Below are 57,671 nucleotides of genomic sequence, written 5' to 3'. Positions count from 1 at the left end.
AAAACTACCATTAAATTCGAAATTTCGAAACCATAATCCAACAGAATTAGAGTAATTTGAAATAAATAAAGGCGAGTAAAAAGGAAGAAATAACACAATAATACTCATCAGAATAACCCAATAAAAACAAATGAGTTTTATTATTTTTGATAAAGTTTTTGTCTTTTCTTTTTTAATAAACCATTGAAAAAATAATGGTAAAAATAACAATGGAATTAATTTTACAGTAACAGAACAGGCAAGTAATAATCCTGCTGATATCCATTTTTTTTGTTGTAATTGATATAAACTCCAAATTAAGAAAAATAACATTACAGGCTCAAAATGTAAATTACCTGTCATTTCAATAATGATAAATGGATTTAAAATATATAAAAAAATAGTATGAATTGGTAAATTCAACTTTTCTAAGAGCTTTTTTCCAAAATAGAGTATTCCTATATCAGCTAAAATTATAATAATTCGCATCACAATTGCACTTCCTAAAATGCTTTTGTTAGCCAAAATAGCAGCTATTAAAAAGCATAATTGATTTATAGGCGGATAATTAGTATAGTGACTTCCATTCATTTCTCCCATTCCTTTGTATAAAGAAAGGGCTTCATTTATAGGATACTTTTGTTGTTCTATAAAGGTTTTAGGCAATGATAAATACGGATTAAATCCTTCTAAAATCATTCTTCCATCCCAAATAAATCGATAAAAATCTTGTGATAAATTAGGGATTGCAAAAAGAAAAATCAATCTAAATAAAATAGAAACAGCAACTAGAAGAGGAAAATTATGCTGATTTTTTTTCCATAAAAAATAAGTGCTACTAAATAGTGCACACCATAAGAAAAGTAATTGTAAAAAATTTGTTCTATCTAAAAAAAAAGCTACTAAAAAATAAAGAATACTGCTAATAAAAGTTAGCAGTATTGCATTGTTTTTTTTCCAGAAGTACATTAGGCTTTAGAAAATAATGATTTGAAAAAGACATAACCAAAACCTACACATAGCATTAAGTGAAAAGGAAATAATCCAAAATCACCACCTTGGTCACCTACAATAAAAGCACTATACATACCAAAGGCAAAATAAAGAGCCAAAAGACCTTCGAAAATTACATGTAAAGAAACCTTTTTTCTGATATATTTATTGTTTTTCCAACCATCTTTTACCGACTTAATATTAAATTTAGGTGTACGAACAAATTCACTTTTTTTACCATAATGACCTTCTAAAACAGCAATAGAATTATGTAATGAAAACCCCATCGCAATAGAAAAAAAGGTAAAAAATGTACCTATATAACTAAAGAAACTTTTAATTCCACTACCGTAAGTTCTTTTGTACATATGCCAATAGCAAATAAAAAATATAACAGAGCTAATTACAAAAAAGCTCATCATATAAAAATATGGTTTTAAATGTTCATATTCGTTTTTTATATATAGCATAGGAATACTTAGTACACCAACTAAAAATACATTTAAAAACATTGAACTATTTAATAAATGTAATAATCCGTGAACTTTAGATTTAAAAGGCAAGTTATTATTACCAATAACTCTTTTTGCCATTTTCTGAAAGTTTTCAGCACCACCTTTGTTCCATCGAAATTGTTGCGAGCGTGCAGCACTAATAATTACGGGTAATTCAGCAGGAGTTTGAACATTTTCTAAGTATTTAAACTTCCAGTTTTTAAGTTGTGCTCTATAACTTAAATCTAAATCTTCAGTTAAAGTATCGCCTTCCCAGTTACCAGCATCATAAATACATTGTTTACGCCATATACCAGCAGTACCATTAAAGTTGATAAAATGACCTTTACTATTTCGTCCTACTTGTTCTAAAGTAAAATGAGCATCTAAGGCAAAAGCTTGAATTTTAGTTAAGGTAGAATAATTTCTATTGATGTGTCCCCAACGAGTTTGAACAACACCAATTTCTGGATCTTTAAAATAAGGAACTGTTTTTTCTAGCCAATCTTCTTGAGGTAAAAAATCAGCATCAAAAATAACTATGAATTCTCCTTTGGCAACTTCTAAACCTTCTTTTAATGCTCCTGCTTTAAAACCTTGTCTATTTTTTCGGCAAATATGTACAATATCTAAACCTGTTTTTTGAAGCTCATTTATCTGTTTTGCTGTTGAAATTACAGATTCATCCGTAGAATCATCTAAAACTTGAATTTCTAATTTTTTATTCGGATATTTTATTTTGGCGATGTTAGTTAACAAACGCTCCATCACATATAATTCGTTAAAAACGGGTAATTGTATGGTTACAAAAGGAATTTCTTCAGGTTTTGAAAAATCGAATTTAGGTGAATTATCTTTTTGTTTCTGAGCCTTTAAATAATTAAACAATAAGTTTAATTGTGCCAGAGCATACATAAAAATTAAAATTAACGAAATAGCATAAACTACTATTATAATGTACTCTACAATCATTATTTGAAACTATATTTGAATATCCAACTTAATATTTTAACGCCCGCAAAGATACTACCTTTTACGGTTCCTGAAACTTTTGAAACTCCAATTCTGTTTCTATATTTCATAGGGATTTCTACGTAACTAAATTTTTGTTTTAGTGCTTTTAATTGCATTTCTACTGTCCACCCGTAGGTTTTATCTTCCATTTTTAATGACAGTAATTTATCGTATTTAATGGCTCTAAAAGGTCCTAAATCTGTAAATGTTGCTCTGAAAAATAACTTCATTAAAAAGGTCGCTAACCAATTTCCAAATATTTGTTGCGGAGTCATAGCGCCATTTTCTCGTAATTCTTTTACACGAGCACCGATTACAAAATCGATATTTTTATTTATAATCGGAGTAATAAGTTCTGTTAATTGTTCGGGATAATCAGAATAATCACCATCTAAAAAAACAATAATTGTTGGTTTTTTTTCTGATGAAGCAATATAATCCATGCCTTTTAAACAAGCATATCCGTAGCCTTTTCTGTTTTCCTGTAAAACAGTAGCACCTGCATTTGTAGCATTTTCAACTGTTGCATCCGTAGAATTATTACTAATTACAATTACTTCATCAACAATTTCTGGAATATCGTTAATAACTTTTGCGATAGAATCTTGCTCATTATAAGCAGGGATAATCACTTTAATTGATTGTTTCATTTATCTTAAATCGAACAAATTATTTTCTTTTTTAAAAGATTTTAAATCTGTCCATTCTTTTATTTTTTTTCCTGCTTGATATTTTTCGGCGCGAATTAATTTTTGATGATAATAGCGCAGACAATACCCATCTTTTTGGTTGTCTTTTAGTTGACATTTATGATTTACAATTCCTTTGCTATCATAAAATAGCCACCATTTACTTTTTTTTCCAGCAACAAAATGACCTTCTTTTTCAACTGTTCCATTTTGTCGGTAAAAATACCAATATTTTACGGAGCGATTCTGCTTAAAGTTCCCTTCTTTTTTTAATTGACCATTTCTATAATAAAATTTCCAATAATCAGTTTTAAAAGAATTTTTAATCCAGCCTTCTTCCTTTAAATTCCCATTGTCAAAATATTTTTTTTGATATTTTTTTTGAGAAAATACAAGCATCGAAATAAAAAACAGGAAAAAAAACAGTTTATTTTTCATTAACTAAATCCATTAAATCAACATCGTTACCTAATAATATTTCTGTCGGATTAATTCTTCCTTCTTCAGGACCATTTTCTAATTTTAAAACACCTCTTGGGCAAACTGCCGCACAAACTCCACAACCAACACAACTAGAACGAACAATGTTTTCTCCTTTTTGAGCATAAGCTCTTACGTCAATTCCTTGTTCACAATAAGTAGAACAATTTCCACAAGAAATACATTGACCTCCGTTTGTTGTAATTCTAAAGCGAGATTTAAAACGTTGGATAAAACCTAAATAAGCAGCTAAAGGACATCCGAATCTGCACCAAACACGATTTCCAAAAATAGGGTAGAAACCTGTTCCGATTACACCTGCAAAAATAGAACCGATTAAAAAGCCATAAATATCTTGAATAGTTTGTGTTTTAATCCCAATAATTTCATTTGCACCTGAAAAGAAAGTATATAAAGCAAAACCTGTCATCACCAAAACAAAACCAAGTACGGTGTGAATTACAATACGTTCTACTCTCCAAGAAAGTAATGTTTTACTTGATAATTGTCTGTAAGGATCTCCTAGTGTTTCAGCTAAACCACCACAGCCACAAACCCATGAACAATACCATCTTTTTCCGAAGAAATAGACCATCACAGGAACTACGATAACGGTTAAAATAACTCCCCAAACTAAAATAAATAAACCAAAACCACCGCTGGCTAATAATTCATCTAAATTCCATTTGAAGAAAAAATCATAATCCAAAGGAAAGGCATTTTTAAAGTCATACCAAGGTTTTTCGAAGCGAACTAAAATTTCTGGAATTAAAAAAGCAAATACAATTTGAAAGAATAAAACAGAAGTTGTTCTTAAAATTTGATATTTATTATGACGGTATTTAATATACATTCTTACTGCCATTACAGACATCACAGTACAATATAAAAATCCGTATAAAAACCACTGACTCGCAGGGTTTCCACTAATTGATTCACTAATCGGGTCGACTAAATACACCCAGTTTACGATGAAATCAGGATAAAAATATAGTAAAATATAAAAAGTAACCAAAAAGATAAAAGCAAACCAACCAATCCAACCACGGTTTGTAGCCGCATTCAGAAAAACTCCATTATTTTTGATACCTGCATTTCCTAATAAAACCACATCAGGAACGATAAAAAGTAGCGCGCCAATAATTCCTAAACCGAATGTTAAAAACCACATTAAACCTGTATTGTTATGAGCAAGTCCTTTTCCTGCTTTTTTAGCAAGAGTAAAACTTAAACTATGCGGTTTTCCAAATATTTTATATTGATATTGAGCTCCTTTTTTATCCCAATTTTTTTCAGCATCATATTTAGCAATAAGTCCGTCATAATGAGCGTTAGAATTTTCATATGCTTTTATAACACGACTCGAAAATTGAAAAATATTTAAATCTTCTGAAGTTACAACAGCCTTGCTTAATTCATCATTTATAACGGTACTTTTATACCCTTTTTCTTTGATAAAAGAATCTAATTCGGCTTGTTCTAAACGGAAAGAACCTGTGAAAATAGTTGCTATAAAAATGGCTAATCCTATTAAAAAAACGATTAGACCTGTTTGTTTTATGATTTTCATGGGCTTAATTATTATGATTTACTGAAAATTCGTGTCCAACTTTTCTTTTTTAGTTGAATAGTAGTATTATTTTCTTTATTGAATTGTGCAATGATTTCTGACTCATGAAGTTTATAAAATTCAGGGTCAAAATTAGCATCGGCTAAATGTTCTAAGACATATTGAATAGAACGTTTTTCGGTTAAAACTTTATCAAAAAAATCATGACGCATTCTAATTCCGAAGGTATTTATTCCGATAAATTCATGTGTGTTTTTATCATAATTAATATGAATGCATTTTTTACCACTTTGATGTTCCCAATAAAAACGAGCTTCATTTTCTTTTGTTTCTGCCCAAACCCAACCATAAGTTTGATATTCGATATCCATAAATTTAGCAGAATTAAACCAATGTCCAGGTTTATATTCCGTTTTATTATCACAAATAGTTTGTGCTACGGTTTCGCCCATCATTCTTCCTGTGTACCAAACGGCTTCAATAGGCGGACGCTGATTTATGGCGTTGTGTTGTTGGGCGCAATCGCCAATTGCATATATGTTTTTAATATTTGTTTCTAAAAATCGATTTACTTTTACGCCTTTTCCTATTTCAATTTCAGATTCTTTAATAAAATCAATATTAGGAGAAACACCTGCTGTTAATCCAACAACATTACATTGAATTTCTTCCCCTGTTTCTGCAATAATTATTGATTTTACCTGTCCGTTTTCATCGGATTTAATTTCTTTTAGATTGACACCTAAACGTAAATCAATATGATTTGATAAAATTTCTTTATTAAGCATTGCCGATTCTTGAGCAGGTAAAACGCCATTCCAAAAGCTTTTATCACGAACTAAAAATGTTACAGGAATATTTCTGCTGTGTAACATTTCTGCTAATTCTATTCCAATTAAACCGCCACCAACAATTACAGCTCTTTTACAGATTTTATTATCGGGAGCAAATTTTTCTAATTTTTCTAAATCTTGTTTATGATACATTCCCATAACGCCTTCTAAATCTTGTCCTTTCCAACCGAATTTATTGGGTTTACTTCCTGTAGCAATAATTAATTTATCATATGCAAGGGTTTCATTGTTATCAAAAACGATTTCTTTATTAGATGTATTTATCTTAGAAACGAGTCCTTTTTTTAGTTCTATTCGATTTTTTTCCCAAAACCAAGGTTCATAAGGTTGTGTATGACTGAACTTTAGATGTCCCATATAAACATACATTAAAGCAGTTCTTGAGAAAAAATATTTAGTTTCAGATGAAATAATAGTAATTCTTTTGTCTGATAATTTTCGAATATGTCTGGCAGCAGTAACACCAGAAATTCCATTACCAATAATAACAACATGTTCCATAAAAGTTGATTTGCAGTTAGGTCGTTGTTAAAGTTAATAACTTAACAGGATAAATAAATTTAGAATCAATTTAAATAAGGATGTGATGTAAGTTGATTAAAAATATGCCGTCTTATTATATAAATATAAAAAAGCTTAAAATGGAAATTAAATCAAGATACATTGCTGTATTAATCGTTTTATTTGGTTTTTCTGAAGTGTTTTCTCAAGAAAAACAAGAAGAAGAAAAAAGTAATATTCAAACTTACACACCTTCTAAATTATTGAATAAAGGGCAGTGGGATATTAAATGGGGAAATAATTTATACACAGAAACAAAATTTGCTGATAAGAATGGGAATTCATTACCAAAAGACCGAGCTAATTTTTTTACTTCATCAGTAGAAATTTTTACAGGAATTTCTGATAGTAATCGTTTTAATGTTGGTTTTTTAGCAGAATTTCGTTCTAATACTATCGGAGGAAGGCAAGCATTGTCTGTTTTTAGTTTAGAAGATACAAATTCTGATAGAAAAGGAATTACATCAATAGCACCTGCAATAAAATTTCAACCTTTAAAAAATATTGCTAATTTTTCGGCACAGTCAGCAATTCATATTCCTTTAGTAAAGAATGAATCTGATAGTAATGGTGTGTATTTAGATCAAACTTCATGGATATTTCAAAATCGTTTTTTTTATGATTATACTTTCGAAGGAGATAAATGGCAGTTATTTACAGAACTAAATACCGAATACAGTTTTGGAGAAGAAAAAAGTTACGCAAACAATACTTATTTATTAGCACCAAGTATTTTTATGAGTTATTTTCCAACAAATAAATCGACTGTTTTAGGTTTTGCACAACACTCGCAACGCTTTGGCGATTTTACACAAGATTATACTGCTTTAGGTTTTGGAGGTAAATATCAGATAACAAAAATTTTAAATTTAGAAGCGATATACAGTAATTTTGTAAGAGGAAATAACAACGGATTAGGGCAAAGTTTTAATATAGGAGTACGAGCATTGTTTTAAAAAACAGTATTTGATAATTTGTTTTTTATTCTGTAAAAGTTAAAAAATAATCATCAATATGTTTCCCCTTTTTTATAGGTATTGACCAACTATGTTGTGTTGATACCTTTTTTGGTTTATTAAATATTTGTTGTCATCTAAAATAAGTTATACTTTAACAATAAATTTTTTATAAATAATAAAATATATGCGAAATAAAATAACAATCGTTTTAATTATTTGTATTTGTTTTAGTACTTTTTCACAAGAAAATATTATTTCTGATGTAAAAATTATTGGAGTAAAAAAAACTAAAATTTCGCTGATAAAAAAGATAATATCATCTAAAAAAAATACCCTTTTAGATTCTGTGAAATTATCCGAAGATATTGTGCGTTTAAAGCGTTTACCTGCAATATCAAATGCTTATTTTCAGGTAGTCGCTGTTTCTGATGATAAACAGAATGTTTTAATCCATATTGAAGAAAACTTTACAATTATTCCTGAATTTAATATTTGGACAACTACAAATAAGAAAACAGCTTATAAAATTGGGCTGTATGATTATAATTTTTTAGGCGAAAATATTACTCTTGGAGGTTTTTATCAAAATAATGGATTCGATTCTTATGGTATTAATTTTAGCGCGCCAACATTATTTTCTAATAAATGGGGTTTAGGTTTACATCATCAAAAATGGATTAGTGAAGAGCCTTTGTATTTTGCTGATAAAACGGCTAATTATAAATATCAAAATACTTCTTACGAAGCACTGGCTATTTATCAAATAAATTTTAAAAATAACCTTCAATTCGGTTTCAATTATTTCAAAGAAAAATACGATTATTTAACAGGAAGTACATCGCCTGATATTCCTTTAACTTTAGATGTTAATAAGTGGTTATTTAAAACTGTTTATACTTATGATAATTTAAATTATCATTATGAATATATAAACGGTTTTAAAAATGAATTATACGCACAATATGTAATTTCTGAAAATGCGTATCAAGATGATTTTTTAATTTTTTGGAACGATTTCTTCTATTTTAAAAGAGTTGGGAAAAAAGGAAATTGGGCAAACAGATTGCGTGTAGGATTGTCATCAAACATAAAAAGTCCTTTTGCGCCTTTTGCTTTAGATAATAATGTGAATTTACGTGGCGTAGGTGTTTTGGTTGATAGAGGTACGGGAAGTATCGTTTGGAACACAGAATACAGACATACTTTGTACAATAATAAATGGTTGGCAATACAAGGAAATACTTTTGTTGATACTGGTAGTTGGCGAAATCCTGGAGGTAATCTTAGTGATTTTGTTCAAGAAAAAAATATTCAAGTTTATTCTGGGCTTGGATTGCGATGTATCAATAAAAAAATATTTAATGCCGTATTTAGAATCGATTATGGTTACGGATTAACTAAAAATGCATCTAAAGGATTTGTTTTTGGTATTGGTCAATATTTTTAATTTGATATTATCAACTTTCTTTATTTAACGGATATATTTCTTGATTGATAAAATCTTTCGGAAAATATTCATCATCATTAAAACCTATTTCAATATCTCTACCAGAATGTGGAATGTAATTTGTTTTAAAAATATAATCCCAAATACTTAATGTAATTCCGAAATTTACACCAGTTCTTCTTTCTTTAGGTAATTCTTTTGCATGATGCCAAATGTGCATTTTTGGATTGTTTAAAATATATTTTAAATAACCATAATCCCAATTAATATTTGCGTGATTTAAGTGTCCGATAGTAATATTAAAAAAATGGACTATTGCAATATCTTTTGCTGTAAATCCGCCCATAATAGCGAGTGGAATATATTTCATTGAATTATAAAGTACAGGTTCCATCCAGTGATAACGTAAATGTGCTGCAAATCCCATTTCTTTTACAGAGTGATGTACTTTGTGAAAATTCCATAGAAATTCATACTTGTGTAAAAGAGTATGAGTAAACCATTGTACAAAATCAATAATGATAAAAAAAGTAAATATTCTTAGCCAAAAAGGGAATTTATTAATATCAAAAAGTTGAAAATTAGCTATTGATAAATCAGCAATACTTAAAATATCATTAAAAAATTGTGCTGTTGCATTTGATAAAGCAATTAGAATAATAAGATTCAATAGAAAAAAATTGAAGAACATATAAAAAACATCAAGCCAAAAATCTTTTCTAAATATTGATTGATTTTTACGCCAAGGAAAAACCATTTCTAATATCCAAACAACTAAAGAAATAATAATTAATCCGTAGAAATAATTTTCCCAGTTTAATTCCATTAAAACAGATTGTTTTATATAATTCCAATAATCGGAATAAGAGTTTTTGATAATATTTAGATAGCCATCCATATAAATTATTTGCCTAAAAAATGTTCTTTTAAAATAAGAAAATAAAAGTGATTATTAGGTTTTAATATTTCTTTTTATTGAAAAAAAAACCATCAAAATTAATTTTGATGGTTTTTTAATTATTAAAAAAAGTATTGTTACTTTTTATTATTTTCTTTAATGTATTTATCTAAAGCCATAGTCATTGAAGGAGTTTCAGGAGTTGGAGCAGCAACATCTACACGTAAACCTCTATCTTCAACAGCTTTAATGGTTGAGTTTCCAAAAACAGCAATTTTTGTTTTATTTTGCTTAAAGTTAGGGAAGTTTTCAAATAAACTATCAATTCCTGAAGGACTAAAAAACACTAAAACATCGTAAAAAACATCTTCTAAATCAGATAAGTTACTTACAACAGTTTTATATAAATTGGCACGTTTCCAGTTAATTCCTAATTTATCTAATTCTTCAGGAATTAATGGTTTTAATTTATCAGAAGAAGGCAATAAAAATGTTTCATCTTTATGCTTTTTTATCAATTTAATTAAATCAGGAAAAGTTCTACTTCCAACATAAATTTTACGTTTTCTGTACACAACATATTTTTGTAAGTAGTAAGCTACTGCTTCTGATTGACAAAAATATTTCATAGAATCAGGAACTGTAAAACGCATTTCTTCAGCAATTCTAAAAAAATGATCGACAGCATTTCTACTTGTTAAAATAATTGCAGTATAGTTTTTTAAGTCGATTTTTTGAGATCTAACCTCTTTTCCATCAATCCCTTCAACATGAATAAAAGAGCGAAAATCGATTTTCACTTTTTGTTTTTCTGCTAAATCAAAATAAGGAGAAGTTTCCGTTTTTGGAGCGGGTTGAGAGACTAAAATAGTTTTCACTTTCATATATTTTCTCTTTTACGTAGTAGTTGTTATTTTATAAACAATTATTAGGGGCGCTATTTCAAGAGTGCAAAAGTACAAAATAAAATAAAACAACTTACGTATAACTATTTTTTTGTTATTAATTAAAACTAAAAAAGCCCTGAAAACAAATAAGATAACAGAAAATATAAGTAAAAAAATATGAGATTTAAACGCATATTGATATATAATTATACCAGGAAATAACCATAAACTAAGGCTGTTTAAATAGCCTGATTTTGTTGCTAAAAAATACTTAGTATTGTAGTTCGATTCAATAATATTAGCTAATATAAAATCTAATAAATTTTTGAGTATAAAATATATTGAAACGAAACAACATAATATTATATAGTTAAAAAAACTAGGTAAATAGGCACTAGGAAGCAGTATTAAAAAAAGTAATAAGGAAATTGTAATTGTTGAGAAAAAAAAGAATATTATGTAAAAAGGAGAAAAAAATGAAGTATTATCTTCTACTTTTCTTTTGAAAAAACCAGTTGTAAAAAAGGCAAGACTATAATCTCGTAATTTATTTGGTTTTAGAAGTTTCATTATTGCTAACAAAACAATAGCAAATATAATTACTAAGGTAATCCAGTTATTATCAGTTATAATGCGTTCAATTGCTTGCAATCGTATTTGTTTTATGCTTTAATTTAACACAAAATTAGTGATAAATTAGTGTATATTTGCTTAGTTTTAGATGAAAATTACATGAAATCAGACGCTTTAGTTATAATACCTACTTATAACGAAAAAGAAAACATAGCGGCGATAATACAAGCAACTTTTAATCAAAAAAAAGAGTTTGATATTTTAGTTGTCGATGATAACTCACCAGACGGAACAGCTAATATCGTAGCGAAATTACAAAAAGAATATCCTAATAAACTTTATATTGAAAAAAGAACAGGAAAAAATGGATTAGGTACTGCTTATATTCATGGTTTTAAATGGGCAATTGCTAAAAAATACGATTATATAATTGAAATGGATGCCGATTTTTCGCACAATCCTGATGATTTAATTAAATTATATAATGCCTGTGCTATTGATGGAGCTGATGTTTCTGTCGGTTCTCGTTATTCAATTGGTGTAAACGTAGTAAATTGGCCAATGCGCAGAGTTTTATTGTCGTATTGTGCTTCTAAATATGTTCGTTTTGTTACAGGAATTCCTGTGCACGATACCACTGCTGGTTTTGTTTGTTGGAAACGAAAAGTTTTAGAAACTATTCGTTTTGATAAAATTAAATTTATAGGATATGCTTTTCAAATTGAAATGAAATTTAAAGCATGGAAGCATAAATTTACCATTAAAGAAGTTTCTGTTATTTTTACAGATAGAGTTTTAGGAACATCGAAATTAAATTCGGGTATTATTAAAGAAGCAATATTCGGAGTATTAAAAATGAGAATTAAAGGTTTACCAAAATAATAACACAATTATGAAATCATACTTAATTAAAAACGCAACAATCGTTAACGAAAACAAGGTTTTTAAAGGCGATGTTTTAATCGAAGGAAATTATATTAAAGAAATTTCAACTGAAATAAATACAACTTCAGATATTGAAGTTATCAATGCCGAGGGTAAATATTTAATTCCAGGTATGATTGATGATCAGGTGCATTTTCGTGAACCAGGTTTAACACATAAAGCAAACATTGGTACTGAAAGTAAAGCCGCTATTGCTGGTGGAATTACTTCTTTTATTGAAATGCCAAACACAGTTCCACAAGCTACAACTCAAGATTTATTAGAAGATAAATTTCAAATAGCAGCTAAAACATCATATGCAAATTATTCGTTTATGTTTGGTGGAACAAATGATAATTTAGAAGAATTATTAAAAACAAATCCAAGAAATGTAGCGGGAATTAAACTTTTCTTAGGTTCATCAACAGGAAATATGTTGGTTGATAACGAAGAAGTTTTAGAAAAAATATTCTCTTCTACTGATATGTTAATTTCGGTACATTGTGAAGACGAAGCAACTATCAGAAAAAATACGGAAGAATATGTTGCCAAATATGGCGATGATATTCCATTAAAATATCACCCAATTATCAGAAGTGAAGAAGCTTGTTATTTATCTTCATCAAAAGCAATTGAATTAGCTAAAAAAACAGGAGCAAGGTTACACGTTTTCCATTTATCAACAGAAAAAGAAACGCATTTATTCAGAAATGATATTCCTTTAGAAGAAAAGAAAATTACAGCAGAAGTTTGTGTGCATCATTTATGGTTTACCGATAAAGATTATGATGAAAAAGGAACACATATTAAATGGAATCCTGCGGTAAAATCTCAAAAAGATAAAGACGGATTATGGAAGGCTTTATTAGATGATAGAATCGATGTAATTGCAACTGACCATGCGCCTCATACTTTAGAAGAAAAAGATAATTTATACACAAAAGCACCAAGTGGTGGACCTTTAGTTCAGCATGCAGTAACCGCAATTTTAGAAAAAGTAAAAGAAGGCGTTATCCCAATTGAAAAAGCGGTAGAAAAAATGTGTCATAATCCTGCAAAATTATTTAAAGTTGAAAAACGTGGTTTTATTAAAGAAGGATATTATGCCGATTTAGTGTTAATAGATAATAATCAAAATTGGACGGTTTCAAAAGATAATATTTTGTATAAATGTGGTTGGTCTCCTTTTGAAGGAACAGAATTTTCAAGTAAAATTACGCATACTTTTGTAAATGGAAACTTAATGTTTGCAAACGGTATTTTTGATGAAAACACAAAAGGAAAACGTTTAGAATTTAAAATATAAATGAAAAATTTTTTTTACATACTGGTTTCTTTACTTTTTATGTCTTGTACTACAAGTAATACCATATATGAAAAACCAAAAAATCTGATACCAAAAGATTCTATGGTAGCATTATTAACAGATATGTATATTGCATCATCTGTTAGTAATGTTAAAAATAAGTTTTTAGAAAAAAAGAAAAACTATGTTTTTTTGGTTTATGATAAGTATAAAATAGATAGTACTCGCTTTAGTGAAAGTAATATATATTATACATCAAAAACAGAAGATTATACTTTAATACTTAAAGATGTAAAATATAATTTGGATTCTCTGAAGAATTATTATTTAGAAAAAAGTAAAATAAAAGATTCGTTACTTAAAGAAGCTCCAAATAAAAAGTTATCATTAGAGTTGATTAAGAGAAATAAAAGACTCTCAGAAGAAAAAAAATCTAAGTTAAAATAATTATCAAATTTGAATTTCTTGACAAATACGAGTAATTGTTTTGTTAATTAATTCAAATTTGAAATTTAATTCTTCTGTTATCTTTTTAGATGAATAGTATGAAATATTATGAGAAGACCTTGCTGAGTTTTTAGTAAGTAAAGGTTCTTTTTTTGTTACTTTTGAAATCAACCAGCTAATTCTCCACGTAATTTCGGTTATTACCTTTTTAACTTTTATTGATGGTCTTTTTTTCTGTAAACCATCAGCAATAGCAAATAAAATATCTTTAAACGATTTGTTTTCTGAAACTAAAATAAAGCGTTCGTTTTTAACGTTTGAATTCATCAATAAAACCATTGCTTTTACTACATCTTGTACATCAATAAAACCAGTGATTCCTTCAGTATAAAACTTAAAACCATTTTTTATTTGTGTAAATAATTTACCAGATCCTTCTTGCCAAAAACCACTTCCTAAAATAACACCAGGATTTACAATAACAACCTCTAAACCTTCTTGGCTAGCTCTCCAAACTTCCATTTCAGCACCATATTTTGTAATGGAATAACCACTATGAACATCATTATCTGACCATTCATTTTCTTCATCGATTATTTTACCATTGATAGCATCGCCAACGGCAGCAATTGAACTCACAAAACATAGTTTTTTGATGTTATTTTCAATAGAAAAATTAACAACATTTGCTGTTCCATCAATATTTACTTGACGCATTTTATCATAATCCTTCGGATTAAAAGACACTAAAGCAGCACAATGATAAACTTCTGTAATATTTTTAAAAACATTTTCTAAAGAAGGAATATCTGTAATATCAGCTTTTATCCAAATTATTTTTGAAAACAACTCTTCAACATCATTGGTATAAAAAGAAAATATTTTTTTTAGATGTGTTCGTTTTTCATCAGTTCTATAAATAGCTGTGATTTCATCATTTTTTTGAGTTAAATGATATAATAAATGTGCTCCTACTAAACCTGTTCCGCCTGTAACTAAAATCATGATTCAAAGATAAATTATTTTAAACAAAAAAAGAGGTCGAAATTTCGACCTCTTTTTATTATTATTTAACTAAAATATTATAATTTAATATACTCAACATTTTGAATTTTTACATCAAAATATATTTTACCTGAATTTCCATCAGTTCCTTCTATTTTGGTTACTTTAATTAAACCTTTAGCGCCATTTTTATCTTCAAATTCTAAAACAGATCCTGTAGTTAAATTAGTAGCTTTTTCAGAAGTAGGAGTAACAATAGCTTCTAATTCAGATGCAGTTACACTATCAAAATCTTTAGTAGATTTAGCTATATAAAAATTATTTAAAGGCTCTTGTGTGATATTTATGTTAGCTTTATCAGCAATATCAACAATAGCTTTAGGAAAATCTGAAGCTGAAGCAAAAGAAGCTTTATGAGTATTACCATAATAGTATCCAAAATCCCAAAAAGAAGCAGTTTCTAATCCTGCATTAATAGCATAAGTTTCTCCGTTATATACTGATATAAAAGATTTAGAAGAACCATCTGCTAAAGGAGCAGCTAAAATAACTGCTGAAAATTGTTTGATAGTGGTAGCAGTTGCAGTTGCATTTCCTGCTTTAATAGTAATGGTACCAAAAGCATTTAAATCGCCATAAGCATTTCTTTTAGAAACATCTCTAAAATCTCCTTTACTTGTTGTTCCTAAAGTAGCAAGACGAGTTGTCCATAATTTATATACAACAACACCATCAGTACTTGTTGGAGCTTCAAAAGGAATTTTGTATGTAAATTCTTGTCCTTCTTTAGTACCTAAGTCGATTGAACCATCACCTTTAGTTTTAACTGCTGCGGCAACAGTTGATAAATCATAAGCAATAGCTCCTTGTTCACTTCCGTATACATTTTTAGTTATGTATAATCTTTTCATGTTCTTTTCAGCGTCTGAAAATTTTACAACAACATCTAAAGTAGTACTAGGTTCAGCTGTTAATTCTAATGTTGGGTAATAATCATTAGTATCAATAACTAATTCTTTAGGCGTATTAATACTAGGAACATCAGGGTCTATAGCAAGTCCATTCTGTTCTTCACTACAAGCTGTAAAAGTTGTTCCGATTAAAAATGCACTACATGCGATAAATAATGGTTTCAATAAATTTTTCATTTTTTTTGTTTTAAATTCTTTTTGATAAAAGTATATATTGTTTTTCAAAATATATGCCAAAGAGCTTTATATTTGTGTTAAAAACATAAATATGTTCAATATTTAGAAACATATTGTGTTTGAATGTCACATTTTTAGCAAATTTTAAGAAATAGTAATCAAATGAAGAATTTAGTAGAAGAATTACGTTGGCGTGGAATGATTCACGACATGATGCCAGGAACAGAAGAGCAATTGCAAAAAGAAATGACAGCGGCATATATTGGTTTTGATCCAACCTCTGATTCGTTACATATTGGAAGTTTAGTGCCAATTATATTACTTGTACATTTAGAAAAATCGGGGCATAAACCCGTAGCTTTAGTTGGAGGTGCAACAGGAATGATTGGAGATCCTTCAGGGAAATCAGATGAGCGTAATTTGTTAAACGAAGAGGCTTTAGCTAAAAATGTAGCAGGAATTCAACGAACTTTAGGACGTTTCTTAAATTTTGATAGTTCTGCTAAAAATGCTCCTTTACTTGTTAATAATTATGATTGGATGAAAGATTTTTCATTCATTGAATTTGCTAGAGATGTAGGTAAACGTATTACCGTAAACTACATGATGGGAAAAGAATCTGTTAAAAAAAGAATTTCTGGAGAAGGTGCTGGAGGGATGAGTTTTACAGAATTTACTTACCAATTAATTCAAGGATACGATTTTTATCATTTATATAAAAACCACAATTGTTTATTACAAATGGGTGGTTCAGATCAATGGGGAAACATTACCACAGGTACTGAATTAGTTCGTAGAATGAATGTTGGTGAAGAGGCAAAAGCTTACGCAATGACATGCCCGTTAATTACCAAAGCTGATGGTTCAAAATTTGGGAAATCTGAAGGTGGAAATATTTGGTTAGATGCTGATAAAACATCAGTATATAAATTTTATCAATTTTGGTTAAATACTTCGGATGCAGATGCAGAAAAGTATATTAAAATTTTTACTTTCTTAGATCAACAAACTGTTGAAGATTTAATTAAAAAACATCAAGAAGTACCACATGAAAGAGCGCTTCAAAAAACATTAGCAAACGCAGTTACTACTTTTGTACATTCGGAAGAAGCATTAGAAAAAGCAATTGCAGCTTCTAATATTTTATTCGGAAAATCTACAGCTGATGATTTAAAAGGTTTAGATGAACAGACTTTTTTAGATGTTTTTGATGGAGTTCCACAAGCAGAAGTTTCTAAAGATGATATTTCAGAAGGATTATCAATGATTGATGCTTTATCAGGAAAAACAAGTTTCTTAAAATCAAACGGAGACGCTAAGCGTGCTTTAAAAGAAAATGCTGTTTCAGTAAATAAAGAAAAAGTAAAAGAAGATTTTTTAATTACTTCAGAAGATTTAATAGCTGATAAATACGTGTTATTACAACGTGGAAAAAAGAGCTATTTTTTATTAAAAGTAGTATAATCTTAAAATTAAAATATAAAAAAAGCCTTGAGAAATTCTCAAGGCTTTTTTTTGTAAATGTTTTTTATGAAACAGCTTTTAAACCAAAAGATAAAGGACATCGTTTACAATTAATACCTTTCTTTTTGTATTTATTACAGCAGTTAGTTTTTGGTTTTAAACAATTAGATGTACAAACAGTATTGCATATAGTTTCTTCCTGTAGTGAAATTATAGGTGTAACTTTCTCATTATCAGTGTAAAATATAATCATAATCTTAATCTATAAAATGATGCAAATGTAGTAATTTATTTAGAATAAATAAATATAATATTTATACCTATTTTTAATTGATAAAAAAAAATACTTAAACTATCTTTGTCTCTTATTTATTTAAAAACAAGTTTTGCTTCAAAAACTAAGTATATATTTTTTCATTTTATTATACATGCTTGCTATGTTGCGCCCTATTGCGCCATTTGTTGAGTATGCTATAAATTATGATTATATATCAAAAGTATTATGTATTAATAAAGACAAACCTACACTTCAGTGTAATGGTAAATGTCAATTAATGTTAAAAATAGCAGAACAACAAGATGATGATTTTAAATCATTACGAATTGTAACAAAAGATTATCCTATAGGTTTTGTTGAATTAATAAATTTAGTTTCAAAAAAACTAATAGATAGCCCTATAATTAATTGTTTTTTCTATAACCAAAAATATTCTTATTTATTTGGTTATTCAATATTTCACCCACCCAATACTTCTTTTTTATAACGGTTAACTAATTAATATTTGTGTTTTTGCACTGTATTAATATGTTATGCAATAATTTATTTAAAATAATAATCTGATAACTAAAACTTAAGTTGTCAGACGTGTAAACGTATATAAAAATGAAAAAAATATTTAATTTATTAGCAATTACTATTGCTTTTACTTTTGCTTCTTGTAATAATGATGATACTCCTTCAACTTTAGAAGGAACAAATAATGTTTCAATTGAATTTGATGCTTCTTTTGGAGATGATGATTTAATTTTAGGAAGTTCATATACTACTGAAAATGCTGAAAAGTTAAAAATATCATCTTTTGATTACATTCTAAGTAATTTTATCTTAGTAACTGATAATGGTGTTGAGGTAGAATATCCAAAGGAAAAAGGCTACTTTATTATTAGTGAAGGAGGCGGAGATAAAAAGAAAAATGTAAAAGTTATTTTAGAAGATATTCCTGCAGGAACTTATAATAAAGTGAAATTTGGTATTGGTATAGATCAAGATAGATATAAAGAAGGTTTAGCTGTACAAGAAGATTTTTGGACAAAAGCCGAAGATTACAGTTTAACATGGAGCTGGCAAGCAGGTTATAAATTTGTTGTTTTAGAAGGTGATTTTACATCAGAAACTCAAACTGAAGAAAGTAAATTTATGTTACATATTGCGAGTAGAGGTACTACTGTTGATTTATATAAAGAAGTAGAATTATCTATGGAAACAGCTTTAGTTAGTAATGATAAATCTCCGCAAATACATATTAAAGTAAATGCTAATAAGATGCTTGATGGTTCTAATAAGATTAAATTATCTGAAGGAGAAACTATTATGGGAGGAGATAAAGCTGCTTTAATTGCTGATAACAATAAAGAAATGTTTTCGGTACATCACGTACATAATGGAAGTGATAGTCATCACTAAAAAATTATAAAAACCAACAGCATTACATTAAAAAATTACCGATTATGTAATGTTGTTGGTTCTATTTTAATCATCCTAAATATTTATACAAATGAAGAAGATTCTACTATTTATAGCTAGTATCTGTCTTTTTACAAGTTGTAATAAAGACCAAGGAGTTTATGAAAAAGTTCCATTAGCTTTTGAAAAACCTAGTAATTTTCCAGAAATAAAATATAACTTAGATAATAATCCGTTAACAGAAAAAGGATTTGAGTTAGGTAAAAAATTGTTTTATGAAGGGAAATTATCTTCTGATGGAGTAGTTGCTTGTGGGTTTTGTCATCAACAAAAATTTGCATTTACACATCATGGGCATACTTTTAGTCATGGAGTTGATAATAGAGAAGGTACTCGTAATGCACCACCAGTACAAAATATGGCATTTCAAAGCCAGTTTGCATGGGATGGAGCTGCTTTTCATCTAGATTTATTTTCTATAATTCCTATAACGAATCCTGATGAAATGGGGGAAACAGTTACCAATATTTTAGCTAAATTAAAGCAAGATAAGGCTTATGAAAATTTATATTCTTTGGCTTTTGATGATGGTAAAATAAATACAGAAAATACTTTAAAGGCATTATCTCAATTTATGATTATGATGGTTTCTTCAAACTCGAAATACGATAAATATGTAAGAGATGAAGAAGGTGGCGTTTTTACTGATGATGAAAAAGAGGGCTTAAAATTATTTGAAAACAAATGTGCTTCTTGTCATAAAACAGCTTTATTTACGGATGATTCTTTTAGAAATAATGGTTTGCCAATTAATCAAGAAATTAACGATTTAGGTAGAATGCGTGTTACTCTTTTAGAAGATGATAAATTTAAATTTAAAGTTCCTAGTTTAAGAAACATAGCATTAACAGCACCTTATATGCACGATGGTCGTTTTGGGTCGTTAAAATCGGTACTTAATTTTTATGCTAACGGAATAGAAGAAACTACAAATTTAGATCCATTATTAAAACACTCAGATGGTAGCTTAGGTATTTTAATGTCTGCCGATGAGAAAAATAAAATTATTGCATTTTTAAACACATTAACTGATGAAGAATTTATTAAAGATAAAAGATTTGCTGAAAATTAAAAAAACATACTTGTTACTTTTTACTTTATTAACTACAGTTATGTATTCAGAAAATCCTTTTCCTTCTGATTATCGTCTTTTTTTAGAAGATTGTGATGCTTGTGGTTGCAGTAATAATGGAGGTAGTTTAGGTATGGGAGGTATTCTTGAAAATAATTTTATTGGAGTTAGATATTTACATCAACAATATGAATCAAAAGATGGTATTTTTAATAATTCGCCTAAAATAGAAGAGTCATTTAATACCATGCAAATTTGGTCACGTATTCCAATTACATCAAAATTAGATGTACAAGTATTTGTTCCTTATCATTTTCATACTAGAAATTATATTGATAAATCTACTCAAATAAGCGGTTTAGGAGATGTAAGTTTATTTGCAAATTATACGTTAATTAATCAACAAAAAGGAGCGTATAATGAAACTTCAGATAAAGTAACATCAACGAATCATTTGTTAAAAATAGGAGGAGGAATAAAACTTCCAACAGGTAGTTTTAATGAAAAAAATAATAATGCTATTAATCCGAGTTTTCAATTAGGAACAGGAAGCTTAGATTATATCGCTAATGTACAATATGTATATAAGTATAATAAATTAGGGGTTACAAATTATGTGAATTATTATTATAAAACAGTGAATAAAAAAGAGTATAAATTTGGAAATCAATTCAATTTTAATAGTGCTTTTTTTTATGTTTTTAAAGATAATCAAAAACATTCTTTTGTTCCTTCTTTAGGTGTTTCAGGTGAGTTTTATCAAAGTAATGAAAAATTCAACTTAGATATAAAAAACACCAAAGGACACGCTTTATTTACAAATATTGGCTTTGAATATAATACAGAAAAAATAACTTTTGGAGCATTAGGAATGTATCCAATAAATCAAAATTTAGCTCAAGGAACTATTGAGGTAAAGTATAGAACAAGTTTATACTTTAATTATAATTTTTAAAAATTAAAAAGCATTGATATAATAAAGAGACTTTTTTTGTATCAATAAAAGAAAATATAATCATGAAAAAATTAATATTAATTTTATTTATAGGTTTTTTAATGCCTATTACTAAAGGTTTTGCACAAACAATATATAAAGGAAAAATTACTGATAAAAATAATAATCCTATTATAGGAGCGACTATTATTTCTAGTAATAACAAAGGAACAGCTTCTGATTTTGAAGGTGGTTTTTCTATCAAATTAAAAAATTCGAAAGTAAAAATTACAACAGTTGGTTATCAAACAAAAATAGTAACACTTTTAAATAAGTTAAACACAATTCAGTTAGAAGAAGATTTAGAAAGTTTAGAAGAAGTAATTATATCAGCAAGTAGAGAGGTTCAAAAACGAAAAGATATTCCTGCAGCAATTGGAATAGTATCTGAAAAAGATATTGAAGAAACAAAAGCTTTTGGAATCGAACAGTTAGTAAATCAAGTTCCTGGAGTGTATATGAGTACTTCAATGGCGGCAAGTAATGAACAACATATGATGGCTATTCGTAGTCCGATATCAACAAAATCGTTGTTTTTATACTTAGAAGATGGTTTGCCGATTCGTCCTGTTGCGGTGTTTAATCACAATGCTTTGTTGGAAATGAATAGTACTGCTTTTGGTAGAGTTGAGGTAGTAAAAGGACCTGCATCGAGTATTTATGGAAGTGAAGCTATTGGAGGAAGTATTAATTTTATGACTAAAAATCCGAGAAAAGAATTCGGAGGATCTGTCGATATTGAAGCAAATACTTTAGGATTACAAAAAATAGGAGCAGAAATATCAACAACAGTTTTAGATAAACACGGTTTTTACGTAGGAGTACATAAAATACGTCGTGTAAATGGATTACTTGAACATTCTGATTATGAAAAATTTGCGATTACCTTTAAAAATGTAAACGATTTTTCTGAAAATTTACGTTGGACAAATACTGTTTCTTTTATCGATTTTCGTTCAGATATGGGATCAAGTTCTTTATCCGAAGAAAACTATTTAGCAGGAAAATATAAAAGTAATCATACGTTTGCTGAAAGAGTAGCTACAACTTTGCGTTTTCGTACTACCTTAGATAAAAAATGGAACGACAATAATAAAACATCTTTCAATTTTATCTATAGAAATAATGAAATGAACCAAATTCCTTCTTATAGAATATCAACAAGAAGTCCGTTTGGAGAAATTAATTCGAATAAATTTACAAGTGCAGTAGGACTTGTACAACATAAAATAGCTTTTAATTTTGCTGATGCTTCTTTAATTGTTGGTGGTACGGTTGATTATTCTCCGCAAGATTATTATGCTAAGAAAATCGAAGTAACTTATAATGAAGATACACAAAAATTTGTTAGTTATAAAATGACTGACTTATATAATATGTTTTATCAGGCTGATATTTTAAATTATGCAACGTATGCGCAGTTTGAAATTTCTCCGTTAGATAATTTGAAGTTAACAGCAGCGGTTCGTTACGATGGTTTTAGTTATGATTATGATAATAAAGATGAAGGAGCTTCGGGAGTTGAAGATCAGAAAGTAACTTATAATAATGTTTCTCCTAAAGTCGGATTAAATTATAATATAACTAATAAATCGGGAATTTATTCAAATTACTCAAAAGGATTTACACCTCCGCAAATAGGGTCGTTATTTAGAAATAGTGGTATTGAAGGAGAAGCTTACAAATTAAAACCAGCAAATTTTGATAATTATGAAATCGGAGGATATGTTACTGTAAATTCTGATATTAAATTAGATGTTGCTGTATATCGATTAGACGGTAAAAACAGATTAGTTACAACTTCTGATGATAGCGGAAATTATTTACAACAAAATGCAGGAAAAACTCGTTCGCAAGGAGTTGAGTTAGGTTTTAATTGGAAAATATTAAATAACTTAACTTTTGATTATAACGGAAGTTACGCTACACATAAATATCTTGATTTTGATGAGGCTGTAATAGATAATAAAACAAAAACATATTCAAAAATTGACCATTCAAATACGGATATGCAAATTGCGCCTAATTACATCGCTTCGATGTCGTTAAAATATCAGCCTATTGATGATTTATTGTTAACACTACAACATGAGCAAATAGGAAAATATAATACTAGTTATGAAAATCAAGTAACAATTGGAGAAGATGCTTTAGGAAATGATATTAAAGGAACGGCTGTTTATGATGGGCATCATCTTTTTAATTTAAAAGCTGTTTATACTTACAAAAAAATTGATATTTGGGCACAAGCTTTAAATATTTTTGATGAATTATATTCTACAAGAGCTTCTTATCGATATGGTAAAAACTCGTATAGTGTAGGTGCTCCAAGAGCATTTCATTTTGGAATGAAGTATAACTTTTAACACGAAAAAACTTCTTATCTATTAAGATAAGAAGTTTTTAAATTTTTTATAAAATGAAAAATAGAAAACTAAATCAATGGCTTTGGAAATGGCATTTTATTGCAGGAATTATTTCCTTGCCTTTTATATTGGTGCTATCTATTACTGGAGCTATTTATTTGTTCAATCCAGATGTAGAAAGTAAAGAGGTTGCAAAAATTCAAGACGTTGAAAATTTGCATAAAACACCAATTTCGTATCAACAACAGTGGGAGATTGCTAAAGAAAAATTGAAAAAGAAACCAAATTCAATGGTTATTAATAGAAACCCTGATAAAGCAACAGCATTTATTTCAGGTAGGTTTAGCCATAAAACAACCGTTTTTATAAATCAATATACAGGTGAAGCTACAGGAACTTTTAGCCCTAAAAGTACTTGGATGTATACTGTTAGAAAATTACATGGTGAATTATTATCAGGAAAAGTAGGAACGCTACTTATTGAATTAATTGCCAGTTGGATGGTGGTGTTAATTTTAACAGGATTATATATTTGGTGGCCATTTTCTAAAGGAATAAAAGGTGCTTTTACAATTCGATTTAAAGAAGGAAAAAGGATTTTGTTTAGAGATTTACATGCCGTTACAGGTTTCTGGATGTCTCTGTTATTATTACTTGTTTTAGCTGGTGGTTTACCTTGGACAGATGTTTTTGGAAGTAATTTTAAATGGGTTCAAAAAGTAACAAATACAGGATTTCCTAAAACTTGGAGCGGAAGAGGTTTAACATCCGAAGTAAAAGAAAAAGCAATTTCTATTGAAGAAATGATTGCAATTGCAAATCAGCAAAAATTACAAGGAATTGTTAGTGTTGGTTTACCAAAATCAGCAAAAAGTACGTTTAGTGTTTCGAATAGTACTTTTCCTTTAGATGCTCAAAAGAAGTTACATTTCGATCAATATTCAGGAAAATTAATAAAAGAACATACTTGGAGTGATGTTGGTTTTTTAATGCGTGGCAGAATGTGGGTTATGGCATTTCATCAAGGGCAATTCGGCGGCTGGAATTGGTGGCTAATGTTTGGCGTTGCTATCGGTTTAACGTTAATGACTGTTGCAGGTTTATTTTCTTATTTATATAGAAAACAACAAGGAAGTTGGGGTGTTCCAAAAGTATCTTCTCAATTTAAAGTCGGGAAAATAATTATTTTTATACTTGTTTTATTAGGAATCTTATTACCTTTATTTGGTGCAAGTCTGTTATTAATATTGATATTTGAACAACTTTTTAAATTTAACAAAACGCGTTTTTAACAAAAGTATATTTCCTTTTGATATTATTGAAAAACAAAAAACCTCTTTTTTAAGAGGTTTTTTTAATGTATTATTTATGTTTTTAATGAGGGATGTAATGGTTGATTTTGTATTTATTTATATTCCTATTGTTAATTTACTTTCTTTCCATAATTCTAAACAAAACCCATTTTCATTACGAATGGTTTGATGAAACATAGATTCCAATTTACAAAGATTATAGATATTCGTTCCAATATTATAAAGCTTAGAAGACACGGCAGCAGAACAAAATTCAAAATCATCTTCCCCTTTAGTATTCTTTATTTTGTTTTCAACAGATGACATTCCTATTAAATTTTTACAATATCCAAATTCATCAAATGGGAATGGAGATTCAAATAAAATCAGAATGTTTTTTGCATAATCAGTTTTGATACCTAATCTTTGTCGCTGTTTTAAATCAAAATTTGCTCTAGACATAATATAAGCAAATAATTCATCCCCATTATTTGTTCTTATTTTAAAATTGTGTTTAAGACTATCTGGTTCATTTATTTCATAACTATAATGCCATTTAATTTTATCAAAAAAAACAGCCCAACAAGCATGAAGTTTAGATTGAAAAAAAATCCCCTTGTAGAAGTATTGTTCTGTAATACTTGAATCTAATTCTTGCTCTGCTTTTTTTTCAGCACTTTCCTTCCAGTTTAATAACATTCTGGGAGAAAACTTTATTTCATCTCTGTCAATAAGTACAGAACAAGTATGGCATAACCAAATTCCATTAGAAATATTTTTTCTTTCATCATCTTCTATTTCTTCATTATCCCTTGGTCCTCCTTTAGAAGCCGATATTATATGAGCTGCTACACCAATATTTACTGATTTGTCGTTCTCCGTGGCAGGTCCGCTCGTTAACTTTCTACAATTTGGATTTGAACATATAAACCCAACTCTTTTTGCTAATGTTTCTTTTGTGTTTTGATTAAAGTTATGTCTTTTTCCCATAAATAATTGAGTGAGTTATATTAGAGTTAACAACAAAACACAGTTACCTTTTACGATAAGAGATACTTTTATATTTGCTGTTTTATGGGTACTAATATAATTAATAGAAAGAACTTTTTAAATTTAAAAAAACGCATTAAAATTATTTTAACAAAAGTATAGCGAATAATTACGGAATAATTTTTGTAAATATTTGTAATTTTGGAGACAGAATATAAATAGATCAACTTTAAAATAATTTTAAAATGAAAAAAAGAATCTTAGTTGCAATAGTTTTAATGTTGACAGTATTTTTTTCTAATACTGTAATGGGACAGAAATTTGAAAAATTAGATAGAAGTCCGATGGATGCCGCAAGTTATCCGAGTAGTTCTCGTATTTCAGATAAATTAATAAAAGTAATTTACAGTCGCCCACAATTAAAAAGAAGAGCCATTTCTAAATTAGCACCAAATGAAAAAGTTTGGAGAACAGGTGCTAACGAAGCTCCAGAAATTACGTTTTATAAAGATGTAAATTTTGGAGGTAAAGAAGTGAAAGCAGGAACTTATACATTATTTACAATTCCTGGAGATAAAGAATGGACAATTATTTTGAATACAGCTAAAAATGTTTGGGGCGCTTATTCTTATAGTGAATCTGAAGATGTGGTAAGAGTATCGGCTAGTGTATCAAAATCAAAAAAATCTATTGAAGCGTTTTCAATTGTATTCAACGGACAAGAAAATGATGCAACCATGTATTTAGGGTGGGGAAAATTAATTGTATCTGTACCCGTAAAAGGATAATCATTAGCTATTAAATAATAGTAAAAAACTAGGTTTGAAAATCATACGATTTTTGAACCTAGTTTTTTTTGTTTCAGTTTGTTTTTATTAGCAATAAATAAACAAATATATTATTTAAAATAAACGTAAATTTGTCGCTTCTTAAACGAAATACAATGCAATATAATCATCAAGATATAGAAAAGAAATGGCAACAGTTTTGGGCAGATAACCAAACATTTAAAGCCAGTAATGAATCAGAGAAACCTAAATATTATGTGTTAGATATGTTTCCTTATCCTTCAGGAGCGGGTTTACATGTTGGGCATCCTTTAGGATATATTGCATCTGATATTTATGCACGTTATAAGCGTCATAAAGGATTTAATGTTTTGCATCCGCAAGGATATGATTCTTTTGGTTTACCAGCAGAACAATACGCAATTCAAACAGGACAACACCCAGCAATTACTACTGAAACGAATGTTAATACATACCGTCGTCAGTTAGATAATATTGGTTTTTCTTTCGATTGGTCTCGTGAAGTGAGAACTTCTAGTCCTGAATATTATAAATGGACACAGTGGATTTTTATCCAATTATTTAATTCTTGGTATAATAAAGATTCAGATAAAGCAGAAGATGTTTCAACTTTAATTTCAGTATTTGAAACTGAAGGAAATGCATCTGTAAATGCTGTATCAGAAGAAGATATTACTGTTTTTTCTGCGGAACAATGGAATGCTTTTTCAGATAAAGAAAAAGAGACTATTTTATTACAATATCGTTTAACCTATTTATCTGATACCGAAGTAAACTGGTGTCCAGGATTAGGAACGGTATTGGCAAATGATGAAATTATAAACGGAGTATCAGAACGTGGTGCGCATCCTGTAATTCGTAAGAAAATGACCCAATGGTCTATGCGAATTTCAGCATATTCACAACGTTTATTAGACGGATTAGAAAACATCGACTGGCCACAACCTTTAAAAGATAGCCAAACAAATTGGATTGGAAGAAGCGAAGGAGCAATGGTAACTTTTAAAGTTGATGCTTTAGAAGTGGAAGCTGGTGTAAAATTATCATTTAAAGAATTAGAGGCATTAAAAGAAATGCGTTTAAATCTTTCAAAGGCGGAAGAAGTTCTTTGGAATGAATTAAAAAATAAAAAAGGAGCATCAAAATTTAGAAAAAAATATACTATTGGTACATTTTTAGTAGATTATGTATGTTTAGCAAAAAATATTGTTGTTGAATTTTCTGGTAAAGAAGATGAAGCAGCAAGAACTACGTATTTTACAAATGAAGGACTTCATATAGTTCGTTTTACAAATGAAGAAGTTTTAGAAAATGTTTTAGGTGTTGTATCTAAAATTAATAATACGATTCAATTTGCAAAACCTCTTGAAAAATCAACAGTTGAGGTAGCAGAAACAGTAGTACAAAACGATTATAAAATAGACGTTTTTACCACAAGACCTGATACTATTTATGGAGTATCTTTTATGACACTAGCTCCAGAACATGAGTTAGTAACTAAAATTACAAGTGAATCTCAAAAGAAAGCTGTTTATGCTTACATAAAAGCAACAGCAAAGCGTTCTGAAAGAGATAGAATGGCAGATGTAAAAACTATTTCAGGAGTATTTACAGGAGCATATGCTTTACACCCATTCACAGGAAAACAAGTGCCAATTTGGATTGGTGATTACGTATTAGCAAACTACGGAACAGGTGCAGTTATGGCAGTTCCTTGTGGTGATCAACGTGATTATGACTTCGCAAAAAACTTCGGATTAGAAATTCCTAATATTTTTGCTGATGTTGATATTTCTGAAAATGCTCATGCAGATAAAGAAGGAACAAAAATTGCAAATTCTGATTTCTTAGATGGTTTATCATATAAAAAAGCCATGAAATTAGCTATCTATGAAATGGAAAAGCAAGGTTTCGGTTTTGGAAAAATAAACTACCGTTTACGTGACGCTGTATTTAGTCGTCAGCGTTATTGGGGAGAGCCTTTTCCAGTTTTTTATAAAGATGGAATGCCACAAATGATTGATGCAAAATACTTGCCAATCGTTTTACCAGAAGTTGAAAAATATTTGCCAACTGAAGATGGAAAACCACCTTTAGGAAATGCTGAGGTTTGGGCTTGGGATACTGAGAAAAATGAAGTAGTTTCTAATGATTTAATTAATAATGAAACTATTTTTAATCTAGAATTAAATACAATGCCAGGTTGGGCAGGAAGTTCTTGGTATTTTAATCGTTATATGGATGCTACAAATGATGGAGAATTTGTAAGCAAAGAAGCGGCTGATTACTGGAAAGAAATCGATTTATATATTGGAGGTTCTGAGCACGCAACAGGTCATTTATTATATGCACGTTTCTGGCAAAAATTCTTATTTGATAAAGGAGCTTTACCCGTTGATGAGTTTGCTAAAAAACTAATCAACCAAGGAATGATTTTAGGAACATCAGCACTTGTTTACGAAGCTTTGTTTGATGGTAAAAAACATAATTTATATGTTTCATCTGATTATTTTCAAGGAGAAAATCAAATAGAAGATACTGAAGCTGATGATAAATTAGGTTCTCGATTACACAAGAAGTTAGTCGAAGCAGGTTTAACAGAAGAAACAGAAGAATCTTTAACATACAGACCAATTCATATTTGTGTAAGTACTTTAGAAGGAGATATCAATGTAAATATTGATAAATTAAAAGCTTGGAGATCAGAATTTGAAACTGCTGAGTTTGTTTTCGGAAGAGATAAGCAATTTGTATGTCATAGAGAGGTTGAGAAAATGTCAAAATCTAAATACAATGTTGTAAATCCTGATTTAATTTGTGAAGAATTTGGAGCAGATGCATTGCGTTTATTCGAAATGTTTTTAGGACCTTTAGAACAAACAAAACCTTGGAAAACTTCAGGTATTTCAGGAGTATATTCTTTCTTAAAGAAATTATGGAAATTATATGTTGGCGAAGAAGGAGTTCTTGTAACAGAAGCTGAACCAACTAAAGAAGAGTTAAAGGTTTTACACAAAACAATTAAAAAGGTAGAAGAAGATATTGAGAATTTCTCTTTCAACACTTCGGTTTCTACTTTTATGATTGCTGTAAACGAATTAACTGCTTTAAAATGTAATAAACGTGCAATTTTAGAGCCAATATTAGCTTTAATTTCACCATATGCACCACATATTTCGGAAGAATTATGGAATCAATTAGGACATGAAGGTTCAATTTCAACTATTGATTTTCCAATATTTGAAGCATCTTATTTAGTGGAAAGTTCTAAAAATTATCCAGTTTCTTTTAACGGAAAAATGCGTTTTACTTTAGAGTTAGCATTAGATTTATCAAAAGAAGAAATTGAAAAAATTGTAATGGCTGATGAACGTACAATTGCACAATTAAAAGGAGAAACTCCTAAAAAGGTAATTATTGTTCCTGGAAAAATCATTAATATTGTAGGATAATACTTAAAATATAAAATATTTAAAAGCCACAAACAAATTTGTTTGTGGCTTTCTTTTTTTAGTTATTTTCGTTAAAAAATATAACTATGAAATTACTTAAAATTATTTGTTTTTTATTGACTTTTACTTTATTAACAAATTGTGCTTCGGGGTATAAATCAATTAATCCAGCTAGTTTAAATTATTTATCTAAAAGTATTGATAATGGTGTTATTTTAGAATATAAATATGAACTATTAAATAAAAAATATAAGAAAAAAGAATTAGCTAAGGGTATTAAGTTAATTGCAATTAAGCTTACAAATAATTCGAATAAAGATTTAACTTTTGGCGAGGATTTAAAATTGACTTATGATGACGGTACGGGTTTATATATTATGGAAAATGAATTGATTTTTAAATCGTTAAAACAAAGTGTTACTTCTTATTTATGGTATTTATTACTAACTCCCCTTAATATTTATACAACAAGTTATAGTAGCCGAGGTTATCAAGAAACAAGTTCAACACCTGTTGGTTTAATTATTGGTCCAGGATTAGCAGCAGGAAATATGATTGCTGCAGGTTCTGCAAATGAAAAATTTAAAAAAGACTTATTAAACTATAATATTAATGGTACTATAATTAAAAAAGGAGAAAAAATATCAGGATTAATTGGTGTAAGATCTGATAGCTATCATAGTATTAAAGTTCGTGTTTTAGAATAATTTTTAATAGAAATAACGATAAATGGTGATGTATAATAATTTTATACATCACCATTTTTTATATAATAAATATTTTATGAGTAAATTATCGATTAAAAGTTCTTGGCTTTTTTTACTAATACCTATCGGAATTATCTTTTTTGTAGTTGTACCACAGCTTCAAAATCAATATGAAAGATATAACAATAATCAAATAACGCTTCAAAATGATATTCGGACTTTAGATTCATTAAGGCAATCAAAAAAATTAAATCGAAAAGGTGCACATCTACTTAAAAGATTAGAAATAACTGTACCTGTTCATCAAAAAGTTTATGGGAAACAAAAATTTCTATATTATAAAACAGGCGGAATGTTACTTGTTTTAGTCTTTATGGGAATCGGTATGCTAGTAACAAGTTATCTTTCTAATAGAAAAAAAACATCCTCTAAAAACAAACAAATCGATTTTACTTTTGATGATTTTAATACCGATGAAATAGGAAGAAATATTTCATGGGATGGTTTAGAAAGTTCAGGAAGTAATTTTGCGAGTGAAACATTTAAAAAAACGGCACAAGGTTATAAAATAACAGGAAATTCGTTTACCAAAGTTTTTGCATGGAGTTTTTTTTTAATAGGATTAATTTATTTAATTGTTTCATTTTATGAATTTTATCAAACTTCTGATATTCCACTTACTTTTATGAAAGGCGGAAAATTATTTTTTATATCAGGTGGTCCTTTTTTAATTGTAGGGATTGTTTTATTATTTATGTTTTCGCCAAAAGTATATATATATACTCGAAAAAGAAAAATTATTGTTGGAGGAGAAGTATTAACATTTCAACAAATATACGCTTTACAGATTTTAGAAAAATTTACATCAGGAAATAGTTCTTCAGGAAGTTATTTTTCTTATGAATTAAATCTAATTACTAAAAATGGAGAACGTTATAATTTATTAAATCATGGTGATAAAACCTATATTTTAAGTGATATGATGAAAATAAGCAAATTATTAAATGTACCCGTTTGGAATAATGGCGTTGTATAAGATCGATTAAATAAACTTTTAGTAATTTAGATTTCAAATAGAACTAAAACCTGTGCATATTTTATCTTGTAATAAACAAATTTTAAATGTTCGATATTTTTATAATATCAATGAAATATCAACGAATATTTGGCAACAATTAAACTGTATTAATAATTGGTATTTTCATCCGAAGTATTTAGAAGCCTTACAGCAAAATAACTCAAAAATACAATTTGGATACATTGTTTTGTTTGATGAAAAAAATAGTGCCGTAGCTTTGGCAACCATTCAAATTGTCGATTTTTATTTAGATAGCGTTCAAAATGAGATGCAATCAATTGTACATTGGGTAAAGTGTACAGGGCGAAAACTAGGTTTTTTACCTCCTGAAAAAGTATTTAAAATTCTTACCTGTGGTAATACTTTTGTAAGTGGAGAACATGGAATTTTTATCAAAAAAAATCAAAATAGAAATGAAATTCTTCCGCAAATAGCCCAAGCTGTATTAGAGTTTTCTAATTTAAAACCTCAAAATACAGCTGATGCTTTTATGCTAAAAGATTTTGAAAATAAGTCGTTGTTTAGTAAAGCAGTATTAAAAGAAGAAAGCTATAATTCTTTTAATGTAGATCCTAATATGGTTTTATATATATCCGAAAATTGGAATTCTTTAGATGATTATTTAGCAGATTTAAAAACAAAATTTAGAGTAAAAGCCAGAAAAGCATTGAAAAACAGTACTGTTTTAAAAACGGAAGATATTACCGCAGACAGATTAAGAGAGTTGTTTCCTGAAATGACGGAGTTATATAAAACAGTTTCTAGTAAAGCGAGTTTTAATTTAGGTGATTTCAATTTACAAACTTTTCAAACTTTAAAAGATAATTTAGGCGATGCTTATTTTTTAAAAGCCTATTGGTTAGAAGATAAATTAGTTGGTTTTTTATCAGGAATTTTTAATCAAGATTCACTAGATGCTCATTTTGTAGGTATCGATTATCAGAATAATAAAGAGTACGCTATTTATCAGCGAATGTTATACGATTATATTTCTTTAGGAATAGAGAGTCAAGTAAAATCAATAAATTTTGGAAGAACAGCTAGCGAAATAAAAAGTTCAGTTGGTGCTGTTCCTCAGGATTTAACCATTTATTTACGACATAAAAAAACGATTACAAACAGTATTTTAAGTTTGTTTTTGAAAAAAATTCAACCTTCGGAATTTAAACAGCAATATCCTTTTAAAGAGAAAAAATTACTATCAGAAGTTAAATTATAACTATGAAAAATACAGCAGAATTATTAAAGATATTAATGCTAGAAAATCTAGGAAACAATAATTTTAATGGAATAAGTAAAGATATTGGAAGTCCAATTGTATTTGGCGGACAAGTTTTAGCACAGTCTTTAAATGCTGCTTATAGAACGGTTTCTGATGAGCGTATTTTACATTCCTTGCATTCGTATTTTTTAGAAGCTGGAAATTTAGAAGTGCCGATAAAATATAATGTACAAGTAATTCGTGATGGCGGAAGTTTTTCTACTCGAAGAGTTACAGCAACTCAAGAAGATAAAACTATTTTTATTTTAGCATGTTCTTTTCATAAAAAGGAGGAAGGTTACGAACATCAAAAGCCAATTAAAAAAGACATAAAACAGCCTGAAGAATTGTTAAGTTGGTCGGATATGTTAGTGCAATTCAGCGATTTTTTACCTAAAAAATTAAAAGCTTTTTTAAGTATCGAGCGACCTGTCGATTTTAAACCTGTTCATATAGTAAATCCTTTTGATTTAAAAGATTTGCCTCCCGTGGTAGATGTTTGGTTTAAATTAAAAGATGCTTCTCAAGATTTAAACTTAGCTTTAAAGCAACAGATTTTAACGTATATTTCTGATTATAATATTTTAACGACTTGTTTAAATCCGAATGCGAGTGTTGCTCATTTCGGAAATACGCAAATGGCAAGTTTAGACCATTCTATGTGGTTTTATCGTGATTTCGATTTTAATGATTGGTTATTATTTTCAATCGAAAGCCCTAATACATTTGGCGCTCGTGGTTTTGCAACGGGTAATATTTACACTCGAAAAGGCGTTTTAGTGGCTTCCGTGGCACAAGAAGGTTTGATGCGTGCTATCAAAAAGAAGTAATAATAAAATCAGAATTATATAAAAAAGTTTAAAGGTTTTTTGAAGCAATTTCCCGCTTTCCGCACTCGCTTTTTTTGTTTTTTAAAAAGAAAAATAAAAAAGAGCTCAAACAAATACTTCAATCGGGGCTAGGCATTTGTACTTTAAACTAAATTTTGAAAATAAGAAATAACATTCGTCAACCTGAATTTATTTCAGGTTCGCATCCTAATTTTCCGTAGTTTTCATGTTGATGTGATGCTGAACTAAATTCAGCATGACGATAATTATTTTATATCCTTTAAAAGCAGTTGAATACTTGTATTTCCGTTCCAAGTATTTTCATCTAGTGCGTATGCAATATCAAATTCATTTTGAATTAAAGGAAGTTTTTTTCCTAAACTAAAACCAATAGAATTATAAGTTCGATTATCAGCTCCATAAATAATATTCAGTTTTAAATGATTTTTATCAGCTCCTACTTGTTTTCCATAACCATTATCTCTAACGGCAGTTGTAGAAAAAGTAGGTCTCATATTTAAAGGGCCAAAAGGTGCCATTTGTTGAATAATTCTAAAAAACTTAGGAGATATTTCTGATAAATCTAATTCGGCGTCAATACTAATTTCAGGAATTAATAAGTTTTTATCGATAGTATTTTTTACTACTTCTTCAAATTTATTTTTAAAATTCTCGTATTGTTCAGGAACTAAAGTTAAACCCGCTGCGTATTTATGTCCACCAAATTGTTCAATAAATTCTGCACATTGTTCTAAGGCATTATACACGTCAAAACCTTTTACCGAACGAGCAGAAGCGGCTAATTTATCGCCACTTTTTGTAAAAACTAAAGTCGGTCTGTAATAGGTTTCAATTAATCTTGAAGCTACAATTCCGATAACTCCTTTGTGCCAAGTTTCATCAAAAACAACTGAAGTAAATTTTTCAGTTTCATTATTATTTTCAATTTGAAGTAAAGCTTCTTCTGTAATTTTTTTATCGAGTCCTTTTCTATCAGCATTAAATTTTTCGATAGCTGAAGCAAATTCAACAGCCGAATCAAAATCTAATTCTGTTAAAAGTTCGACAGCATAATTACCGTGTTTCATTCTACCAGCCGCATTTATCCTCGGAGCGATGATAAAAACAACATCAGTAATTGTTAATTTTTTTTTATCTAATTGTTCAATAATGGCTTTAATTCCGTTTCTTGGTTTTGAATTGATAACCTGTAATCCGAAGTACGTTAAGGTTCTATTTTCGCCAGTCATTGGAACAATATCGGCAGCAATTGCAGTGGCTACCAAATCTAAATAAGGAATTAAATCATCAATAGTTTGATTTCTTTTTGAAGCTAAACCTTGAATCAGTTTAAAACCAACACCACAACCACATAATTCATCATAAGGATAAAAACAATCTTCTTGTTTTGCATTTAAAACAGCAACTGCTTTCGGAATTTCTTTACCAGGTTTATGATGGTCGCAAATAATAAAATCGATGTTTTTTTCGGAAGCGTAAGCAACTTTATCAATGGCTTTAATTCCGCAATCTAAGGCAATAATTAAAGAGAAATCATTGTCATCAGCAAAATCAATTCCCATGTAAGAAACTCCGTAACCTTCGGCATATCTATCAGGAATATATGTAGCAACCTTCGGGTGAATTGTTTTTAAATAAGAAGATAGTAAAGAAACAGCTGTTGTTCCGTCAACATCATAATCGCCGAAAACTAAAATATTTTCATTGTTTGCAATCGCTTTTTCAATTCGTTGCACAGCAATTTGCATATCTTTCATTAAAAAAGGGTCGTGCAAATCATCTAAAGAAGGACGAAAAAATTTTCGAGCTTTATCAAAAGTATCAATATTGCGTTGTACTAAAATTTTAGCCAATGTTTTTTCAACAGATAACTCTTTAGCTAATTGATTTACTTTTAATAAATCGGGTTCTTTTTTTAAAGTCCAACGCATATTTTCTGATACTTATTTGTTATTGATTATGAAAATGAGATGTAATTTTTACTTCGGCAAATTTTCTAAACATTTCCATTACACCACAATATTTATCTACAGATAATTGTACTGCTTTATTAATTTTATCTTCATTTAAATCAGTTCCATAAAAATGATAATCAACAGAAACTTTATGATAATATTTAGGATGTTCTTCGGTTAACTCGCCAGTAACTTCCATTTTAAGGTCTGTAATAGAAGTTCTCATTTTATTTAAAAGAGGAATAATATCTAAACCTGAACAACCTGCTAATGCTGATAACATCATAGCTTTAGGTCTTAAACCATCGCTATTACCGCCATTTTCTTTTCCTGCATCTATAAAAACTTTGTGTCCACTAGGGTTGTCTGTTTCAAATTGCATGTTTTCTTTCCAAACTGTTGTAACTGTATGCGATGCCATATTTTGTGTGTTTTGATACAAGCAAATTTAATAAAGACTCAACAAAAGTTGTTGAATATTTATACAAACTTACTGTTAAACTTCATTTATAAATATATTGATAAGTAAAAAATTGATTGTTTTTTATAAAATAAAAAGGCGATAAAAATAATTTTATCGCCTTTAATATAGTAGTTAGTAGTTATATTACTTTTTTAATAAGTCTCTAATTTCAGATAATAAATCTTCCTGACTTGGTCCTTTTGGAGCTTCAGGAGCAGGTACTTCTTTTTTCTTTAAAGCATTCACACCTTTTACAACCATAAACATTACAAAAGCAACAATTACAAAATCAATAACATTTGTTAAAAATTCTCCATAAAGAATAGCAACTTCACCAGTTACTTTTCCTGCTGCATCAGCAATACCTTCTTTAGCGATGTATTTTAAATCTTTAAAGTCAGCATTAAATAATAGTCCGATTAAAGGAGATACAATTCCACCTGTAAAAGAAGTTACTACTTGTTTAAAAGCAGCACCCATAACAAAACCGACAGCAATGTCGACTAAGTTACCTTTCATTGCAAAGTCTTTAAATTCCTTAAGCATACTCATAATTTTTTGATTTAATTAATAGTTAATACTATGCAATTATAAGTAAAATTTAGTGTTTAACCACTCTTTTTATACGTTGAGATATTGCAGTAATTGTTTCATAAGGAATTGTTTCACATTTATGAGCCATATATTCTATATGTTTTTGATGGTTAAAAAGGATAACTTCATCACCTTCATTACATTCAATTTTACTAACATCAACCATAATCATGTCCATACAAACATTTCCTATAATTGGTACAGGAGTATTATTGATAAAAACAAAACCTTCTTTATTACCTAATTTACGAGAAATTCCATCGGCATGCCCAATAGGAATTGTAGCACTACGTGTAGGTTTACTAGCTACAAAAGCTCTGTTATAACCAACAGTTTCACCAGGTTGAATAATGTGTATTTGTGAAATAACAGATTTTAAAGAGTGTGTGTTTTTTAGTTGTGCAGTTTCATTTTTATTATTAGCAAAACCATATAAACCAATACCAATACGAACCATATCAAATTGAGCTTGAGGATAATTAATAACTCCAGAAGTGTTTAAAATATGAATCATAGGCTTGTAACCTAAATGTTGATAAATTTGTTTTACGATATAGGCAAAGTTATTTATCTGTCCAATAGTAAATTCTTGTTCATTCGGATCTTCGCTTGCTGCTAAATGAGAAAAAATAGATTCAACCTTTATATTGTTCGATTTTTTTAATTCAGAAATAAGTGTTGGTGTATCACTATGCCAAAACCCTAATCTATTTAAACCTGTATTAAATTTAATATGAACAGGGTAATTCATTAAAGGTTTTTCATCTGCTAATTTTAAAAAAGCATCAAATATTTTAAAGTTATATAAACTAGGTTCTAATCGATGTTTTACAATATCTTTTAGATTTTGAATTTGCGGATGTAAAACTAAAATAGGTGTTTTAATACCTGCTTCACGTAAAATAATTCCTTCATTTGAATATGCAACAGCAAAATAATCAACTTTATCTTCTAGTAATTTGGCGATTTCTGTTGATTCACTACCGTAACCAAAAGCTTTTACGACAGCTAAAATTTTAGTTTCAGGTTTTAGTTTTTGCTTAAAATAAGCAAGATTATGTTGTATTGATTTAGCATCAATTTCTAAAATAGTTACGTGATTATTCATCTGATAAATTTTCTTTCTTTTTATGTTGTTCTTGTACAGCTTTGTAATAAGCGGCTCTACTTAACGGTTCGTATTCTTGTAATTCACCTAATAAAACTAGGTCATCATTAGCTGCTTTTCTATGACTGTAATGTGCTAAGTTACCTGTATGTGTGCAAACAGCGTGTACTTTTGTAACATATTCGGCAGTAGCCATTAATGCAGGCATTGGCCCGAAAGGGTTTCCTTTAAAATCCATGTCTAAACCTGCTACAATAACACGAATTCCACTATTAGCTAAATCGTTGCAAACCGCTACAATTCCATCATCAAAAAATTGAGCTTCATCAATACCAACAACATCAACATTGTTAGCTAATAATCTAATATTTGAAGAAGAAGGAACTGGTGTCGATCTAATTTTGGTAGCATCGTGAGATACTACTTGATGCTCATCATAACGAGTATCTATTGCTGGTTTAAAAATTTCGACACGTTGCTTTGCAAATTCGGCACGTTTAAGTCTGCGAATTAATTCTTCAGTTTTTCCTGAAAACATTGAGCCACATATTACTTCTATCCAGCCAAATTGTCCTGTGTTATTTACTGTATTTTCGAGAAACATTTTGTATTTTTAGGCGCTAATTATTTAATTTTGTGTTACTTTCGAGTAGGAAACAAATTTATTAAAATTAAACAGTAAAAATTAAAATCAAAAGAACAACTTATGCACAAAAAGCTAGCGTCAGATTTAACCAGTTTAGCACACAGTATTTTACAGATGAAAAATAAGGATGATGTGTTTGAGTTGAAGCATAAAGCATATGAGGTTTATGAAAAACTTTCGGTTTTAGTTTATATAGAAGAGTATATAAATAATACTCCTAATCCTTCAAAAACAAAAGAAGAATTATTGGAGGATGTTTTATTGGCTGAAGAAAATAGAACTAGAAGTAAAATTGAAAAAAGAGATCTTGAAATTTCTTTATTAAAAAAAGAAACAGTTGTTTATCACTTAGAAGAAGAAGAAGAAGAAGAAGAAGAAGAAGAGATTCCTAAAATTGTTAAAAAAGAAGAAGAACAGATTCAACAGATAATAGAAGAAGTACTTGTAGATAAAATTCAAGAAACTCCTATAAAAAATATAGTAGTAGATACTATTATAGATGTTGTACCCGAAGAAAAGCCTGTAATAAATACTCCTGTAAAAGAAGTTGAAGAAATTATAGAGCAACCTTTTGATGAAATATCACGCTTGTTATCTCAAACTGATGATAATGTTAAAAATGATGTAAAGGATATAGGAGAAATCAAAAATAAAACTCTTGAAGAGGAATTACATGGAACAATATCTGTTGATATTATGGCAGATTTATTTGAAAAAGTAACACCAAAAAAATCATTGAATGATTTGTTACAAACTACAATTCAAATAGATTTAAATGATAGAATTGTTTTTGTAAGACATTTATTTGATGGTAATCAAAATGATTTTAATAGAGTGATTTCTCAATTAAATACATTCAAGACAGAAAAAGAAGCTAAAAGGTTTATCAATAATATGATAAAACCAGATTACGATTGGTCAAATAAAGAGATACATGAAGCTCGATTATTTGAAATTATTGAAAGAAGATTTGCTTAAAAATAGTATAGATGAGTGATAAGAATAGAGAGATGAAGTATATATTTTGCATGAAATGGGGTACGTTATACGGACCTGAATATGTAAATAGATTATACGCTATGGTGAAAAAGAATTTATCATATGATTTTAAAATGGTTTGTTTTACCGATGATAATACTGGTATTATAGATGAGGTTGATTGTTACGAAATTCCAGAAATGAAAATTCGTACAGATATACCTGAAAGAATGTGGAAAAAGTTAACAACCCTAAAAGATGATTTATACGGGCTTGAAGGAACAGCGCTTTTTTTAGATTTAGATATTGTTATTGTTGATAAAATTGATTGCTTTTTTGATGTTGATGGTTCTTTTAGAATAATTAAAGATCATAGTTGGAGATCTTGGAGAATAACAGGAAATTCATCTGTTTATAGGTTTGATATCGGTAAGCACGGATATGTTTTTAATGATTTTATTAAAAATTTTGATGAGATAAGGAAAATCCACAGAAATGAGCAAGAGTATTTAACACACAGTATTAATGATAATTCAAGTCTTCAATATTGGGATAAAAAATGGTGTCCTAGTTTTAAATATGATTGTGTTTCTAGGTTTCCATTAGCTTTTTGGAAGAAACCAGTAATACCTGCTGGTGCAAAAATTATAATTTTTCACGGAGAAATTAATCCACATAACGCTATAAAAGGAGGACGAGGTAAATGGTACAGATATGTTCGCCCTGCACCTTGGGTTGCTGATTACTGGATTAAATAGTAATTATTTATAGTTTATAAAACAGAAAAATACAGCGTAATGCTGTATTTTTCTGTTTTATAAAAGTTCAATTAGCTTTAAAATGAAATTTTTAATATTAATATAGTTATACTTTCAGAGTTAAAACAGGTCTTAAAACATTTTTCGATAAATCTATAGAAACACTCGAATTAAAAAATTGAGATAAACCACTTCTTCCATGAGTTGCTAATGAAACTAAGTCAACATCGTTTTCGTTAGAAAAATTTAAAATACCATCTTGAACTGATGTGTCATTGTATATTTTAATAGAATAATCATCTATTTTATATTTTTCAACAAACGCTTCAATTTTATTTATAGAGTCAGTTGTGTTTTCAAAGTTATTAGGTGTGTTTACCTTTAATAAATAAATTTTACTTTTAAACTTTGTTGCAAAATCTAAAAATCCCTCAAGTGCTTTTGCTTCATCATTTTCAAAGGTAGAAGCGAAAACTAGTTTCTTTAATTTAAAATTATCGTTATCTTTTTTAGTTATAATTATAGGTATTTCAGAATTTCTAACCGTTTTTTCAGTATTCGAACCAATTATAATTTCTTCTAAAGCCGTTTGACCTTTAGAACCCATAACAATTAAGTCTGCATTAATTTTTTTAGAATAGTCTCTAATTCCTTCATAAGGGTTTTGAAAACGAATAGCATGTTTCACATTATTAAAATCAGGAAAAAAGGTGTTCTTATAGTTAATGATTTTTTCTTTAATCATTTTAATATATAACATACTTTCAGGGATAGTTACGTTTGCACCTGATCCCATATCTTTAAATCCACTAGGTAATTCCACCATATGAATTAGGTGTATTTCACCAGCTGTTTTTTTAGCTATTTTAGAAGTTAGTTTTGCAGCATATTCAGAATGCTTTGAGAAATCGATAGGAAGTAATATTTTTTTCATAATTAAAAGATTTAAAGATAGATACTCGTCTAAAGTTACAAAAAATATTCTAAATCAGAAAACTAAAAGACATTTGTATGTTAATGAATAACTTACTATATTTGCACCAAATTTATTAATTAGATTGATACAGGGGACGAGAGTCCCCTCTTTTTATACCTTAGCATGAATCAAGAGAAAGTTAGAGAATTATTAGACGAAGCATTACATGAAAATCAATCATTATATTTAATTGACTTGCAATTTTTAGCAAACAGTAAAATAAAAGTGATTGTTGATGGTGATTCAGGAGTCCCTTTAAATGAATGTATGCGTATTAGTAGAAAAATAGAGCATAATTTAGATAGAGAAGACGAAGATTTTTCTTTGGAAGTAACTACCCCTGATATTGCACATGCATTAACGGTTAAACGCCAGTATAAAAAGAATATAAATAGAATTCTGAAAGTTAAAACAGCAACTGAAGAATTTGAAGGTACGTTAAGCGAAGCAACTGATAAAAGTATTACATTATGTTGGAAAGCAAGAGAGCCTAAGCCAATAGGTAAAGGTAAGCATACGGTAGAGAAGATAATGACTTTGTTGTATCAAGATATTAGTGAAGCAAAAGTGAAGATCATATTTTAATAAGAGAATGAAATGGAAAATATTGCGTTAATTGAGTCATTTTCAGAATTTAAAGATAATAAAAGTATAGATAGAGTAACTCTAATGTCTATCTTAGAGGAAGTTTTTCGTGCAGCATTAAAACGTAGGTTTGGATCAGATGAAAACTTTGATATAATTATTAACCCTGATAAAGGGGATTTAGAAATTTGGAGAAATAGAATTGTAGTAGCAGATGGTTTTTCTGAAGATGATAATGAAGAAATAGAGCTTGCAGAAGCACGAAGAATTGAGCCAGATTTTGAAATTGGTGAAGACGTATCTGAAGAAGTAAAATTAATAGATTTAGGAAGACGTGCTATTTTAGCCTTACGCCAAAATTTAATTTCTAAAATACAAGAACACGATAGCACAAATATCTTTAAGCAGTTTAAAGACTTAGAAGGAGAAATATATAGTGCAGAAGTTCATCATATTCGTCATAATGCAGTAATTTTGTTAGACGATGAAGGAAACGAAATTGTTTTGCCTAAAAGTGAGCAAATTCGTTCTGACTTTTTTAGAAAAGGAGATTCTGTTCGTGGAGTTATAAAGTCAGTAGAATTAAGAGGTAATAAACCTGCTATTATTTTATCAAGAACATCACCAGATTTCTTAGTGAAATTATTTGAACAAGAAATCCCTGAAGTTTTTGACGGATTAATTACCATAGAAGGTGTTGCAAGAATACCTGGTGATAAAGCAAAAGTAGCGGTAGATTCTTATGATGATAGAATTGACCCAGTAGGAGCTTGTGTTGGTGTAAAAGGATCTCGTATTCACGGTATTGTTCGTGAATTAGGAAACGAAAATATTGATGTAATCAATTATACCAAAAATGAAGCTTTATTTGTTGCAAGAGCATTAAGTCCTGCAAAAGTAACTTCAGTTGATATTAAGCCTTACGAAGAAGAAAGAAATGGTAAAAAAGGACGTGTAAGCGTTTTATTAAAGCCAGAAGAAGTATCAAAAGCAATTGGTCGTTCAGGAGTAAATATTCGTTTAGCTAGTGAGTTAACAGGATATGAAATTGACGTACAACGTGAAGGATTAGAAGAAGAAGATGTTGAGTTAACAGAATTTTCTGATGAAATAGAAGCTTGGGTAATTGCAGAATTTAATAAAATTGGTTTAGAAACGGCAAAGAGTGTACTTGAAAAAGACGTTTCAATGTTAGTACAAAGAACTGATTTAGAAGAAGAAACAATATTAGATGTTCAGAGAGTTCTAAGAGAAGAGTTTGAAGAATAATAAACATAAAGGAAATCAGTCTCCTGCTAAATTGATGATAATCAATACAAAATCTGATAAAAAAAGAAAAAAAACGTAACTATACTGATGTATAAAGTGTGTTTTTTGAATATAAAGTATAAAATAATTTATGGCTGAAGGCAACAAATTAATAAGACTTAATAAAGTATTAAGAGAATTTAACATTTCTTTAGATAGAGCTGTAGAACACTTGGCTAAAAACGGTCATAAAGTAGAATCACGTCCTACTGCTAAAATTTCTGATGCGGAATACCAAATATTACTTGATGGGTTTCAAACAGATAAATCGAAGAAAGTGGCCTCAAAAGAAGTTAGCGAAGAAAAGCGTAAAGAAAAGGAAGCTAATCGTCAACGTGTAGAAGAGGAGCAGGAGAAGAAGAGGTTAGAAGACGAAGTGAAAAAGCAAGAAGTTTTAAAAGCCAAAGCTAAAAGATTAGAGGTTAAAACTGTAGGTAAAATTGATATCAAAACTGGAAAACCAGTAGAAGAGAAAAAAATACCTGAACCTATAAAAGAAGCACCAAAAACGGTGATAGAAACAGTTAAGAAAGAAGTGTCTGTTCAAGAAACTAAGATTGTTGAAAAACCAATAATTAAGGTAGTGGAAAAGAAAACAGAATCGATCAAAGTAAAGGTTGAACAGCCTAAAGAAATTAAGATTAAAGAAGTTAAGCCCGAGGTTGTGAAAGCAGAAACACCTAAGAAAATAGAAATAAAAGAAGTTAAAAAGGTTGTGGAAAAAAAGCCAGAGGAAGTAAAAGCAGAAAAGCCTGTAGAAATTACAGCTGAAAATGCTGTGAAATTAGAAACGCAGTATAAAAAACTTGATGGGCCTAAAATTACAGGTATTAAAATTGATTTAAAACAATTTGAAAGACCTAAAAAGAAGAAACCAGAAGCTAAAACAGACGCAGATAAAAGAAAGCGTAAACGTATTAGTAAGCCAGGAACACCTGCTGCTAAAGCAACAGGAGAAAAAAGAGTTGTAAGACCTGCTCAAAATAGAAGCGGTGGAAATCGTACACCATTTAGAGGTAGACCAGCTCAAAGACCAGCCGTTAAAAAAGAAGAACCAACTGAAGCAGAAGTACAAAAACAAGTACGTGAAACTTTAGAAAGACTTCAAGGTAAATCTAAAAGAGGTAAAGGTGCTAAGTACCGTAGAAATAAAAGAGAGGCTCACAGAGAACATACTGAAGCTGAATTAGAAGCACAAGCTTTAGATAGTAAAATATTAAAAGTAACAGAATTTGTTACTGTAAGTGAAGTTGCTACAATGATGGATGTTCCTGTAACAAACATTATTTCTTCATGTATGATGTTAGGAATGATGGTAACAATGAATCAACGTTTAGATGCTGAAACATTAGTTATTGTTGCTGAAGAGTTTAATTATAAAGTGGAATTTGTTGGAGCTGAAGTAGAGGAATCTATTGAAGAAGTTGAAGACAAACCAGAAGATTTAATAAATCGTGCACCAATTATTACGGTAATGGGTCACGTAGATCATGGTAAAACATCGTTGTTAGATTATATTCGTAAAGCGAACGTAATTGAAGGTGAATCAGGAGGAATTACACAACATATTGGTGCGTATTCTGTACCAGTTGGAGAACAACAAATAGCCTTTTTAGATACACCAGGTCACGAGGCCTTTACAGCAATGCGTGCTCGTGGAGCTCAAGTAACCGATTTAGTAATTATTGTAGTTGCTGCCGATGATGATGTAATGCCTCAAACAAAAGAAGCAATATCTCACGCACAAGCAGCTGGAGTTCCAATTATATTTGCTATTAACAAGATTGATAAGCAAAATGCGAACCCAGATAATATTAAAACACAATTATCAGCTATGAATTTATTAGTTGAAGATTGGGGTGGTAATATTCAATCACAAGAAATTTCAGCTAAAACAGGACAAGGAGTTGAAGAGTTACTTGAAAAAGTATTATTAGAAGCTGAAATATTAGAATTAAAAGCTAATCCTGATAAAAAAGCAACAGGAGCAGTTGTTGAAGCTTTATTAGATAAAGGTAGAGGTTATGTATCAACAATTTTAGTACAAGCAGGTACTTTAAAAATTGGAGACTATATTTTAGCAGGTAAGCATAGTGGTAAAGTTAGAGCTATGTTTGATGATAAAGGTAAAAAAGTCTTAGCAGCAGGACCTTCTACACCAGTATCAATTTTAGGATTAGACGGAGCACCACAAGCAGGTGATAAGTTTAATGTATTTGAAGATGAGCGTGAAGCCAAACAAATTGCAGCAAAACGTTCTCAATTACAACGTGAGCAATCTGTAAGAACTCAAAAAACATTAACATTAGCAGAAATTGGTCGTCGTATCGCATTAGGAGATTTCAAAGAATTAAACATTATCTTAAAAGGAGATGTAGATGGTTCGGTAGAAGCCTTAACAGATTCATTCCAGAAATTATCTACTGAAGAAATTCAAGTAAATATTTTACATAAAGGAGTTGGAGCAATTACAGAATCTGATGTATTATTAGCAACAGCTTCAGATGCAATTATTGTTGGATTTAATGTACGTCCACAATCAAATGCAAGAGTTATAGCTGATAGAGAAGAAGTAGATATTAGAACTTATTCTATTATTTATGATGCTATTAATGATCTTAAAGATGCCATGGAAGGAATGTTATCTCCTGATATGAAAGAAGAAATTCTTGGTAATGTTGAAATTAGAGAAGTTTATAAAATTTCTAAAGTTGGTAACATTGCAGGATGTATGGTAATGAGTGGTAAAGTAACTAGAGATGCTAAAATCCGTATTATTAGAGATGGTATTGTAGTTCATGACGGTTTATTATCATCATTAAAACGATTTAAAGATGATGTTAAAGAAGTTACAAAAGGATACGATTGTGGTCTTCAAATAAAAGGTTACAACGATATTCAAGAAAGAGATGTAATTGAAGCTTATACTGAAATAGCAGTTAAGAAGAAGTTGAAATAAAACATACAACATTGATATAATAAAAAAAGACACCTTAATTTAAGGTGTCTTTTTTTGTTTATAATCTAAATAAAATAGATGTATTTTATTTAGATTAAATACAAATAAGATGTATATTTGCCCAGTAATAAATTTGAATATGGAAAATATTATAAAAATATACGATAATAACATTGGAATTTCATTCTGTTGGAAAGATACTAGCAATACTTTAGTTCAAATAATATTTAGGGATACTGGCTTTCATTTAACCGAAAATGAAATAGAAGAGTTTTCAGAAAAAGTACTCGATTCTAAAAGTCAAAAAAATTGTGCTAATTGTCCAAAAGCAGATAATTGTAAATCTATTTTGTTACAAACTCCATCAGAAAAAATAAGTATGGCAGTTTCACAAATTGAATTAGGGCAAATAGATGATTTATTGAAAGGAACATTATTTCAAATGCGAATGAATAATTATTTAGATGATTTATGTAAAAATTAAAAGCTTAATTTTCTTTAATTAAATACATGTAAACAGGGTAATGGTCGCTGTAACCACCTGTATATTTTGAATAAGAAAAACTTCTAAAAGGATAGCCTTTATAGCGTCCTTTTTTTTGTGTTAAAAATTGTTTATTAAAAATTCCAGCTTTAAACATTTTAAAAGAAGTAAAATTTTTATCACCTGTATTTAATAGCTCTGAACTAATAATTATTTGATCAAATAAATTAATATTATCTCTATATCCTAAGGTATTGAAACCTTTACGAAACATATTTTCAAAAGGATTATAAAGATCACCTTCTTGAATATTCTTTTTTTTTGCTTTTGTTTTTAGTACTTTTTTAAAACTACTATTAATAGGGTCATCATTAAAATCGCCAAGAATTAATATTTTAGGTGTTAAGTCATTTTTTTTAATTTGTTCAATAATTTGAGTTACTTTATAAGCTGTTTTTTCACGTAACGGTCTGCTTTTAGATTCACCACCTCTGCGAGATGGCCAATGATTTACAAGTATATGAATTAATTCATCATCTAAATAACCAGAAACCCATAGTATATCTCTGGTATATACTTTTTTGTTATCATTATAAATATGAGGATTGAAAGCTTCAAAATGTACGGGTTTAAAATATTTTTTCTGATATAATAGTGCTACATCAATACCTCGTTTATCAGGAGAATCAAAATGAATGATTCCATAATTTTTATTTTTAAGGTTTTCAGAATTGACTAAATCATTTAAAACCTTTTTGTTTTCAATTTCGGCAACGCCAAGAATTGCTGGACTTGTTTTTGTTTTTTCAGCTCCTAATTGTAAAATAACATCGCTTAACTTTGAAATTTTATCCCAATAAATTTTTTGTTTATTTCCTTTGATTGACATTATTGGACTTGCTTCATCATTTTTTGAGACATCATTAATAGTATCAAAAAGATTTTCAAGATTATAAAAACCAACAGTTCTTATTTTGTATTTTTTTTGAGCCTGTAGTTTATCAGAAAATAGAGTAATGATTATAATAATTATAAGTAGTATTATTTTTTTCATTCTAAAACATTTTACATCAAAAATAAAACAAATTTTAAATTCAAAAGTCTGTCAATTAAAAACACCTAGATTTTTTAATATTAGCTTAACAAATTAAATATATATGCGACTTAATTTAGGCGAGATATACTAATGTGTTTTATAATAGTGTTTTAACTTTTTTAAAGAGTTATTTATGAAGAGTTTTATAATAACAATGTTATTGCTGTTTTTAAGTTTATTTACTTTAAACGCACAAAATAATGTACAAGGAATTATTATTCATGGAGATACTGAAATACCGTTAGAAAGTGTAATTATTAGAATAGAAAAAACTACTATTATTAGTAAAACAAATGTTGATGGTACTTTTACAATAAATAATTTACCTAAAGGAAAACAACTTGTCGTTATTTCGTCAAAAGGATTTGAAACTCAGAATTTTCCTGTGGTATTATCCGATAAAGTACTGAATTTAGGAACTATTTTTTTATATGAAGATACTGTAAAATATGAAGATTTAAGTACAATTACACTTACAGATGATGAATTAAATGATGAATCAAATACTGCAGATAATATTTCTGGTTTATTACAAGCTTCAAAAGATGTTTATTTAAGGACTACCGCTTATGAATGGAGTTCATCTTTTTACAGAATTAAAGGTTTGGGTTCTGAAAATTCAAAGGTACTTATCAATGGTATTGAAATGAATAAATTATATAATGGTCGTCCTCAATGGAGTAATTGGGGTGGCTTAAATGATGTATTAAGAAATCAAGATTTTAGCAACGGATTATTACCTTCAGCTTATACTTTTGGCGGTGTTTTAGGTGTTACGAATATGAATACTCGTGCTTCTGATTATAGAGCAGGTGGTAAAATTTCTTATGCATCATCAAATAGAAGTTATTCTCATCGTTTAATGGCGATGTATGCTACGGGAATACTTAAAAATGGCTGGGCACTTACGGTATCAGTAAGTAAACGAAAAGCTAATGAAGGTTTTATTGACGGAACAATGTATAATGCAAACTCCTTATTTATTTCTTTAGAAAAAATATTTAATGATAATCATAGTATAAATGCAACGGCTATTTATGCTAAAAATTCAAGAGGAAAATCGGCAGCAAATACACAAGAAGTTTACGATATTAAAGGCATCAAATACAATCCTTATTGGGGTTTTCAAAATGGAAAAATTAGAAATTCTCGTATCAAAAGAATTGAAGAACCTATTTTTATGTTGAATCATTATTGGAATATCCGAAGTAAAACCACTTTAGAAACTGGTATTGCGTATCAATTTGGTAAAACGGGAAATTCTCGTATTGATTTTAACGGAGGAAATGACCCTGACCCAACGTATTATAGAAAATTACCTAATTATTTTTTAAAGGATTCTTATTATGGTAAAGATTTTGAAAATGCGTATAAATCACTAGTAAAATTTCAAAATGATGGACAACTAAATTGGAATAACTTATATGTAGGAAATGAAAAAAGTGGCGACAATGCATTATTTGCACTTTATGAAGATAGAACTGATGATAAACAATTAACTGTAAACACTATTTTAAATTCAGAACTAACTAATAATATTACGTTAAATGCGAATTTAGAATATCGAAAATTGGCTTCAGAAAATTTTGCAAATGTTTTAGATTTATTTGGAGCTACGGGATATTTAGATATCAATAAATTTGGGAATTTTGGTCAAGATGATTATCAAAATGATGTATTGCATCCTAATAGAATCGCAAAAGTTGGAGATAGATTTAAATATAATTATGAATTAGATGCCGAAGTATATGGTGGTTTCGCACAATTACAATTTAAATATAATAAGATAGATTTTTTTATCGCAGGAACTGTAAACAATACAAGTTATCAGCGAAAAGGTTTGTATAAAAATGGAATTTATCCTGGTGATGTTACAAATACTGAAATTCCAACTTCTTTTGGGACTTCAGAAAAGTTAAAATTCTTTGGTTATGGAGCTAAATCGGGTTTTACCTATAAAGTTTCAGGACGACATTTATTAAATTTTAATGGTGGTTATATTAGCAAAGCACCTTCAATTCGAAATTCTTTTGCTAATTCAAGATTAAATAATTTAACGGTTGATTCGGTTGGTAATTTATTGAATGAAAAAATAATGTCTTTTGATGCCAGCTATATTGTAAGAAGTCCTTTTCTAACTGCAAAACTTACAGGATATTATACTACAATTAAAGATGCTACTGATATTGCTTTTTATTTTACAAGTGCTGAAAATCTTTTTATTCAAGAAATTGTAACAGGAATAAATAAGAAACATCTAGGTGTTGAATTAGGTATTGAGGCACAAGTTTTATCGACTTTTAAATTACGAGCAGCAGCAAATTTAGGGCAATATACTTATGATAATAATCCAAATATTGCTTTAGCTTCAGAAATAAGTATTGATTCTGAAAGAGCGGGTTTTGATAAAAGAGGAATAAAAGATTATGGGAAATCAAGTCTTAAAAATTATAAAGTAGCTTCTGGTCCGCAAACAACGTATTCTTTTGGTTTTGATTATCGAGACCCTGATTATTGGTTTGTTGGCGTAACTGGTAATTATTTAGATAACGCTTATGTTGATCCATCAGCTATAAAAAGAACAACTTCTTTTATTTCTGATGATGAGCAACTTTTCCCAAACTTTGACCCAGTTTTAGCACGAAAACTATTAACTCAAGAAAAATTTGACGGCTATTTTACTTTAAATGCAATTGGCGGTAAAACTTGGCGAGTTGGTAAAAATAAGTATGTCGGATTTTTTGCAAGTGTCAGTAATTTGTTAAATAAAGCTTATAAAACAGGTGGATATGAGCAAGGGCGAACAGCTAATTATGGATTAGAAAGTAAAGATAACGCTTACGGAATACCTGTTTTTGGTACTAAATATTGGTACGGAAGAGGTGCTAGTTATTTCTTAAATATAAATTATAGATTTTAAAATCATCTTTAAAAAAATAAAACGTAGAAAAAATGAGGGCTATCATAAAGAAAAATATATTTAAATTCTTTTGTATCATTTTTATAATGTTGTCTTTTTTATCTTGTGTAGAAGATGGCGAATTTGAACTTCCTACTTTAGGAGCTGAGAAAGAATACAAAAATTTAAAATCGTTAACTGAAATTGCTAGTTTATATCAAGGTAGTTTAGTTGAAATTAAAGAAGATATTACAACTTCGGCATATGTAACGTCTAATGATAGAGCAGGTAATTTTTTTAAGTCAATTTTTATTCAAGATGCTTTTGAAAATCCAACAATTGGTTTTGAAATCAAAATAAATGATACCAATTTACACGCAAGATATACCGTAGGACGTAAAATTTTTATAAAAATGAAAGGCTTGTTTTTAAATAAAAATAAAGACGGAAGTTATCAAATAGGTGATAGAAATACCTTCGGAAATGCAATTGATAGAATAGGCGTAAACGATTATGTTAATTTTATTGATAGAGCTTCTGAAATTGCAACTATAACACCTCTTGCTTTAAAAATAAATGAATTATCAGAAAAATATCAGAATATACTTATCAAAATAAATAAAGTGCAATCTGAAATAAAAGGTTTACAATATGCTTGGCCAAAAGCAGGTAGTTCTATTTATTTTGTTGATAGAATGCTAGTTTCGTGTGAATCATCAGAAAAAATAATTTTTAGAAATAGTATTTTTTCAACATTTAAAGGGTTATTTATTCCTGATAAAAAAGGAGCTATTACTGGAGTTTTTACGATTGTGGAATCAGAAAAAATGGTAATGATTAGAGATACAAAAGATATTAATTTCACTGAAGATTATGGCTGTTTTAATAATCCAACATTAGCTTCGTTATCTGATGTGAAAAATTTATTTACTCAAGATGAAACATTGATTTCTGAAAATTTAAAAATAAAAGTAGTAGTTACTTCTGATAGTAGTAAAGGTAATATTTCAACTAAAAATGCTTTTGCTCAAGATGCTTCAGCAGGAATTTTATTAAATTTTACCGATACTCATAATTTAAATTTAGGTGATGAAATTGAAATAGCTGTTGGCGAATTATCATTAACAAAACAAAATGGTTTATTACAGTTAAATTTGACATCAAAAAACATAGTAACCAAAACAACTGGTATATTACCACTTGCCGAATTAATTACTATTGAACAAGCTTTATCAGGTAATTACGAAAGTAAATTAGTCAAAATTGAAGATGTTCAGTTTAAAAATATCACAAAAAAATATTTAGGATTAAATACTTTAACTTCTGATTGTGATAATGAATTAAAAATATCATCAATAGAAACAACAGCCATATTTTATAATAATCAAGTAAATGATAAAAAAGGAACTATTACTGGAATAATGACACAAAATAATGAGGTTTTTATCCATATTAGAGATGAATCTGATATTGATTTTAATGAAAATTATGAATGTACATCTGTTGATAATAATCCAATATCTAATGATTTGTTTTTTTCAGAATATGCAGAAGGAAGTAGTAGTAATAAATATATTGAAATTTATAACGGAACAGGTGAAGTAGTTGATTTATCAAATTATAAGGTTGAATTATATATTAACGGTTCAACAGTTTCTTCAAAAAATATATTTCTGAATACATTGTCAAATACATTACTTGATAAAGAGGATGTTTTTGTTATTTATCATACTAAGGCTTCTAATTTTATAAAAAGTGAAGGAGATATCAATGCTTCTGTAGCTTTTTTTAATGGTGATGATGCCGTAGTTTTAAAACATAATGATATTATTATTGATGTAATTGGTTTGGTAGGCGAAGACCCAGGGACGGCTTGGGAGGTTGCTGGAGTTTCAAATGCAACTCAAAATCATACTTTGATAAGAAAATCATCAGTAATTAAAGGAAATACTACTTGGAATATAAGTGCAGGAACAAATATTAGTAATTCTGAATGGGAAGTAAAAGATCAGGATTATTTTTCATCCGTAGGAAAAAAATAATAACATAGTTGTTTTAATAGTTTAGTTAATAAGATAAATTAATTTTTTAAATAATTAAGGAAAACAAATAATTTACATTGATTTCAATTTGTTTTTTTAATGAAAAAGTACTAATAACATAGTTTTTTTATTAAAAAAAACAGTAAAAAATCATGTTTTTTTGATGTTTAAAAACTTGTTAATAAGTGTTTAAGTTGTTTTTTTTATTAATAATTTTTTATCATTTTATATTACTGATTCTTCTGTATTTACTTGAAAAAAATAACATAAACCTAACACACGCACAAAGTAGGGGTTGTAATTTTGTTAACCTTAAAAAAAACCAAAAATGGGGGATCCATATATTTTAATGTTAATCGGGTTAGCAGTTTTAGCTATTATCGATTTAGTTGTAGGTGTTAGTAATGATGCTGTTAATTTTTTAAACTCTGCGATTGGTTCAAAAGCAATTCGGGTTCGAAATATAATGATAATTGCTAGTGTTGGTGTGTTCTTCGGAGCTGTAACATCTAGTGGTATGATGGAAGTAGCACGTAAAGGAATATTCAACCCCAACATGTTTATGTTTCAAGACATCATGTTTATTTTTATGGCGGTAATGATTACGGATGTTTTACTGCTCGATATTTTTAATTCCCTTGGGATGCCAACTTCTACTACGGTATCCATTGTATTTGAATTGCTAGGTGCGGCTGTTTGTATTTCGTTATTAAAAATTTCAGCAAATGATTCTCAGTCTATTACAGATATTTGGAATTATATTAACCATGAAAAAGCTGTAGAAATTATACAAGGAATCTTACTTTCCGTAGTGATTGCTTTTTCAGTAGGTGCAATTGTACAGTTTATATCTAGAATAATATATACCTTTAATTTTGAAAAAAGAAAGACTTATGTAAGTGCTTTATTTGGAGGTTTTGCTATTACTGCAATTACTTACTTTATCATTATTAAAGGAATGAAAGGTACGCCTTGGTATACCGATATTAAAGGATCAATAGAAGGAAATACTTTATTAATTATTTCGGCAAGTTTTGTCGTTTGGAGTTTAATTTCTCAATTTTTAATTAGTGTATTTAAAATTAATATTTTAAAATTAATTATTGGTGTTGGAACTTTTTCTTTAGCAATGGCTTTTTCAGGAAATGATTTAGTGAATTTTGTTGGAGTACCAATTGCAGCATTAAATTCATACGATGCATGGAAAGCTTCAGGTGTATCGGCTGATGCATTTTCAATGGGTATTTTAGCTAAAAAAGTACCATCTAATGTATGGTTGTTATTGGTTGCTGGTGCCATTATGGTTGTTACTTTATGGACTTCTAGTAAAGCACAAGATGTAATTAAAACAGGTATTAATTTATCTAGACAAGGTGAAGGTCATGAAAAATTTCAACCAAATCCATTATCTAGAATTGTTGTTAGAATAGCAATGTTAATTAACGTAGGTATTCGTAAAGTATTTCCAGATAAAATATTGGCTTTTGTAGATTCTAAATTTCAGAAACCAGTAATAGATTTATCTAGAGATAAAACATACGAAATGCCAGCTTTTGATTTAGTAAGAGCTGCTGTAAATTTAATTGTTGCGGGTATTTTAATATCAATTGCAACTTCAATGAAATTACCATTATCAACAACTTACGTAACATTTATGGTGGCAATGGGTACATCTTTAGCAGATAGAGCTTGGGGACGTGAAAGTGCTGTATATAGAGTTGCAGGTGTAATTAATGTAGTAGGAGGTTGGTTTTTAACAGCATTAATTGCTTTTATTGCGGCTGGGGTTATCGCTTACTTAATTAGTTGGAGTATGGTAATGATTCCTGTTTTATTATTATTAGTGGTTTTCTTAATTGGTAGAAATACATTAATCCATAGAAAAAAATCGAAAGAAGAGAAAAAACAAATTCATATTGAAAGAGCTGAATTAATTACTATTAACGGAGTAATTGAAGAAAGTGCTGATCATATTGCTGGTGTTGCAACTCGTGTAAATAAATTATATACCAATGTTGTTAATGATTTAGCTGAACACGATTTAAACAAGTTACGTAAAACTGATAAACATGTAGCGAAGTTAAATGATGAAATTGATGGATTAAAAGATGGTGTTTTCTATTTTATTAAATCATTAGATGAAACATCAGTACAAGCAAGTAGATTTTATATATTAGTTCTTGGTTATTTACAAGATGTAGCTCAATCTATTAGTTATATTTCTAGAGCAAGTTTTAAACATGTAAATAACAATCATAAAAACTTAAAGAAAGAACAACTAGACGATTTAAAACATATTGACAATACGCTTTCTAAATTATTAGATGATATTAGTGATACTTTTGATAACAGAACGTTTGATAATCTAGAACTTATTATCAATGAAAAGAAAGAGTTATTGAGAAAGGTTTCTACTTCTATCGAAAAACAAGTTGCTCGTATTAGAAAAGACGAAACAAGTCCTAAAAACACTACATTATACTTTAGTGTTTTACTTGAAACACAAGATTTAGTTTCTGCTCTTATGAGTTTACTAGAAACTTATGAAGAGTTTCATATAAGTAGTAGAGATAACTAAAAAAGTTATTCAACTAAAATCAATTAAAACCCTCAATTATTAATTGAGGGTTTTTTTATTCGTTTTCTTATTTTTATTATTGATTTTTTTTAGAAGCAATTTCCCGCTTTCCGCACTCGCTTTTTTTGTTTTTTCGAAAAGAAAACCAAAAAAGAGCTCAAACAAATGCTTCAATTGGGGCTAGGCATTTGTACAAAACTATTATAATTTCTTATTTTATTGATTATTTAGAGTTTTTTTAAAACAAGATTCCCGTCATGTTGAATTTATTTCAGCATCACATAATACAAAGAACTATGGAAAATAAGGATTTTAAAAAAAAATAAACCAGCTGTAAACCGAATAAACCAGCTGTTTTAAATTCAAATAATTAAAAAGAATAAAAAAAATATTTAAATTAAGGTATTGAAAAACAATTAATTAAAAAACACTTTCAAAATAAATAAAAAAACATGCTTGCTGTTCCAACAAAAGGACGTAGATTTGCAACCGCTAACGGAAAAACGCAAGTTTAATAAGTTATCAAAAGCTCATTAAAATATCGGTAAATAATACATTAATAAAATGTAAAAAATAAGTTAAGTTTAGCTTGTTTGTAACAAATAAAAGGATGTATATTTGCAACCGCTTTCAGAAAGCGTAACGATTAAAGAAATTTGGAAATGACAATAATATGTCAGTTAGTTCGATTCTAACGTTTCTACAAAAAATGATAAGATTATTCTTATCTCTGGTTTTTTTAAAGAGAACTAGGTTCATTGAAAATATTGAAATTGACAGCGTAAAATAAGAGTAGAATAACCACGTTCTATTAAATTAGAACAAATTCTTTTGAAACTTATTCATTAATATTATTTAAAATATACAATGAAGAGTTTGATCCTGGCTCAGGATGAACGCTAGCGGCAGGCTTAACACATGCAAGTCGAGGGGTAACAGGTAGCTTGCTATGCTGACGACCGGCGAACGGGTGCGTAACGCGTATAGAATCTGCCTTGTACAGGAGGATAGCCTTTAGAAATGAAGATTAACACTCCATAATGTAGTGATTCGGCATCGAACCACTATTAAACATTTATGGGTACAAGATGACTATGCGTCCTATTAGCTAGATGGTGAGGTAACGGCTTACCATGGCGACGATAGGTAGGGGGTCTGAGAGGATTATCCCCCACACTGGTACTGAGACACGGACCAGACTCCTACGGGAGGCAGCAGTGAGGAATATTGGTCAATGGAGGCAACTCTGAACCAGCCATGCCGCGTGCAGGATGACTGCCCTATGGGTTGTAAACTGCTTTTATACAGGAAGAAACCGTGCTACGTGTAGCGCCTTGACGGTACTGTAAGAATAAGGACCGGCTAACTCCGTGCCAGCAGCCGCGGTAATACGGAGGGTCCGAGCGTTATCCGGAATCATTGGGTTTAAAGGGTCCGCAGGCGGTCAATTAAGTCAGAGGTGAAATCCCATCGCTCAACGATGGAACTGCCTTTGATACTGATTGACTTGAGTTATATGGAAGTAGATAGAATAAGTAGTGTAGCGGTGAAATGCATAGATATTACTTAGAATACCGATTGCGAAGGCAGTCTACTACGTATATACTGACGCTGAGGGACGAAAGCGTGGGGAGCGAACAGGATTAGATACCCTGGTAGTCCACGCCGTAAACGATGGATACTAGTTGTTGGACTTCGGTTCAGTGACTAAGCGAAAGTGATAAGTATCCCACCTGGGGAGTACGGTCGCAAGACTGAAACTCAAAGGAATTGACGGGGGCCCGCACAAGCGGTGGAGCATGTGGTTTAATTCGATGATACGCGAGGAACCTTACCAGGGCTTAAATGTGGTCTGACAGCTTTAGAGATAGAGTTTTCTTCGGACAGATCACAAGGTGCTGCATGGTTGTCGTCAGCTCGTGCCGTGAGGTGTC

46 protein-coding genes and 1 rRNA gene (2 of these 47 only partly in view) are annotated in these 57,671 nt (G+C 29.1%); 28 read left to right on the top strand and 19 right to left on the bottom strand.

What is annotated here, in order from left to right:
• The 6 genes in view from AB0T67_RS06900 to AB0T67_RS06875 are tightly spaced (at most 11 nt apart) and all read right to left on the bottom strand, a layout consistent with a single transcriptional unit that may run on beyond the window.
• Nucleotides 1-948, bottom strand: the 5' portion of a protein-coding gene (locus AB0T67_RS06900; RefSeq protein ID WP_369219701.1) for a mannosyltransferase. It extends 426 nt beyond the left edge of the window; only the first 948 of its 1,374 coding nucleotides appear in the window; the start codon lies at nucleotides 946-948; the stop codon falls past the left edge of the window.
• Nucleotides 948-2,438, bottom strand: a complete 1,491-nt coding sequence (locus AB0T67_RS06895) for a cellulose synthase family protein (protein WP_369219700.1) — start codon at nucleotides 2,436-2,438, stop codon at nucleotides 948-950. The genes AB0T67_RS06900 and AB0T67_RS06895 overlap by 1 nt, the downstream gene beginning before the upstream one ends.
• Nucleotides 2,438-3,130, bottom strand: a complete 693-nt coding sequence (locus AB0T67_RS06890; RefSeq protein WP_369219699.1) for a glycosyltransferase family 2 protein — start codon at nucleotides 3,128-3,130, stop codon at nucleotides 2,438-2,440. The genes AB0T67_RS06895 and AB0T67_RS06890 overlap by 1 nt, the downstream gene beginning before the upstream one ends.
• Complete coding sequence (locus AB0T67_RS06885; RefSeq protein ID WP_369219698.1) at nucleotides 3,131-3,607, bottom strand: toxin-antitoxin system YwqK family antitoxin; 477 nt, start codon at nucleotides 3,605-3,607, stop codon at nucleotides 3,131-3,133.
• Nucleotides 3,597-5,219 (bottom strand): 4Fe-4S binding protein, encoded by a 1,623-nt coding sequence (locus AB0T67_RS06880; RefSeq protein ID WP_369219697.1) that lies wholly within the window; start codon nucleotides 5,217-5,219, stop codon nucleotides 3,597-3,599. Before AB0T67_RS06880 ends, AB0T67_RS06885 begins: the two co-directional genes overlap by 11 nt.
• A gap of 11 nt (nucleotides 5,220-5,230) precedes the next feature.
• Nucleotides 5,231-6,574, bottom strand: coding sequence for an NAD(P)/FAD-dependent oxidoreductase (locus AB0T67_RS06875; protein ID WP_369219696.1), 1,344 nt, complete (start codon nucleotides 6,572-6,574; stop codon nucleotides 5,231-5,233).
• 140 nt (nucleotides 6,575-6,714) lie between these two features.
• Here AB0T67_RS06875 and AB0T67_RS06870 point away from each other — a divergent pair, with 140 nt between their 5' ends.
• Both AB0T67_RS06870 and AB0T67_RS06865 read left to right on the top strand, forming a co-directional pair.
• A complete protein-coding gene (locus tag AB0T67_RS06870; RefSeq protein ID WP_369219695.1) occupies nucleotides 6,715-7,590 on the top strand; it encodes a transporter family protein in 876 nt (291 codons plus the stop codon).
• A 187-nt stretch (nucleotides 7,591-7,777) separates the two neighbouring features.
• Complete coding sequence (locus tag AB0T67_RS06865) at nucleotides 7,778-9,040, top strand: POTRA domain-containing protein (RefSeq protein WP_369219694.1); 1,263 nt, start codon at nucleotides 7,778-7,780, stop codon at nucleotides 9,038-9,040.
• 10 nt (nucleotides 9,041-9,050) lie between these two features.
• Here the strand turns inward: AB0T67_RS06865 and AB0T67_RS06860 are convergent, their stop codons facing one another.
• From AB0T67_RS06860 to AB0T67_RS06850, 3 genes are all read right to left on the bottom strand, one after another.
• Entirely contained in the window at nucleotides 9,051-9,938 is an 888-nt protein-coding gene (locus AB0T67_RS06860; RefSeq protein ID WP_369219693.1) for a sterol desaturase family protein, read from the bottom strand.
• Between the two features lie 137 nt (nucleotides 9,939-10,075).
• Nucleotides 10,076-10,822 carry a uroporphyrinogen-III synthase gene (locus AB0T67_RS06855; protein WP_271231210.1) on the bottom strand — a complete coding sequence of 249 codons (747 nt, stop codon included), beginning with the start codon at nucleotides 10,820-10,822 and terminating at the stop codon, nucleotides 10,076-10,078.
• 12 nt (nucleotides 10,823-10,834) lie between these two features.
• A complete protein-coding gene (locus tag AB0T67_RS06850; protein WP_369219692.1) occupies nucleotides 10,835-11,476 on the bottom strand; it encodes a DUF4271 domain-containing protein in 642 nt (213 codons plus the stop codon).
• An 81-nt stretch (nucleotides 11,477-11,557) separates the two neighbouring features.
• Between AB0T67_RS06850 and AB0T67_RS06845 the strand changes: the two genes are divergently transcribed.
• Genes AB0T67_RS06845 through AB0T67_RS06835 form a run of 3 tightly spaced genes read left to right on the top strand, consistent with a single transcriptional unit; the run spans nucleotide 11,558 to nucleotide 14,075 of the window.
• Complete coding sequence (locus AB0T67_RS06845; protein ID WP_369219691.1) at nucleotides 11,558-12,280, top strand: polyprenol monophosphomannose synthase; 723 nt, start codon at nucleotides 11,558-11,560, stop codon at nucleotides 12,278-12,280.
• 10 nt (nucleotides 12,281-12,290) lie between these two features.
• Nucleotides 12,291-13,628 (top strand): dihydroorotase, encoded by a 1,338-nt coding sequence (locus tag AB0T67_RS06840; protein ID WP_369219690.1) that lies wholly within the window; start codon nucleotides 12,291-12,293, stop codon nucleotides 13,626-13,628.
• Nucleotides 13,629-14,075, top strand: coding sequence for a DUF4296 domain-containing protein (locus AB0T67_RS06835; protein ID WP_369219689.1), 447 nt, complete (start codon nucleotides 13,629-13,631; stop codon nucleotides 14,073-14,075).
• A 3-nt stretch (nucleotides 14,076-14,078) separates the two neighbouring features.
• Here the strand turns inward: AB0T67_RS06835 and AB0T67_RS06830 are convergent, their stop codons facing one another.
• A complete protein-coding gene (locus AB0T67_RS06830; protein WP_369219688.1) occupies nucleotides 14,079-15,080 on the bottom strand; it encodes an SDR family oxidoreductase in 1,002 nt (333 codons plus the stop codon).
• Between the two features lie 77 nt (nucleotides 15,081-15,157).
• Complete coding sequence (locus tag AB0T67_RS06825; protein ID WP_369219687.1) at nucleotides 15,158-16,228, bottom strand: hypothetical protein; 1,071 nt, start codon at nucleotides 16,226-16,228, stop codon at nucleotides 15,158-15,160.
• 162 nt (nucleotides 16,229-16,390) lie between these two features.
• On the opposite strand from AB0T67_RS06825, the gene tyrS reads away from it, so the two are divergent.
• From tyrS to AB0T67_RS06790, 7 genes are all read left to right on the top strand, one after another.
• Nucleotides 16,391-17,692, top strand: coding sequence for a tyrosine--tRNA ligase (gene tyrS / locus AB0T67_RS06820; protein WP_369219686.1), 1,302 nt, complete (start codon nucleotides 16,391-16,393; stop codon nucleotides 17,690-17,692).
• Between the two features lie 437 nt (nucleotides 17,693-18,129).
• Nucleotides 18,130-18,456 (top strand): hypothetical protein, encoded by a 327-nt coding sequence (locus AB0T67_RS06815; RefSeq protein WP_369219685.1) that lies wholly within the window; start codon nucleotides 18,130-18,132, stop codon nucleotides 18,454-18,456.
• 119 nt (nucleotides 18,457-18,575) lie between these two features.
• Complete coding sequence (locus tag AB0T67_RS06810; protein WP_369219684.1) at nucleotides 18,576-19,376, top strand: MbnP family protein; 801 nt, start codon at nucleotides 18,576-18,578, stop codon at nucleotides 19,374-19,376.
• 91 nt (nucleotides 19,377-19,467) lie between these two features.
• On the top strand, nucleotides 19,468-20,508 hold the full coding sequence (locus tag AB0T67_RS06805; protein ID WP_369219683.1) for a cytochrome-c peroxidase: 1,041 nt from the start codon (nucleotides 19,468-19,470) through the stop codon (nucleotides 20,506-20,508).
• Nucleotides 20,468-21,463, top strand: coding sequence for a transporter (locus AB0T67_RS06800; RefSeq protein WP_369219682.1), 996 nt, complete (start codon nucleotides 20,468-20,470; stop codon nucleotides 21,461-21,463). Before AB0T67_RS06805 ends, AB0T67_RS06800 begins: the two co-directional genes overlap by 41 nt.
• 62 nt (nucleotides 21,464-21,525) lie before the next feature.
• Nucleotides 21,526-23,868, top strand: a complete 2,343-nt coding sequence (locus AB0T67_RS06795) for a TonB-dependent receptor (protein ID WP_369219681.1) — start codon at nucleotides 21,526-21,528, stop codon at nucleotides 23,866-23,868.
• A gap of 53 nt (nucleotides 23,869-23,921) precedes the next feature.
• Nucleotides 23,922-25,160, top strand: coding sequence for a PepSY-associated TM helix domain-containing protein (locus AB0T67_RS06790; protein ID WP_369219680.1), 1,239 nt, complete (start codon nucleotides 23,922-23,924; stop codon nucleotides 25,158-25,160).
• 117 nt (nucleotides 25,161-25,277) lie between these two features.
• Here AB0T67_RS06790 and AB0T67_RS06785 read toward each other — a convergent pair whose 3' ends face one another.
• The gene (locus tag AB0T67_RS06785) at nucleotides 25,278-26,150 is read right to left on the bottom strand and encodes a hypothetical protein (protein WP_369219679.1); all 873 of its coding nucleotides are present in this window, start codon (nucleotides 26,148-26,150) and stop codon (nucleotides 25,278-25,280) included.
• A 245-nt stretch (nucleotides 26,151-26,395) separates the two neighbouring features.
• Here AB0T67_RS06785 and AB0T67_RS06780 point away from each other — a divergent pair, with 245 nt between their 5' ends.
• From AB0T67_RS06780 to AB0T67_RS06755, 6 genes are all read left to right on the top strand, one after another.
• Complete coding sequence (locus AB0T67_RS06780; protein WP_369219678.1) at nucleotides 26,396-26,938, top strand: DUF2911 domain-containing protein; 543 nt, start codon at nucleotides 26,396-26,398, stop codon at nucleotides 26,936-26,938.
• A 155-nt stretch (nucleotides 26,939-27,093) separates the two neighbouring features.
• Entirely contained in the window at nucleotides 27,094-30,411 is a 3,318-nt protein-coding gene (locus tag AB0T67_RS06775; protein WP_369219677.1) for a class I tRNA ligase family protein, read from the top strand.
• An 86-nt stretch (nucleotides 30,412-30,497) separates the two neighbouring features.
• Nucleotides 30,498-31,118: a hypothetical protein gene (locus AB0T67_RS06770; protein WP_369219676.1), complete on the top strand. Its 621-nt coding sequence runs from the start codon at nucleotides 30,498-30,500 to the stop codon at nucleotides 31,116-31,118.
• 76 nt (nucleotides 31,119-31,194) lie between these two features.
• Nucleotides 31,195-32,154 carry a hypothetical protein gene (locus AB0T67_RS06765; protein ID WP_369219675.1) on the top strand — a complete coding sequence of 320 codons (960 nt, stop codon included), beginning with the start codon at nucleotides 31,195-31,197 and terminating at the stop codon, nucleotides 32,152-32,154.
• A 52-nt stretch (nucleotides 32,155-32,206) separates the two neighbouring features.
• Nucleotides 32,207-33,415, top strand: a complete 1,209-nt coding sequence (locus AB0T67_RS06760; RefSeq protein WP_369219674.1) for a GNAT family N-acetyltransferase — start codon at nucleotides 32,207-32,209, stop codon at nucleotides 33,413-33,415.
• A 2-nt stretch (nucleotides 33,416-33,417) separates the two neighbouring features.
• Nucleotides 33,418-34,287: an acyl-CoA thioesterase gene (locus AB0T67_RS06755; RefSeq protein ID WP_369219673.1), complete on the top strand. Its 870-nt coding sequence runs from the start codon at nucleotides 33,418-33,420 to the stop codon at nucleotides 34,285-34,287.
• Nucleotides 34,288-34,553: 266 nt separating this feature from the next.
• Here the strand turns inward: AB0T67_RS06755 and recJ are convergent, their stop codons facing one another.
• From recJ to AB0T67_RS06730, 5 genes are all read right to left on the bottom strand, one after another.
• Nucleotides 34,554-36,239 (bottom strand): single-stranded-DNA-specific exonuclease RecJ, encoded by a 1,686-nt coding sequence (recJ, locus tag AB0T67_RS06750; RefSeq protein ID WP_369219672.1) that lies wholly within the window; start codon nucleotides 36,237-36,239, stop codon nucleotides 34,554-34,556.
• Nucleotides 36,240-36,258: 19 nt separating this feature from the next.
• Nucleotides 36,259-36,684 (bottom strand): OsmC family protein, encoded by a 426-nt coding sequence (locus AB0T67_RS06745; protein WP_369219671.1) that lies wholly within the window; start codon nucleotides 36,682-36,684, stop codon nucleotides 36,259-36,261.
• Between the two features lie 186 nt (nucleotides 36,685-36,870).
• Nucleotides 36,871-37,272 (bottom strand): large-conductance mechanosensitive channel protein MscL, encoded by a 402-nt coding sequence (mscL, locus tag AB0T67_RS06740; RefSeq protein ID WP_369220496.1) that lies wholly within the window; start codon nucleotides 37,270-37,272, stop codon nucleotides 36,871-36,873.
• A gap of 55 nt (nucleotides 37,273-37,327) precedes the next feature.
• A complete protein-coding gene (alr, locus tag AB0T67_RS06735) occupies nucleotides 37,328-38,428 on the bottom strand; it encodes an alanine racemase (RefSeq protein ID WP_369219670.1) in 1,101 nt (366 codons plus the stop codon).
• Nucleotides 38,421-39,032, bottom strand: a complete 612-nt coding sequence (locus AB0T67_RS06730) for a thymidine kinase (RefSeq protein WP_271231232.1) — start codon at nucleotides 39,030-39,032, stop codon at nucleotides 38,421-38,423. Before AB0T67_RS06730 ends, alr begins: the two co-directional genes overlap by 8 nt.
• 102 nt (nucleotides 39,033-39,134) lie before the next feature.
• Between AB0T67_RS06730 and AB0T67_RS06725 the strand changes: the two genes are divergently transcribed.
• Both AB0T67_RS06725 and AB0T67_RS06720 read left to right on the top strand, forming a co-directional pair.
• Nucleotides 39,135-40,052 (top strand): hypothetical protein, encoded by a 918-nt coding sequence (locus AB0T67_RS06725; RefSeq protein WP_369219669.1) that lies wholly within the window; start codon nucleotides 39,135-39,137, stop codon nucleotides 40,050-40,052.
• 11 nt (nucleotides 40,053-40,063) lie between these two features.
• Entirely contained in the window at nucleotides 40,064-40,810 is a 747-nt protein-coding gene (locus AB0T67_RS06720) for a glycosyltransferase (protein WP_271231234.1), read from the top strand.
• 106 nt (nucleotides 40,811-40,916) lie between these two features.
• Here AB0T67_RS06720 and AB0T67_RS06715 read toward each other — a convergent pair whose 3' ends face one another.
• Complete coding sequence (locus AB0T67_RS06715) at nucleotides 40,917-41,744, bottom strand: universal stress protein (protein ID WP_271231235.1); 828 nt, start codon at nucleotides 41,742-41,744, stop codon at nucleotides 40,917-40,919.
• Nucleotides 41,745-41,909: 165 nt separating this feature from the next.
• On the opposite strand from AB0T67_RS06715, the gene rimP reads away from it, so the two are divergent.
• The 4 genes from rimP to AB0T67_RS06695 all read left to right on the top strand — a co-directional run bounded on the left by rimP (nucleotide 41,910) and on the right by AB0T67_RS06695 (nucleotide 47,122).
• Nucleotides 41,910-42,371, top strand: a complete 462-nt coding sequence (gene rimP, locus AB0T67_RS06710; RefSeq protein ID WP_369219668.1) for a ribosome assembly cofactor RimP — start codon at nucleotides 41,910-41,912, stop codon at nucleotides 42,369-42,371.
• A gap of 12 nt (nucleotides 42,372-42,383) precedes the next feature.
• On the top strand, nucleotides 42,384-43,640 hold the full coding sequence (gene nusA, locus AB0T67_RS06705; RefSeq protein ID WP_271231237.1) for a transcription termination factor NusA: 1,257 nt from the start codon (nucleotides 42,384-42,386) through the stop codon (nucleotides 43,638-43,640).
• A gap of 130 nt (nucleotides 43,641-43,770) precedes the next feature.
• A complete protein-coding gene (gene infB / locus AB0T67_RS06700) occupies nucleotides 43,771-46,638 on the top strand; it encodes a translation initiation factor IF-2 (RefSeq protein WP_369219667.1) in 2,868 nt (955 codons plus the stop codon).
• A gap of 139 nt (nucleotides 46,639-46,777) precedes the next feature.
• The gene (locus tag AB0T67_RS06695) at nucleotides 46,778-47,122 is read left to right on the top strand and encodes a hypothetical protein (protein ID WP_369219666.1); all 345 of its coding nucleotides are present in this window, start codon (nucleotides 46,778-46,780) and stop codon (nucleotides 47,120-47,122) included.
• Nucleotides 47,123-47,126: 4 nt separating this feature from the next.
• Here AB0T67_RS06695 and AB0T67_RS06690 read toward each other — a convergent pair whose 3' ends face one another.
• A complete protein-coding gene (locus tag AB0T67_RS06690) occupies nucleotides 47,127-48,176 on the bottom strand; it encodes an endonuclease/exonuclease/phosphatase family protein (protein ID WP_369219665.1) in 1,050 nt (349 codons plus the stop codon).
• Between the two features lie 175 nt (nucleotides 48,177-48,351).
• On the opposite strand from AB0T67_RS06690, the gene AB0T67_RS06685 reads away from it, so the two are divergent.
• The 4 genes from AB0T67_RS06685 to AB0T67_RS06670 form a co-directional block, all read left to right on the top strand.
• Entirely contained in the window at nucleotides 48,352-51,138 is a 2,787-nt protein-coding gene (locus AB0T67_RS06685; protein WP_369219664.1) for a carboxypeptidase-like regulatory domain-containing protein, read from the top strand.
• A 32-nt stretch (nucleotides 51,139-51,170) separates the two neighbouring features.
• Nucleotides 51,171-53,159 carry a DUF5689 domain-containing protein gene (locus AB0T67_RS06680; protein WP_369219663.1) on the top strand — a complete coding sequence of 663 codons (1,989 nt, stop codon included), beginning with the start codon at nucleotides 51,171-51,173 and terminating at the stop codon, nucleotides 53,157-53,159.
• A 328-nt stretch (nucleotides 53,160-53,487) separates the two neighbouring features.
• On the top strand, nucleotides 53,488-55,737 hold the full coding sequence (locus AB0T67_RS06675; RefSeq protein WP_369219662.1) for an inorganic phosphate transporter: 2,250 nt from the start codon (nucleotides 53,488-53,490) through the stop codon (nucleotides 55,735-55,737).
• An 864-nt stretch (nucleotides 55,738-56,601) separates the two neighbouring features.
• Nucleotides 56,602-57,671: ribosomal RNA gene (locus tag AB0T67_RS06670) — 16S ribosomal RNA — on the top strand (it continues 448 nt past the right edge of the window).

The organism is Tenacibaculum salmonis, from assembly GCF_041053065.1.
In the GTDB taxonomy this organism is placed as follows: domain Bacteria; phylum Bacteroidota; class Bacteroidia; order Flavobacteriales; family Flavobacteriaceae; genus Polaribacter; species Polaribacter pacificus_A.
This window is presented reverse-complemented; position numbering and strand designations above follow the sequence as displayed.

Excerpts from the sequence above, each read along its gene's own strand:
- AB0T67_RS06835 (WP_369219689.1), top strand. The coding sequence starts at position 13,629 with ATGAAAAATTTTTTTTACATACTGGTTTCTTTACTTTTTATGTCTTGT.
- AB0T67_RS06805 (WP_369219683.1), top strand. The coding sequence starts at position 19,468 with ATGAAGAAGATTCTACTATTTATAGCTAGTATCTGTCTTTTTACAAGT.
- AB0T67_RS06890 (WP_369219699.1), bottom strand. The coding sequence starts at position 3,130 with ATGAAACAATCAATTAAAGTGATTATCCCTGCTTATAATGAGCAAGAT.
- AB0T67_RS06725 (WP_369219669.1), top strand. The coding sequence starts at position 39,135 with ATGCACAAAAAGCTAGCGTCAGATTTAACCAGTTTAGCACACAGTATT.
- AB0T67_RS06720 (WP_271231234.1), top strand. The coding sequence starts at position 40,064 with ATGAGTGATAAGAATAGAGAGATGAAGTATATATTTTGCATGAAATGG.
- AB0T67_RS06770 (WP_369219676.1), top strand. The coding sequence starts at position 30,498 with ATGAAATTACTTAAAATTATTTGTTTTTTATTGACTTTTACTTTATTA.
- AB0T67_RS06690 (WP_369219665.1), bottom strand. The coding sequence starts at position 48,176 with ATGAAAAAAATAATACTACTTATAATTATTATAATCATTACTCTATTT.
- infB (WP_369219667.1), top strand. The coding sequence starts at position 43,771 with ATGGCTGAAGGCAACAAATTAATAAGACTTAATAAAGTATTAAGAGAA.
- alr (WP_369219670.1), bottom strand. The coding sequence starts at position 38,428 with ATGAATAATCACGTAACTATTTTAGAAATTGATGCTAAATCAATACAA.
- AB0T67_RS06790 (WP_369219680.1), top strand. The coding sequence starts at position 23,922 with ATGAAAAATAGAAAACTAAATCAATGGCTTTGGAAATGGCATTTTATT.
- AB0T67_RS06715 (WP_271231235.1), bottom strand. The coding sequence starts at position 41,744 with ATGAAAAAAATATTACTTCCTATCGATTTCTCAAAGCATTCTGAATAT.
- AB0T67_RS06755 (WP_369219673.1), top strand. The coding sequence starts at position 33,418 with ATGAAAAATACAGCAGAATTATTAAAGATATTAATGCTAGAAAATCTA.
- AB0T67_RS06680 (WP_369219663.1), top strand. The coding sequence starts at position 51,171 with ATGAGGGCTATCATAAAGAAAAATATATTTAAATTCTTTTGTATCATT.
- AB0T67_RS06845 (WP_369219691.1), top strand. The coding sequence starts at position 11,558 with ATGAAATCAGACGCTTTAGTTATAATACCTACTTATAACGAAAAAGAA.
- recJ (WP_369219672.1), bottom strand. The coding sequence starts at position 36,239 with ATGCGTTGGACTTTAAAAAAAGAACCCGATTTATTAAAAGTAAATCAA.
- AB0T67_RS06685 (WP_369219664.1), top strand. The coding sequence starts at position 48,352 with ATGAAGAGTTTTATAATAACAATGTTATTGCTGTTTTTAAGTTTATTT.
- AB0T67_RS06840 (WP_369219690.1), top strand. The coding sequence starts at position 12,291 with ATGAAATCATACTTAATTAAAAACGCAACAATCGTTAACGAAAACAAG.
- AB0T67_RS06860 (WP_369219693.1), bottom strand. The coding sequence starts at position 9,938 with ATGGATGGCTATCTAAATATTATCAAAAACTCTTATTCCGATTATTGG.
- AB0T67_RS06880 (WP_369219697.1), bottom strand. The coding sequence starts at position 5,219 with ATGAAAATCATAAAACAAACAGGTCTAATCGTTTTTTTAATAGGATTA.
- rimP (WP_369219668.1), top strand. The coding sequence starts at position 41,910 with ATGAATCAAGAGAAAGTTAGAGAATTATTAGACGAAGCATTACATGAA.
- AB0T67_RS06810 (WP_369219684.1), top strand. The coding sequence starts at position 18,576 with ATGAAAAAAATATTTAATTTATTAGCAATTACTATTGCTTTTACTTTT.
- AB0T67_RS06875 (WP_369219696.1), bottom strand. The coding sequence starts at position 6,574 with ATGGAACATGTTGTTATTATTGGTAATGGAATTTCTGGTGTTACTGCT.
- AB0T67_RS06745 (WP_369219671.1), bottom strand. The coding sequence starts at position 36,684 with ATGGCATCGCATACAGTTACAACAGTTTGGAAAGAAAACATGCAATTT.
- AB0T67_RS06785 (WP_369219679.1), bottom strand. The coding sequence starts at position 26,150 with ATGGGAAAAAGACATAACTTTAATCAAAACACAAAAGAAACATTAGCA.
- AB0T67_RS06780 (WP_369219678.1), top strand. The coding sequence starts at position 26,396 with ATGAAAAAAAGAATCTTAGTTGCAATAGTTTTAATGTTGACAGTATTT.
- tyrS (WP_369219686.1), top strand. The coding sequence starts at position 16,391 with ATGAAGAATTTAGTAGAAGAATTACGTTGGCGTGGAATGATTCACGAC.
- nusA (WP_271231237.1), top strand. The coding sequence starts at position 42,384 with ATGGAAAATATTGCGTTAATTGAGTCATTTTCAGAATTTAAAGATAAT.
- AB0T67_RS06825 (WP_369219687.1), bottom strand. The coding sequence starts at position 16,228 with ATGAAAAATTTATTGAAACCATTATTTATCGCATGTAGTGCATTTTTA.
- AB0T67_RS06775 (WP_369219677.1), top strand. The coding sequence starts at position 27,094 with ATGCAATATAATCATCAAGATATAGAAAAGAAATGGCAACAGTTTTGG.
- AB0T67_RS06695 (WP_369219666.1), top strand. The coding sequence starts at position 46,778 with ATGGAAAATATTATAAAAATATACGATAATAACATTGGAATTTCATTC.
- AB0T67_RS06765 (WP_369219675.1), top strand. The coding sequence starts at position 31,195 with ATGAGTAAATTATCGATTAAAAGTTCTTGGCTTTTTTTACTAATACCT.
- AB0T67_RS06800 (WP_369219682.1), top strand. The coding sequence starts at position 20,468 with ATGAAGAATTTATTAAAGATAAAAGATTTGCTGAAAATTAAAAAAACA.
- AB0T67_RS06830 (WP_369219688.1), bottom strand. The coding sequence starts at position 15,080 with ATGATTTTAGTTACAGGCGGAACAGGTTTAGTAGGAGCACATTTATTA.
- AB0T67_RS06895 (WP_369219700.1), bottom strand. The coding sequence starts at position 2,438 with ATGATTGTAGAGTACATTATAATAGTAGTTTATGCTATTTCGTTAATT.
- AB0T67_RS06675 (WP_369219662.1), top strand. The coding sequence starts at position 53,488 with ATGGGGGATCCATATATTTTAATGTTAATCGGGTTAGCAGTTTTAGCT.
- AB0T67_RS06815 (WP_369219685.1), top strand. The coding sequence starts at position 18,130 with ATGTTGCGCCCTATTGCGCCATTTGTTGAGTATGCTATAAATTATGAT.
- AB0T67_RS06795 (WP_369219681.1), top strand. The coding sequence starts at position 21,526 with ATGAAAAAATTAATATTAATTTTATTTATAGGTTTTTTAATGCCTATT.
- mscL (WP_369220496.1), bottom strand. The coding sequence starts at position 37,272 with ATGCTTAAGGAATTTAAAGACTTTGCAATGAAAGGTAACTTAGTCGAC.
- AB0T67_RS06855 (WP_271231210.1), bottom strand. The coding sequence starts at position 10,822 with ATGAAAGTGAAAACTATTTTAGTCTCTCAACCCGCTCCAAAAACGGAA.
- AB0T67_RS06870 (WP_369219695.1), top strand. The coding sequence starts at position 6,715 with ATGGAAATTAAATCAAGATACATTGCTGTATTAATCGTTTTATTTGGT.
- AB0T67_RS06885 (WP_369219698.1), bottom strand. The coding sequence starts at position 3,607 with ATGAAAAATAAACTGTTTTTTTTCCTGTTTTTTATTTCGATGCTTGTA.
- AB0T67_RS06865 (WP_369219694.1), top strand. The coding sequence starts at position 7,778 with ATGCGAAATAAAATAACAATCGTTTTAATTATTTGTATTTGTTTTAGT.
- AB0T67_RS06730 (WP_271231232.1), bottom strand. The coding sequence starts at position 39,032 with ATGTTTCTCGAAAATACAGTAAATAACACAGGACAATTTGGCTGGATA.